Origin of the sequence: Lentilactobacillus fungorum, from assembly GCF_016860605.1 — a bacterium.
Taxonomy (GTDB): Bacteria; Bacillota; Bacilli; order Lactobacillales; family Lactobacillaceae; genus Lentilactobacillus; species Lentilactobacillus fungorum.
Genome location: NZ_BNJR01000010.1, coordinates 57,672 through 115,342, shown reverse-complemented (window position 1 = coordinate 115,342; position 57,671 = coordinate 57,672). Strand labels below are relative to the sequence as shown.

The 57,671-nt window shown below is 42.4% G+C and carries 46 protein-coding genes (1 of these 46 only partly in view); 12 read left to right on the top strand and 34 right to left on the bottom strand.

The window, feature by feature from the left end:
• Positions 1-459 precede the first annotated feature (459 nt).
• Entirely contained in the window at positions 460-1,482 is a 1,023-nt protein-coding gene (gene gap, locus YK48G_RS04840; protein ID WP_203629699.1) for a type I glyceraldehyde-3-phosphate dehydrogenase, read from the top strand.
• Between the two features lie 98 nt (positions 1,483-1,580).
• Here gap and YK48G_RS04835 read toward each other — a convergent pair whose 3' ends face one another.
• The 3 genes from YK48G_RS04835 to YK48G_RS04825 form a co-directional block, all read right to left on the bottom strand.
• A complete protein-coding gene (locus YK48G_RS04835) occupies positions 1,581-1,982 on the bottom strand; it encodes a hypothetical protein (RefSeq protein ID WP_203629596.1) in 402 nt (133 codons plus the stop codon).
• Between the two features lie 253 nt (positions 1,983-2,235).
• Positions 2,236-3,864: an ABC-F family ATP-binding cassette domain-containing protein gene (locus YK48G_RS04830; RefSeq protein ID WP_203629595.1), complete on the bottom strand. Its 1,629-nt coding sequence runs from the start codon at positions 3,862-3,864 to the stop codon at positions 2,236-2,238.
• Positions 3,865-4,066: 202 nt separating this feature from the next.
• Entirely contained in the window at positions 4,067-4,726 is a 660-nt protein-coding gene (locus YK48G_RS04825; RefSeq protein ID WP_203629594.1) for a histidine phosphatase family protein, read from the bottom strand.
• 201 nt (positions 4,727-4,927) lie between these two features.
• On the opposite strand from YK48G_RS04825, the gene YK48G_RS04820 reads away from it, so the two are divergent.
• Positions 4,928-5,749 carry a ZIP family metal transporter gene (locus YK48G_RS04820; RefSeq protein WP_203629593.1) on the top strand — a complete coding sequence of 274 codons (822 nt, stop codon included), beginning with the start codon at positions 4,928-4,930 and terminating at the stop codon, positions 5,747-5,749.
• A gap of 115 nt (positions 5,750-5,864) precedes the next feature.
• Here YK48G_RS04820 and YK48G_RS04815 read toward each other — a convergent pair whose 3' ends face one another.
• The 10 genes from YK48G_RS04815 to YK48G_RS04770 all read right to left on the bottom strand — a co-directional run bounded on the left by YK48G_RS04815 (position 5,865) and on the right by YK48G_RS04770 (position 15,318).
• Positions 5,865-6,230 carry a hypothetical protein gene (locus YK48G_RS04815; RefSeq protein WP_203629592.1) on the bottom strand — a complete coding sequence of 122 codons (366 nt, stop codon included), beginning with the start codon at positions 6,228-6,230 and terminating at the stop codon, positions 5,865-5,867.
• A gap of 267 nt (positions 6,231-6,497) precedes the next feature.
• A complete protein-coding gene (locus YK48G_RS04810; RefSeq protein WP_203629591.1) occupies positions 6,498-7,127 on the bottom strand; it encodes a sugar O-acetyltransferase in 630 nt (209 codons plus the stop codon).
• A 13-nt stretch (positions 7,128-7,140) separates the two neighbouring features.
• Complete coding sequence (locus YK48G_RS04805) at positions 7,141-7,998, bottom strand: aldo/keto reductase (RefSeq protein WP_203629590.1); 858 nt, start codon at positions 7,996-7,998, stop codon at positions 7,141-7,143.
• Between the two features lie 15 nt (positions 7,999-8,013).
• The gene (locus YK48G_RS04800; RefSeq protein WP_203629589.1) at positions 8,014-8,571 is read right to left on the bottom strand and encodes a sugar O-acetyltransferase; all 558 of its coding nucleotides are present in this window, start codon (positions 8,569-8,571) and stop codon (positions 8,014-8,016) included.
• A 367-nt stretch (positions 8,572-8,938) separates the two neighbouring features.
• Entirely contained in the window at positions 8,939-10,363 is a 1,425-nt protein-coding gene (araA, locus tag YK48G_RS04795; protein ID WP_203629588.1) for an L-arabinose isomerase, read from the bottom strand.
• Between the two features lie 241 nt (positions 10,364-10,604).
• Positions 10,605-11,999 (bottom strand): sugar porter family MFS transporter, encoded by a 1,395-nt coding sequence (locus tag YK48G_RS04790; RefSeq protein WP_203629587.1) that lies wholly within the window; start codon positions 11,997-11,999, stop codon positions 10,605-10,607.
• Between the two features lie 535 nt (positions 12,000-12,534).
• Entirely contained in the window at positions 12,535-13,287 is a 753-nt protein-coding gene (gene lrgB / locus YK48G_RS04785) for an antiholin-like protein LrgB (RefSeq protein WP_203629586.1), read from the bottom strand.
• Positions 13,288-13,302: 15 nt separating this feature from the next.
• Positions 13,303-13,746 (bottom strand): CidA/LrgA family protein, encoded by a 444-nt coding sequence (locus YK48G_RS04780; RefSeq protein WP_203629585.1) that lies wholly within the window; start codon positions 13,744-13,746, stop codon positions 13,303-13,305.
• A 255-nt stretch (positions 13,747-14,001) separates the two neighbouring features.
• Complete coding sequence (locus YK48G_RS04775; protein WP_203629584.1) at positions 14,002-15,084, bottom strand: GntR family transcriptional regulator; 1,083 nt, start codon at positions 15,082-15,084, stop codon at positions 14,002-14,004.
• A 48-nt stretch (positions 15,085-15,132) separates the two neighbouring features.
• Complete coding sequence (locus tag YK48G_RS04770) at positions 15,133-15,318, bottom strand: hypothetical protein (protein WP_203629583.1); 186 nt, start codon at positions 15,316-15,318, stop codon at positions 15,133-15,135.
• A gap of 188 nt (positions 15,319-15,506) precedes the next feature.
• Here YK48G_RS04770 and YK48G_RS04765 point away from each other — a divergent pair, with 188 nt between their 5' ends.
• A complete protein-coding gene (locus YK48G_RS04765) occupies positions 15,507-16,523 on the top strand; it encodes an aldose epimerase family protein (protein ID WP_203629582.1) in 1,017 nt (338 codons plus the stop codon).
• Positions 16,524-16,863: 340 nt separating this feature from the next.
• Positions 16,864-17,436 carry a C40 family peptidase gene (locus YK48G_RS04760; protein WP_203629581.1) on the top strand — a complete coding sequence of 191 codons (573 nt, stop codon included), beginning with the start codon at positions 16,864-16,866 and terminating at the stop codon, positions 17,434-17,436.
• A gap of 369 nt (positions 17,437-17,805) precedes the next feature.
• Here YK48G_RS04760 and YK48G_RS04755 read toward each other — a convergent pair whose 3' ends face one another.
• From YK48G_RS04755 to YK48G_RS04740, 4 genes are all read right to left on the bottom strand, one after another.
• Entirely contained in the window at positions 17,806-18,102 is a 297-nt protein-coding gene (locus YK48G_RS04755) for a hypothetical protein (RefSeq protein ID WP_203629580.1), read from the bottom strand.
• A 29-nt stretch (positions 18,103-18,131) separates the two neighbouring features.
• Positions 18,132-18,467: an ATP-binding cassette domain-containing protein gene (locus tag YK48G_RS04750; RefSeq protein WP_203629579.1), complete on the bottom strand. Its 336-nt coding sequence runs from the start codon at positions 18,465-18,467 to the stop codon at positions 18,132-18,134.
• Positions 18,468-18,764: 297 nt separating this feature from the next.
• Positions 18,765-19,517 (bottom strand): gamma-glutamyl-gamma-aminobutyrate hydrolase family protein, encoded by a 753-nt coding sequence (locus tag YK48G_RS04745; RefSeq protein WP_203629578.1) that lies wholly within the window; start codon positions 19,515-19,517, stop codon positions 18,765-18,767.
• Between the two features lie 145 nt (positions 19,518-19,662).
• Positions 19,663-19,917 (bottom strand): type II toxin-antitoxin system Phd/YefM family antitoxin, encoded by a 255-nt coding sequence (locus YK48G_RS04740; RefSeq protein WP_203629577.1) that lies wholly within the window; start codon positions 19,915-19,917, stop codon positions 19,663-19,665.
• 229 nt (positions 19,918-20,146) lie between these two features.
• Between YK48G_RS04740 and YK48G_RS04735 the strand changes: the two genes are divergently transcribed.
• A complete protein-coding gene (locus tag YK48G_RS04735; protein ID WP_203629576.1) occupies positions 20,147-20,980 on the top strand; it encodes an undecaprenyl-diphosphate phosphatase in 834 nt (277 codons plus the stop codon).
• A 235-nt stretch (positions 20,981-21,215) separates the two neighbouring features.
• Here the strand turns inward: YK48G_RS04735 and YK48G_RS04730 are convergent, their stop codons facing one another.
• The 6 genes from YK48G_RS04730 to YK48G_RS04705 all read right to left on the bottom strand — a co-directional run bounded on the left by YK48G_RS04730 (position 21,216) and on the right by YK48G_RS04705 (position 28,604).
• Positions 21,216-21,986 carry an ABC transporter permease gene (locus YK48G_RS04730; protein WP_203629575.1) on the bottom strand — a complete coding sequence of 257 codons (771 nt, stop codon included), beginning with the start codon at positions 21,984-21,986 and terminating at the stop codon, positions 21,216-21,218.
• Positions 21,983-22,633 (bottom strand): ABC transporter ATP-binding protein, encoded by a 651-nt coding sequence (locus YK48G_RS04725; RefSeq protein WP_203629574.1) that lies wholly within the window; start codon positions 22,631-22,633, stop codon positions 21,983-21,985. The genes YK48G_RS04730 and YK48G_RS04725 overlap by 4 nt, the downstream gene beginning before the upstream one ends.
• Before the next feature lie 88 nt (positions 22,634-22,721).
• A complete protein-coding gene (locus YK48G_RS04720) occupies positions 22,722-23,894 on the bottom strand; it encodes an acetate/propionate family kinase (protein WP_203629573.1) in 1,173 nt (390 codons plus the stop codon).
• A 326-nt stretch (positions 23,895-24,220) separates the two neighbouring features.
• Positions 24,221-25,771: a glycoside hydrolase family 30 protein gene (locus tag YK48G_RS04715; protein WP_203629572.1), complete on the bottom strand. Its 1,551-nt coding sequence runs from the start codon at positions 25,769-25,771 to the stop codon at positions 24,221-24,223.
• A 122-nt stretch (positions 25,772-25,893) separates the two neighbouring features.
• A complete protein-coding gene (gene gntK, locus YK48G_RS04710) occupies positions 25,894-27,438 on the bottom strand; it encodes a gluconokinase (RefSeq protein WP_203629571.1) in 1,545 nt (514 codons plus the stop codon).
• Between the two features lie 173 nt (positions 27,439-27,611).
• The gene (locus YK48G_RS04705) at positions 27,612-28,604 is read right to left on the bottom strand and encodes a D-isomer specific 2-hydroxyacid dehydrogenase family protein (RefSeq protein ID WP_203629570.1); all 993 of its coding nucleotides are present in this window, start codon (positions 28,602-28,604) and stop codon (positions 27,612-27,614) included.
• A 558-nt stretch (positions 28,605-29,162) separates the two neighbouring features.
• On the opposite strand from YK48G_RS04705, the gene YK48G_RS04700 reads away from it, so the two are divergent.
• Entirely contained in the window at positions 29,163-30,581 is a 1,419-nt protein-coding gene (locus YK48G_RS04700) for an MFS transporter (protein WP_203629569.1), read from the top strand.
• A gap of 413 nt (positions 30,582-30,994) precedes the next feature.
• Here YK48G_RS04700 and YK48G_RS04695 read toward each other — a convergent pair whose 3' ends face one another.
• The 3 genes from YK48G_RS04695 to YK48G_RS04685 all read right to left on the bottom strand — a co-directional run bounded on the left by YK48G_RS04695 (position 30,995) and on the right by YK48G_RS04685 (position 35,802).
• On the bottom strand, positions 30,995-33,289 hold the full coding sequence (locus YK48G_RS04695) for a DUF5776 domain-containing protein (protein WP_203629568.1): 2,295 nt from the start codon (positions 33,287-33,289) through the stop codon (positions 30,995-30,997).
• Positions 33,290-33,494: 205 nt separating this feature from the next.
• A complete protein-coding gene (locus tag YK48G_RS04690) occupies positions 33,495-35,627 on the bottom strand; it encodes a lectin-like domain-containing protein (RefSeq protein ID WP_203629567.1) in 2,133 nt (710 codons plus the stop codon).
• Complete coding sequence (locus YK48G_RS04685; RefSeq protein ID WP_203629566.1) at positions 35,593-35,802, bottom strand: hypothetical protein; 210 nt, start codon at positions 35,800-35,802, stop codon at positions 35,593-35,595. The genes YK48G_RS04690 and YK48G_RS04685 overlap by 35 nt, the downstream gene beginning before the upstream one ends.
• A 572-nt stretch (positions 35,803-36,374) precedes the next feature.
• On the opposite strand from YK48G_RS04685, the gene YK48G_RS04680 reads away from it, so the two are divergent.
• Positions 36,375-37,817 carry an MFS transporter gene (locus YK48G_RS04680; RefSeq protein WP_203629565.1) on the top strand — a complete coding sequence of 481 codons (1,443 nt, stop codon included), beginning with the start codon at positions 36,375-36,377 and terminating at the stop codon, positions 37,815-37,817.
• A 105-nt stretch (positions 37,818-37,922) separates the two neighbouring features.
• On the opposite strand, the gene YK48G_RS04675 is transcribed toward YK48G_RS04680, so the two are convergent.
• The 3 genes from YK48G_RS04675 to YK48G_RS04665 form a co-directional block, all read right to left on the bottom strand.
• Entirely contained in the window at positions 37,923-38,807 is an 885-nt protein-coding gene (locus YK48G_RS04675) for an aldose 1-epimerase family protein (protein ID WP_373300167.1), read from the bottom strand.
• A gap of 508 nt (positions 38,808-39,315) precedes the next feature.
• Positions 39,316-40,740, bottom strand: a complete 1,425-nt coding sequence (gene uxaC, locus YK48G_RS04670) for a glucuronate isomerase (RefSeq protein WP_203629564.1) — start codon at positions 40,738-40,740, stop codon at positions 39,316-39,318.
• A gap of 31 nt (positions 40,741-40,771) precedes the next feature.
• A complete protein-coding gene (locus YK48G_RS04665; RefSeq protein WP_203629563.1) occupies positions 40,772-42,394 on the bottom strand; it encodes a mannitol dehydrogenase family protein in 1,623 nt (540 codons plus the stop codon).
• A gap of 482 nt (positions 42,395-42,876) precedes the next feature.
• Between YK48G_RS04665 and YK48G_RS04660 the strand changes: the two genes are divergently transcribed.
• Together YK48G_RS04660 and YK48G_RS04655 are read left to right on the top strand one after the other, a co-directional pair.
• On the top strand, positions 42,877-43,578 hold the full coding sequence (locus YK48G_RS04660) for a GntR family transcriptional regulator (RefSeq protein ID WP_203629562.1): 702 nt from the start codon (positions 42,877-42,879) through the stop codon (positions 43,576-43,578).
• An 83-nt stretch (positions 43,579-43,661) separates the two neighbouring features.
• The gene (locus YK48G_RS04655) at positions 43,662-45,014 is read left to right on the top strand and encodes an MATE family efflux transporter (protein WP_203629561.1); all 1,353 of its coding nucleotides are present in this window, start codon (positions 43,662-43,664) and stop codon (positions 45,012-45,014) included.
• A gap of 107 nt (positions 45,015-45,121) precedes the next feature.
• Here YK48G_RS04655 and YK48G_RS04650 read toward each other — a convergent pair whose 3' ends face one another.
• Together YK48G_RS04650 and uidA are read right to left on the bottom strand one after the other, a co-directional pair.
• The gene (locus YK48G_RS04650; RefSeq protein ID WP_203629560.1) at positions 45,122-47,617 is read right to left on the bottom strand and encodes a glycoside hydrolase family 31 protein; all 2,496 of its coding nucleotides are present in this window, start codon (positions 47,615-47,617) and stop codon (positions 45,122-45,124) included.
• A 21-nt stretch (positions 47,618-47,638) separates the two neighbouring features.
• Complete coding sequence (uidA, locus tag YK48G_RS04645; RefSeq protein WP_203629559.1) at positions 47,639-49,456, bottom strand: beta-glucuronidase; 1,818 nt, start codon at positions 49,454-49,456, stop codon at positions 47,639-47,641.
• Positions 49,457-49,911: 455 nt separating this feature from the next.
• Here uidA and YK48G_RS04640 point away from each other — a divergent pair, with 455 nt between their 5' ends.
• The gene (locus tag YK48G_RS04640) at positions 49,912-50,655 is read left to right on the top strand and encodes an SDR family NAD(P)-dependent oxidoreductase (RefSeq protein WP_203629558.1); all 744 of its coding nucleotides are present in this window, start codon (positions 49,912-49,914) and stop codon (positions 50,653-50,655) included.
• Positions 50,656-51,174: 519 nt separating this feature from the next.
• Here the strand turns inward: YK48G_RS04640 and gnd are convergent.
• The gene (gene gnd, locus YK48G_RS04635) at positions 51,175-52,077 is read right to left on the bottom strand and encodes a phosphogluconate dehydrogenase (NAD(+)-dependent, decarboxylating) (RefSeq protein WP_203629557.1); all 903 of its coding nucleotides are present in this window, start codon (positions 52,075-52,077) and stop codon (positions 51,175-51,177) included.
• Between the two features lie 237 nt (positions 52,078-52,314).
• A complete protein-coding gene (locus YK48G_RS04630; protein ID WP_232365284.1) occupies positions 52,315-54,882 on the bottom strand; it encodes a YfhO family protein in 2,568 nt (855 codons plus the stop codon).
• Positions 54,883-55,459: 577 nt separating this feature from the next.
• Between YK48G_RS04630 and YK48G_RS04625 the strand changes: the two genes are divergently transcribed.
• Both YK48G_RS04625 and YK48G_RS04620 read left to right on the top strand, forming a co-directional pair.
• On the top strand, positions 55,460-56,365 hold the full coding sequence (locus YK48G_RS04625; RefSeq protein WP_203629555.1) for a DUF5776 domain-containing protein: 906 nt from the start codon (positions 55,460-55,462) through the stop codon (positions 56,363-56,365).
• Positions 56,366-56,389: 24 nt separating this feature from the next.
• Positions 56,390-56,884: a C40 family peptidase gene (locus tag YK48G_RS04620; protein ID WP_203629554.1), complete on the top strand. Its 495-nt coding sequence runs from the start codon at positions 56,390-56,392 to the stop codon at positions 56,882-56,884.
• 74 nt (positions 56,885-56,958) lie between these two features.
• Here the strand turns inward: YK48G_RS04620 and YK48G_RS04615 are convergent, their stop codons facing one another.
• Positions 56,959-57,671 carry the 3' portion of an MFS transporter gene (locus tag YK48G_RS04615; protein WP_203629553.1) on the bottom strand. 613 nt of this gene lie beyond the right edge of the window, so 713 of the gene's 1,326 nt are visible here — the last part of the coding sequence; the start codon falls outside the window, past its right edge — the gene reads right to left on this strand; the stop codon is at positions 56,959-56,961.

Here is a 57,671-nt window from a genome sequence, read left to right as displayed (position 1 = left end):
TGAATTTAGGCCCAAAAGCGGGTAATCTATGTTTGGTTATTTATCAGAAGTAAATAGCTATGTTGTTTTGGTAGGAAAGCTACGTCAGACAAAAACCTGCGTATAAGCACCTTGACCAAAAATTCCAAAATCGGGAATTTCTGGTCAAGCAGACTTATCCTCCGGTTTCTAACCGCCTGACTCCGCTCACTGTTGTAGGACAGCTACGCAAAGCAGAAGTCTGCGTATAAGCACCTCAATCAAAAATTCCAAAACCGGGAATTTCTGATTGAGGAGACTTATCCTCCGACTTCTAACCGCTTTGCTCCGCTCACTGTTGTAGGACGGCTGCGCCAGGCAGAAACCTCCATATAAGCACCGCTAACAAAAATCCCAGGCCCGGGGATTTCCGTTAGCGGAGACTTATATTCCGATTTCTAAGCGCCTGGCTCCGCTCACTGTTGTAAAAGGGGGACTTTAATTATGGTAAAAATTGGAATTAATGGTTTCGGACGAATTGGTCGACTGGTTTTACGCCGAATCTTGGAGATTAACGACCCGGACCTGGAAGTTGTTGCTATCAACGACTTAACCAGCCCGTCAATGCTAGCTTACCTGTTCAAATATGATTCCACTCATGGCACCTTACCGTATGATATTTCATCAACTGACGATTCATTAGTTGTAAATGATAAAAAATACCGTGTTTATGCAGAAAAAGACGCCAGCCAAATCCCTTGGGTTAAAGAAAATGGTGTTGATTTAGTTCTTGAATGTACTGGCTTTTACACTTCTAAAGAAAAATCTCAAGCCCATTTGGACGCCGGTGTTAAGAAGGTCTTGATTTCTGCTCCTGCCGGCCCAATGAAGACCATTGTATTCAACGTTAACGACGACACGTTAACCGCCGATGACCAAATCATTTCAGCTGGTTCATGTACAACAAATGCCCTAGCACCAATGGCTTATTGGTTGAACCAAGAATTTGGCATCGAAGTCGGCACAATGACGGCCATTCACGCCTTCACGAGTTCTCAGATGATTCTTGATGGACCTAAGGGCAAGAAATTCCGTCCTAACCGAACTGCTTCTGCCAACACGATTCCACATTCAACCGGTGCCGCAAAAGCAATCGGCCTCGTTATTCCTGAATTGGAAGGCCATTTGCAAGGCCACGCACAACGAGTTGCCGTAGTTGACGGCTCCGTTTGTGAATTAGTATCTGTTCTCAAGACCAAAGTAACGGCCGATCAAGTTAATGATGCGATCAAGCCACATACGGATAACAATCCCGCATTTGGCTGGAACGATGACGAAATCGTTTCTTCTGATATCATCGGTGACACCCACGGGGCCGTTTACGATCCAACCTTGACGGAAGTTACTTCAAATGGTGATTTCCAAGTGGTAAAGACCGCAACTTGGTTTGATAACGAATACGGCTTTGTTAGCAACATGGTTCGGACTGCCAAGAAGTTCGCTCAAGTTTCAAACTTAAACTAATTAATCCGCCAAAGCAAAAAACCTGCAGACAACTAACTTGCCTTCAGGTTTTTTGTTTTGGTGGATTATCAGTGTTAATAACTAATATTACCGTTTTTCTATGATTTTGCCCTGGTCAAACTGACTGTTAAGACGTTATCTGAAGTGGTATTATAACTTGCTAAAATACCGTTAACCACGTCACTGGCCGGGCCATGAGTTGAAGTGGAACGATGATACGTATTAATCCAAGTTCCAAGAGCGTCTAGCCCAAACTCAAAGCCTTCAAAGACTTGCATGTAAGTGGATGACTGCGGTTCCGGCGTTTGAATAGTGATTTTGGTTACCCGCTGTTTTTGAACAACCATGGTCATCTTGATTTGATCAGTATCGAATAAAACCGGCGTTCCATCTTCGACAGTTGGTGGCAATTTGTACGCTTCTATTCGCATATTTTCATTATATACCCGAGCAACGTATTCATAAGTCCCTAAATCATCGGCACCGAGTTCTTGTGTCATTTGAGATTCCCCCTTAAAAATAACCGTCTCCTGCAATTAGCAACCAACCCATAAATTTTGTTAAAGAGCCTTATGGGCAAAAGCACTAACAGTTGATACTAAGATTATACGGAGTTTTGAAATAATTGTAAGAAATTTTGCTCAGAACTCTAATTGCTCCGCGATAAATAGTCAGATATCTTTATACCGTTTATTGACAATTTTCAAAGCGCCATAAAAAAATCCTACCGACGTTAATTTCGGTAGGAATTTTTTATGATTCATATAAACTAGCCAATTTTTTCTGCACGTCCGGGTGATTTATGAACTCATCGTAAGTCGTGTCGGCTTTATCAATAATACCGTTACCCGACACTTCAATCACGTGGTTAGCAATCGTTTGAATAAATTCATGGTCATGAGACGTAAAAACGAGCGATCCTGGAAATGCCACAAGGCCTTCGTTAAGCGACGTGATCGATTCCAAGTCCAAATGATTAGTTGGGTCATCCAATAGCAACGTATTGCCTTTTTGTAGCATCATCTTGGCAAGCATACACCGCACCTTTTCACCACCAGATAAGACGTTGACTTCTTTATTGACGTCATCGCCAGAAAACAGCATTCGGCCGAGAAAGCCGCGGAGAAAGGCATCGTCATCACTACCCTTAGGCGCATATTGCCGCAGCCAGTCGATGATCCGTAATTGATTATCGTTAAATTCAGTCGAAAAGTCTTTTGGCATCGATGACAATTCAACGGTTTGGCCCCAAGTGATCTCGCCTTCGTCTGGTTTCATGGTACCAGCCAAAATTTGCATCAATGTAGTGGTCGTCAAGTCATTGCGGCTGATCAAAGCGGTCTTATCACCTGGCCGCAAGGTAAACGTCACGTTATCTAAAATTTTGACCCCGTCAATTGCTTTGGACACTTTATCAACTCGCAAAAGGTCATTACCCAATTGGCGTTCCTGTTCAAAATGGATAAACGGATACTTCCGCGAGGATGGCTTGATGTCGTCTAAGGAAATCTTTTCCAATTGCTTCTTTCTTGAAGTAGCTTGTTTAGACTTGGAAGCATTCGCACTAAATCGAGCAACAAATGCTTGAAGTTCCTTGATTTTATCTTCTTTTTTAGCGTTAGCATCCGCCCGCATTTTGGCGGCCAATTGGCTGGATTGCAACCAAAAGTCGTAGTTACCAACGTACATCTTAATTTCGCCAAAATCAACGTCACACATTTCGGTACACGTCTGGTTCAAGAAATGCCGGTCATGAGAGACGATAATCGTGATCTTAGGATAATCAGCTAAAAAGTTTTCCAGCCATTCAATTGTGTAAACATCCAATCCATTTGTCGGCTCATCCAGCAGTAGAATATCTGGTTCGCCAAATAATGCTCTGGCGAGTAACACTTTCACTTTTTGGCCTTCCGTTAATTCACTCATTAACTGTTGGTGAAGGGCTTCTGGAATCTCTAACGACTGCAATAATTGCGACGCATCAGCTTCGGCGTTCCAACCGTCCATCTCCGCAAACTCGGCTTCCAAGTTTGCGGCTCTAATGCCGTCTTCTTCAGAAAAGTCTGCTTTGGCATACAGGGCATCCTTTTCGGCCATCACATCGGCAAGATGCTGGTAGCCCTGAATCACCGTTTGCATCACCGTTTGGTCTTCAAACCCATAGTGATCCTGGCTCAAGCTTGAAATGCGTTCATTCTTATCAACGTGAATTTCACCAGTTGATGGACTCAATTTGCCTTCCAGCAATTTCAGGAAAGTTGATTTTCCAGCGCCATTGGCACCAATCACGCCGTAACAGTTGCCCGGCGTGAACTTCAAATTCACATCATCATATAATTTTTTACCCGAGATCTGTAATCCCATGTTTGAAATTGTAATCATTTAACTACCTCACTGTTCGTTGGGGGAAATGGCTATACAGCTTAGCCGAAACGGGCTTGGATGACCACAGAATGCCTAGCCTACTTGGCAATTGCTAGTCATCCCGGTCTTTTCGCGCCCTCTCAAAAAAGGCCAGGGCTCCTTGGCCCTGGCCAAATGCATCATCAAATAAATATATCATATAAAGCAGGTTCGAACAATACTAGACTTCACCAAGATTATTAAAATACTCAACTTGAATATCGTCATCGCTGATAATCAACTTGGTCACGCTACCGTTCACCGTTGCTTCTCCCAAATCAAGTTCAGGCGCATACCGGTCAACAACGGAACGAATTGTCATCCCGTGGGACACAATCAGAATCTTTTCACCATCATGGGTTACCTGACGAATTTTATCAAATCCCCGACTCAGTCGCTTCCAAAACATATCGTTATTTTCGGCTTGGTTATACAAATCAGCGTGATGAATCAAGTCGCGGGCGCGTTCCAAGCCGAAGTCCTTTAATACTTTGGCCTCAGAAGTTGTCTTAACCTGCTCGCCGACAAACTGCCACATTTGGTTGGCATCATTACCTTCAAAGTAGCCGTGAAATTGTTCGCGTAGTTCAGGATATTGGTAGCTGACAATGTTCATGTTGTGCGGGTTCGCCTTTAAAATAATTCTAGCCGTATCAATTGCCCGGCCAGAATCACTTGAAAATGCAGCCGCAAAATTAATCTTAGAAAGTCTTTTACCGGCATTCTCAGCATCTTGAACGCCTTTTTCGGTTAACGGCGAATCAATCCAGCCTTGAATCTTATTGTACAAATTTAAATACGTTTGTCCGTGTCGCACCATATATGCAGTCACCTTTGCCAAAAGATCATCCCATTTCTTTGAATTTTGCGTTTACAAGTTAAGTATAGCTAATTTGGCAAGATTATTCACTCAAAATAGCTTGAAATTGCTTTTTGCTCATCACTCTAGTTATTAACAGCCCGATCGCCAATTCTGCCAATTATTGGCAGTAATTTGTTATACTTAGGATAACAATCGACGGACATTAAAAGCGAGGTTATGATGAACAATTTACTGAACTTTTCCGCCTGGCAACAAGCACTAGTCGCCACGCTCTTTACTTGGGGCGTCACCGCACTGGGAGCTGCACTGGTCTTTGCCTTTAAAACGATTCGCAACAACGCACTTTCTTTGATGTACGGGTTTGCGGCCGGCGTGATGATTGCCGCTTCTTTTTGGTCGCTGCTGGACCCGGCTATCAACTTAGCCCAAAGCCAAGATCGACTGCCGTGGTTGGTAGTGGCAATCGGCTTTACTGCCGGCGGTTTCTTCTTATACTTAGCCGACAAACTAATCCCCGCCCTTTACCTCAAACACAGTCGCCACGAAGCAGCCTCTCAATCAAGCCTCAAGCGGGTAATTCTCTTAGTCTTTTCGATTACGCTACACAACATCCCAGAAGGCTTGGCGGTCGGCGTTGCGTTTGGGGCCATTAGCGCCACTCAAAATGGCAGTCAAACGGCCGCAATCGTTGCTGCCATCACCGTTGCCCTTGGCATTGGGCTGCAAAACTTCCCGGAAGGCGCTGCCGTTTCAATTCCACTACGCCAAAGTGGTATGAGCAGAACCCGCGCCTTTATGTATGGCCAATCCAGCGGGATCGTTGAACCAATCGCCGGGGTTTTGGGTGCGTTATTAGTTGCCTCAGTCAATACCATTTTGCCGTATGCCTTAGCGTTTGCGGCCGGGGCGATGATTTACGTTGCTGGAAAGGAGCTAATTCCAGAAGCCCACGCTAGAACTAAAGCAGAATCCCACTGGGCCATATTTGGGATTATGGCAGGGTTTACGTTAATGATGGTGTTGGATGTCGCCTTGGGTTGATGTTGACTCTAAGGTTACACAAAATTTGGTCATTTTTTGATATATTAATGATGGCCATAAACTCAAAAAACCATTGGTATCTTCCGCCAATGGTTTTTAACTAATTTATTCTTTTTTACTTTTCTAACGAAAATGCATCATCCAAAAATAACGTCATCCAAGCAATGATCAGCACGACATAACAATTGAGATTGAATGGCACTGTAAATAAAACGATAAACTGGCCGACAATGAGGACTAGCGAAATTAAACTCCCCAACTTAGTTAAATGGCGATTGCTCAGTTTAGCTTGCGGATGCTGAATATAGTATCTTTTTTGAAAGAGAAAATAATAGCCCACCCAGAATCCACCTGCCACGACCAACGATATGATAACCTGCAGCCAAACATTGCTGACGAAAGGAGCCAACATAATCGCAGAAACAACCAACACCAAAGCTGGCATTGTATTCAGAATTCCGAAATGCCATCTAGTTTCCATAAATTGATCTCGCCTTTCTTCGAGGAAATAACTATACATTAATAACATCATAACTAAAAAAGATGAAACTTGTCGATAAATTGTGTGAAGAAATTATGAAATTGAGCGGATTCAGTGCATAAACACCCCTCAAGAAAGCATCAAAGATCGATGCTTTTGGTTAAAGTTACTGCCTATGTATGGATGCCAAAAAATAGCGCAAACCAAATAAAGGACGATCACTAATACTTGCTGTGACCGTCCTTTATTTTATGATTGTGACCCTTTTCAGCATTCAGATAAGCGATCCCAATCGGTTCTACTTTGCTGACAAATCACGCCCATCAAATCCCGTTCGGCTGCCGTAATCTGTCGCAATACGTGACAAGGGTTGCCTGCCGCAATTACGTTGGCTGGAATATCTCGTGTGACGACACTACCGCCGCCAATGATGCTATTTTTGCCAATCGTCACCCCCGGCAAGACAACCACATTGGCCGCAAGCCAAACGTTGTCACCAATCGTAATTGGTTTGGCAATGCAGCCGCCAGTTTGGCGTTCAGTGGGGTCGAATAAGTGGTTGCTGGTATAAAGCCCCACCTTTGGTCCCAGCAGGGCATGCGTGCCAATCGTGATCGGTGCGCCGTCGAGCATGACACAGTCATAATTGGCATAAAAGTGATCACCAATCTGAATATTTCGCCCAAACTCACAGCGAAAATTAGGTTCAATCATCGGGTCAATCCCCACTTTTCCGACTAACTTGGCAAATAAGGTCGCCCGCTTACTGGGATCTACTTCCGCATTCAAGCGCTGCGTCATTGCAGTTGCTTGGGCTCTCAATGTCACCAACTTGGGATCAAGGTCATCGTAAGGCTGACCAGTTGCCATATAGGCAAACTTTTCGTTTAAGTCCATTTCATTCGTCCTTTTAGTGATGCGGGTATTGATGCCCAATCTCATAGACCATCTCAGGCTCTTGGCTGATGCGGGTATTCTTGTTCAAAGCATCCACCCAAGCCATTTCCTCGTCAGTTAAGTCAAAGTCATAGATGTCAGCATTTTGCCTGATCCGATCCGGATGAACCGACTTGGGAATAAATGAATCTCCCCGCTGCAAGTGCCAACGCAAAATGATTTGCGCAGCTGATTTGCCGTGGTGCTTGGCAATTTTTAAAATGGCAGGGTCATCGAAAATCCGGCCACGGCCGAGTGGTGCCCACGCCTGCGTGACAATGTGCTTTTCGCGATCAAAGTTAATCATTGCTTCTTGAGATAAATAGGGGTGGACTTCCAACTGATTCAAAACCGGCATCTCGTTGGCTTTGGTTGCTAAGTATTCCAAGTGAACCATGCCATAATTACTGGTACCGATCGATTTAGTAAGCCCCTGTTCTTTTAATACCTCAAAGGCTTTCCAAGTTTCAAAGAAGTGCTGGTGAATTGGCCAATGAACCAGCAACAGGTCAACGTAATCTAATTGAAGCTTTTTTAGAGATTCTTCAACTGACGCCATGACTTTGTCGTAACCTTGATTTGCTTCGGCAACCTTGGTCGTGACAAAAATGTCATCCCGCGAGACGTTGAGTTCTTTGATTGCCTTGCCAACCGCTGCCTCATTTCCATACATTTGGGCAGTATCAAACAACCGATAACCGGCATCGTAGGCAACCTTTACGGAGTCAATCAACTCCCGTTCTTCGGTCATTTTATAGACGCCAAGCCCCTGATTGGGCATTGTATGGCCATCCGCCAATTTAACGCTTGAATCAATTCTTTGAGTATCCATCAAATTCCTCCAACACTATTTTAATTTCTTAATGATTCTGGCGGGGTTGCCGCCAATCAAGACGTTGTCGCCAAATGATTTGGTGACCACCGCGCCTGCAGCAATTATAACATTATCACCCAAGGTGACGCCGGGAACAATGATCACGCCACCGCCAGTCCACAAGTTATCGCCAATCGTCACCTCGCCGGGATATTCGTAATTGGCAATCCGCTCGTCGACGTCCAGCGGGTGATTGACCGAAAAGATCTGCGTGTTGGGTCCCAGCATGGCATTTTTGCCAATCGTGATTTTACCAACGTCAATAAACGTACAATTATAGTTAGCAAAAAAGTTCTCGCCAACCGATACCGTATACCCATAATCACATTGAAATGGTGATTGAACATCAATCTTCTCACCGGTTTGGTGGAAAATTCTTTTAATCAATTGATGACCACGCTCTGGGTCTTGGCGGGCGATCCGATTAAATTTGTCGATCAATAAGCGATTTTTCTGACGATCAGCTGCTAATTCAGGGTCAGTATTTAAATAACGTTGACCTGTCAGCATTCTTTCTTTTTCAGTAGTCATAATCAAGGCAGCCTCCAGTTGGTTTATGTACGAAACGAGGTTGAGGCAATTGGCTTGCCTCAACCTCGTTTCTATGTCGGATAGATGGTTTATATAAATGGTACGTTTTTGTTTGATGAGTGGTTCTTTTGAGAGGGGGTAGGTTAGCCTCTTCTAGGCTACCTAGCTGAAACGTACTCCGCTAGGCAGAAATCTCCGCATAAGCACCTCACTGGTAATTGAGGTGCTCGTACTAGGCTACCTAGCTGAAACGTGCTCCACAAAGCAGAAGCTTGCACCTAAGTGGTCTTACTCATAAATCCAAACCCGGGATTTCTGAGCAAGACCACTTAGGCTCCAGCTTCTAACCGCTTTGTTCCGCACTCTGCTACTTAATATCCTCAAACTTCAACCCAAACATTTCAGCCAAGTCATGGATTTGAGTTTCACTTGCAGCGAATGTCAATACAGTATGGTGGCCACCACCATTTCTGATCCATTCCGTTGCGCCGTGCTTCAAGCCCATCTTTGGTGTCCACATTTGTTTAGCAACTGGTAGATGTGGCGTTGGCTTTGGTGCCTTGTGGCCGTCTACTGCATAACCGATCATGCGATACTCTGTGCCGAAGTCAGAAATTGTAACGTCCATTGCGTCACCTTCACGGCCAGTAAATACCAGACGAGCAGGATCTGCTTTGCCACCAATATCCAATGGGTGAACTTCAACTCTTGGCTTGTCACTGGCAATCCCAGGGTCAACTTCAAGCATATGTGAACCAAGAATGGCTTCCTTACCCTTTTGTAATTCAAGGGTGTAGTCTTCCATGAAGGCAGTTGACTTGTTGTGAGTCAAGATCTTAATTAAGCGATCCAAAGCAGCCGTCTTCCAGTCACCTTCAGCACCGAAGCCGTATCCTTCGTCCATCAACAATTGAGCTGCTAAGCCTGGCAATTGTTCCAAACCGTAGAGGTCTTCGAAGTTGGTCGTAAATGCAGAGTAGTTACCTTTGTCAAGGAAGTTCTTGATACCAAAGTATTCACGAATTTGGTAACGAACTGAATGTTCATACTTATCCTTGTCATTGTCGCCTTGAACAAATTCATACTTGTCCTGTAATTCTTTGTATTTCTTGTCAATGTCGTCTTCTGAAACGGCGTTAACGGATTCTACCAAGTCACCTAATGCATAGTAATCAACGGTCCAGCCAAATTGGATTTGGGCTTCAACCTTGTCACCTTCAGTAACGGCAACGTTTCTCATGTTGTCACCAAATCGGGCAACTTTGATGTTAAAGCTTTCGTTGTAAGCAACGGCAACGTCTTCCCAATCAGCAATTTCGTCTTGGACTTCAGGATCTCCCCACCAGCCATAAACAATCTTGTTATGTTTTTGAAGACGAGAGTTGATAAAGCCGTATTCACGGTCACCATGGGCACTTTGATTCAAGTTCATGTAATCAAAATCGATGGTGTCATATGGAATGTGGTCTAAGTATTGGGTTGCCAAGTGAAGCAATGGCTTTTGCAATAATTTTGTCCCACGGATCCAGTTCTTTGCAGGTGAGAATGTGTGCATCCAAGTAATCACACCGGCAACTTTATCGTTGTAGTTAACTTCTTTCATTAACTTGGTAATACTGTCAGCAGTTGTTGCCACTAATTTGAAAACAACTGGATAAGGCAATTTGCCTGATGCGTTTAACTTGTCAACAATGTCTTTAGCATCTTTTTCAACGGATTTTAATTGTTCTTCACCGTAAAGATGTTGACTACCAGTAACGAACCAAAATTCATAATCAGGAACTTGTAACATAGTGTGTTCTCTCCTTGTAATGAAGTATTTTTAACGTCTGAATCGATCATCCAGACCGTGATAACAAATGAACAGCAAGCAACGATTGAAAGAATCCTGTTATCGCTTACATGAAGTATTATAAATTATTTGTACGCATAAATCAATCTAATTTTATATTTATTAGTATAAAATTTTCTGGTCCACTTTCTTTCTACACAAAAACGGCCAAACAAATGAGCTGGCCGTTTTTTTGAAATGATTAATTATTATTCGTCGTCGAAGTAGATTCTTTAATCCCAGCGGCTTTATGAAGATCCAATTCAATCTCTTCAAGTGACTTGCCACGGGTTTCGATAAACTTCTTGTGAACAAACCAGATCGCGATCCCACAAATGATGGCGTAGAACAAGAAGGCATTATCAAGTCCCCAAGCACTTAACATCATTGGGAAGGTCAATGAAACGGCCATATCAGCTAACCAGTTGGTTGCAGAACAGAGTGACGTTCCAAGGCCTCTAATGTTTAGTGGGAAGACTTCACCAATCAGAACCCAAGTAATTGGTGCCCAAGTTGAAGCATAAAAGGCAATGTAGACCGTTAAGGCAATCGCACTCACATAAGCAGCAGCTTGTGATCCGTTATCAAATTTCAGGATTGTGTACATCACAATTAATGAAAGACCCATTCCAGATGCACCAAAAATCAACATCTTCTTTCGGTCCACTTTATCCATTAATAGCATTGCCACAACCGTAACAATAACGTTAACGATTCCAATTCCAATGTGAGCCAGCAATGCGGCAATCACACCCCAGCCAACATCGGTAAAGATAGTCGGCGCATAGAAAATCACACTGTTACTACCAATAACTTGTTGGAAGATAGCGGCACCAAGCCCAGTAATCAAAGCAGGCCGAACGGCTTTACCAAACAATTCCTTCCAGCCGCCAACCGGTTGCTCGGCCGTTTCCTGAATTTCGGTCAAGGCAGTATCAACCGCTTTTTGATCGCCCTTGTTGGTATCAAGCAAAACCCCTTTGGCTTCGTCCAATTTACCAATTTTAACCAAGAAACGAGGGCTTTCTGGTAAGAACAATGAGCCAACGTATAGGATTGCGGCAGGCAGTGCAGCGAATCCCAACATCCAACGCCAGCCAGTATACATATGGGCAAAGGTATAATTCAAAATGTAAGCCAACAAAATCCCAATCATAATCATTAACTGGAACATTGTCGCAACGGCCCCATGCATGCTTTTTGGTGCCAACTCATGCAGATACGCCGGGATCAATGCGGACGTAATTCCAACACCAATCCCTAAGATAATTCGTGTGCCAACCAAGATCTCAAAGTTTGGCGCAAATCCTGACGTAATTGCACCAATGAAGAAGATAATCGACGCCCAAATTAATAATTTGCGACGTCCATAAGTATCCAAAAATTTACTGGTTCCTAAAGCACCAAGAACGGCACCAATTAAGACTGAACTTACGACCCAGCCTTGTTCCCAAGGTCCTAGGTTTAATTGCTTTTGGATGAACAAAATTGCCCCAGAAACTGACGCAATATCGTAACCAAACAACAAGCCACCTAGAGCACCAAAGGTATAGATAAAACCATTATTCGTGACTCTCTTCAATTTTAAGCACCCCATTCGACTAATTTACTAAATAAATAAAAATTGCTACCACTAATAAAATTTTTGTGCGCACATTGCAAACGGTTTCTGACATCGCTTACAACCGATAGTATAGAATATTCATACGCATAAATCAATGTTTTTTTATTTATACTGTTAAATCCATTAATCACACATGCCGATACGCTAACTACCGCACAGCTTTTAGAAAACACTAAAAAGACAAATTATTTTATCAACTATACTATATTCAATTGGCTTAACCCTTTAAAAATAGGCTCAGCCATCCAACTGGCTAGCTAATCCGATTGGACAATTTTCTAATTGATACGACGCCATCAACGTTTAGCAGATTTGTCTGGTTGATGAATCTCAATCGCCGCTTACCTAAAAATAACGAGTTCAGCGCTCATCCCAAAAGGATAAAAAATAGGGCTAAACTAAAATTCAAATAAACCTTAGCTTAACCCTATTCAACTTTTATTTCTTTGACACACTTAAGCGTCAAGTAACTGCTCTTTTAACGACATCTCAAATACCTTCATACGGATTACTTAACAATCCCCATGAAATTAGCAAATATTGGCACCACAATATCAACGACAATCGAAATAATAACAACGGCAATCGCTGCCATTGCACCGGCAACTGAACTCAACTGGATTGCTTTGGCTGAACCAACGGTATGACCGGCAGTTCCTAATCCAAGACCTTGGCCAATGGGTTCCGTTAAGTGGAAAATCTTAATCAGCCAGCTAGCCAAGGCATAGATAATAACCGCGTTTAAGATACAAGCCATCGCTGTAACCGCAGGTGTCCCACCAATTGCGCCAGAAATCGGCATTGCAATGGCAGTCGTTGCAGCTTGCGGCAGCATCGAAGCGATCCCGTTCTTGTCCAAACCAATGAATTTTGAAACGTAGTAAATAATGACTAGTGAAATTCCTAAACCAACAATGAGTGAGAGCAAAATTTCTACCCAGAATCGTTTAACAATATCATTTCGCTTATATAGCGGAATGGCAAACGCGATTGTAGCTGGGTTTAAGAACCAGAAGATTAGGTCGCCCCCTGGTTTATATGCATTCGTGTAAAACCACGTTACATTAACTCCAAATGTCTTTGCCAACAGCCAAAGGACAAAGATCCCTAAAACCATCCCAACGAACAGTGGCTGGAATAAGAAGAAGCCCTTTGTTATTTTGAACAACCATTGGCCAAGCAAAAACAAGGCAATTGACAAACAAATCCCAAAAATAGGTGTGCCTAAATAGGTTATAATTGCTGTTTGAGTTCCAGACATCGTCATCACCCCATGTTATTTCTTATCAACTTTTTCATTAACCGTCACGTCACCGTGAAAAATCGTCTTTTTGATCCAAATGAAAGCTGAGGTTGTAAAAGCAGTAACAACCAACAAGACAATCGTTGAAATGATAATTGCAATAATCAAGCGGACCCCTTGAGCCTTCATAATCCCGAGAGATGCAGTTAATTGAATTCCTGAAGGGACAAACAAAAAGGCAATCATACTAATCATAAACGTCGCAAAATTATCAACCCATTCCAATTTAACAATATGAAATGTCAACAGGAGATAAAGAATAATTAAACCAATAACTGGTGTCGGCACAGGAAACGTTGGTGGAAATAACGGCGAAATTAAACTAGAAACGAATAAGACACCAGCAAAAATTCCCATTTGAATTAAAACAGGTGCTCCCTTTGCTTTAGCAGGTGTCGAATTTTGTTTACTTGCCATCGTGAAGACTCCTTCCTTTGTGAACCAGAAGATAATCACATCAACTACTTTACGCCCTTAGTTTAAAGTCGTTTGTTGAAAATAACAATTAAATGCACTTCATATATTGTGAAAGATTTGCCAAAATAAAAGACAACCACCTATCCGGGTTAAACTCGGAATCGTGCTTGTCTTTAACTTGGGAATTATATACATTTTGCGGGTCATTGCCGTCATTTTCATAACTACCAGGTTCCAAATACGACTTATCCCAAACTAAATTGCTTTCGTTGAATCCCGGATAATTAGCTGTGAATCTAATATTTTATGATGACCATCGCTTTTATCCAGCATGGCTAATAATAGGTTAGCTGCCGTTTCCCCCATATGCCGCTTAGGATGGGTCATCGTCGTGATGCTGGGGTCAACGAACTTAGAAATTTCATAATCATCGAATCCAGCTACTGAAATGTCGTCTGGTACCGACACGCCTTCCTTACTGAGCATCCCAATGACTTCGATGGCCAGCTGATCGTTATAACAAACAATTGCCGTTGGGCGGGTTCCCGGCTGTACGCCGACTCGATTCTTAACCTTCTCTAATACGCCTCGAATTTCGTCACTAGAACGATACATCATAATATCGCCAGAAGATGACACATTGGGGTGGGTTTGATACGACTTAATGAAGCCGTTCATCCGATTAACTCCCTGCAAATCATCAACTTGAAAAATCCCCAGCACCCGCTCATGACCACTATCTAATAAATGGTCGACCAGCGTTTTTTCGGCCGCTGTATCGTCAATCTCAACATATGGAAATTCCAGTTGTGGATAATGGGCGTTAATGAACACTGCTGGCTTACCTGAATTAACAATCATTTGATAAACATCTAGATTGGGGTTTTCTAACGTACTTCGGGTCGGTTCAATGATAAAGCCGACAACGTCATTATCGAGCATGTTCAATAAATTATGCCGTTCGTTATCGTACTCATCGTGGGTGTTGCCAATTAAGACCGACAAGCCTTCTTCTGAAATCACCTGGTCAATGCCGCTAATAATGTTGGGGAAGATATAATCGGCAATGTGGGTGGTAATGACGCCAACGCTTTGATTGGTGCGCTCTGAACGCACTTTGTGATTGATCCAATCGTTGACGTACATACCACCACCCTGAACCCGGTAAATATAGCCTTCGTGCTCTAAATCGCCAACCGCCCGCCGAATGGTATACCGGCTGACGGAATACATTGCCATCAACTCAGATTCAGTTGGAATCTTCTCATCGATTTTGTATTTTCCGTTAACGATATTATTTTTGATACTCTTTTTAACCATGACATACTTAATTTCCATGAGTGACTCCCCCACCTATTGAATTTTTCCCGGCCACAACTTGTTTGTTCATTGAAGTGTCCCCGCCAGATACATCAGACCACCGGTTACAATAATTGCTGCCAGTGTCCACCAGCCGAAATGGTGATTTGGCTTCGTCTGGTCCTTTCTAGCAAACTCGTACATCCAAGAAAAGATAAATACAATAATTAATAAATCAGTAATTCCTGATAAAACGTGTAAAAACGTTTGCATAACCCTACTCCCTCTTTTTCTCAACCGACTGCTCTCTCACAAAGGTATCATATTTACCAATGAGTTGATATAAATTATACGGATAAATATGTTTTTCTCTATTGCATCACCATACAAAAAAATATTATAATACAGATAAAAGCGGTTACACAACCGTAATTTATAATTTAAGGAGAAAGCGATCGATTATGCAAACTAAAAAAGAGGTATTTGATCAATATAATGGCCAAGAGATTGAAAAGTTCACGGTTACCAACAGCCATGACGTCTCGATTTCTGCTATTAGTTTAGGCGCTACTTGGAAAGCCTTTAATATTCCTGGAAAAGACGGTAAGCCAGAAAACGTCCTTTTGAGTATGCCAAGTAGTGAAGAATATATGAAGAACCAATATTTCTGCCAAGCAATTGGCCGGACTGCTGGTCGAATCACGAAGGGCACTTTTTCAATTAATGGCCAAGAATACCACGTTGATGCCAATGAAGGAACGACAACGCTGCACGGCGGCCCTCACGGCTTCAATACCCAAGTTTGGGACGGCGCTTTTGATGGCGACAAAATTGTCTTCAAAAAGCACATCAACTCGGCAGACGATTCATTTCCCGGCAACATTGACGTTCAGATTACGTTTGCGTTAAACGATGATAATGAAGTCACCATCACTTACACGGCCAAGAGTGATGCCGATACGTTGTTTAACCCAACTCAACATGCCTACTTCAACTTAAGTGACAGCCAAAACGTTTATGGCCAATCATTACAAATCAATGCTGATCAATATCTTGAATTGAACGCCGATAAGACGCCAACTGGCAAAATGGTCCCAGTTGACGACACGGCTTATGACTTCCGGGATGCCCATAACATTAAGCTAGGCATTGATGACATGAAGGCCGAAGTTGGTCATACCTACGATGAGGTTTACGTCATCAATGACCATCAAGCAGATGAGCCTATCGCAACACTGAGTGATCCCGAATCTGGCCGTAGCGTTGCCATTAAGTCCGACCGTAACGCATTAGTTGTCTTCACCCCTGATGATTTAAACGGTGTCAAATTTGACCGTGGTGCAGGTGTGACTCACATGGGAATCGCGCTGGAAGCTCAAAACTTACCAGACACGCCTAACCATGAAGGCTTCGGCAGCGTTCTTTTGCCAAAGGGAGAAGAAAAGACTTATTCAATTAGTTACAAGGCAACATTCTAAATTCTTTCATTATTTGAAACAACTTGTTACAAAAGATGGGGCGATAAAATCGCCTCATTTTTTATGGTGTGAATTCCGACTTGGTCATTCGATTCACCAATTGGCCAATGAACAAATAAGTGATAATTCATTTGAAATTAATGCCTATTTTGACATATACCAATTTGGGCTATTTCTGCTTGTCAACCATTTTAACCCATTGTTTAGATTTCCTAAAGCAAAATTTTAATACTATTTCAAGCCGCAATTAATTCGTCATTGGATCACAAATTTCCTGTAACTTCGCTGAAAACTTTAGCGGTTATGATAACACCTACAAAATGAAAAATGAGGTGTTCTTTTGAAATTTAATAAAGTGATTTTGAGTTTAGCATTTGCAGGTGCCATTCTCGGCGGTGCCGCCACAACCGCTAATGCAGACACGGTTGCCAGTTATCAGCAACCCCAAGCTGGTCAAACGACGACTGTCAATAACCGTACGTATCAAAGTAACGCCACCAATAATCAGGCCGTTACTACAACTAGCCAAAACAGTCGTTCGACGACCAATTCGAGTGCCGTTGTTAACTTAGCCAAACAACTAGCTTCTCAAAGTATTCCTTATGTTTGGGGTGGTGAATCCTTAAAAGGAATGGATTGCTCTGGCTTAACCGACTATGTATACCAAAAGGCCGCTGGCATTAGTTTGGGCCACTATACCGTTACCCAAGAAAGCCACGTCACAAAGGAAGCCGTTTCTGCTGCTCAACCGGGAGATCTTTTGTTCTGGGGCAGCCAAGGCGCAACGTATCACGTTGCCATTTATATTGGTAACAACCAGTACGTTGCTGCTCCACAACCGGGTCAAAATGTTCAAATTCAAACAATTAACAGCGCCTTTATACCAAGTTTTGCGGGGCATGTGAACGGGTAATTTAAATCCGAAGATACCAAGGAAAAGACAATTGGCGTCCCGTCTTAGTGCATCACCAAGGTGACGAACATGATTGACTTCTCAAGCTTAGAACCAAATTTTCTTGCAAGTCGAAGCAATCCAAACGGTTTATAATCAATAATGGTGATAAGTTGGCCTCAAGCCCCCCTATTAGATCGATACCGACTGTGTTGTTGCCGTTTGATAAGGAGTGAGGCCTTTACGGGATAGACAACCTTCAAAAATTAGACAGAAAAATGCCTGAACCTTCTTGGAAATCTACAAAAACAATTATTAAATGATCTTAATCATTAAGACGTATGAATCATCCTCATCGGTGATTCATACGTCTTTTTAGTTATATTTTATTCACTGATTAATCACAATTCCAATGATGACAATCAAAATCGTGATAACCAAAAATAACCAGCCAACCCAATAAGCAACTAATTGATATCGCTTAACCGTCGCCTTATCCAAGTTTCGATATTCCTTGCCGGTTAACGATGTGGTTGCTAGCAGCGTGTAGTCCCGCTTGATTAACAGTTGGTAAGTCGCCCACGCGAACAGTATCGTCATTGCCAGCAAACCAAGGTTTATTGAAAAGAATAAAATCACCACGCAAAGTATTGTACTGACTAAAAAAGCCACTCGTCGAAAAGCCAATGGCCCACCTCCGCTCTTATTTGATCCTATTATAACAGTGAACTGATTGGGTAAGAATAAGCGCTTCTCACAAGTTGAATTAATTCGTTACCCCGGACGCGTTCCAGGCCAAAGCTATCTTGGAACATGACACCGATTTTATCTTTAATCACCTTTGTTCGAGGCGTTTGCCCAAACAGTTTAATCATGCCATCACTAGGCTCAGTGAGACCGCGCATTAAGTTAATTAACGTACTTTTGCCAGCACCGTTCTTGCCAATCAGCCCAATAATCTCGCCAGGGGCAACTTCAAAATCGATATGTGATAAAACGGTTCTGTTAGCAAAGCATTTGGATACATCAGTTACCTGAATCATTTTAGTCATCGTGCTCATCTCCTATTTCTTAATTGCTACTTTAGTTTATAAGAAACTTGAAGATGGTTTTAGAAGCAGTTGTCAGGAGATGATGTGACAGTTGTCACTCTCTAAAACAGATCATCCTACTTTTTAGTCGACAGCGCGTACAATCCAAAAGGGTTTGCACTTATTGCATCCAAAAAACGCCTTCCTAAGTAAACAAGCTTTAATTATTTGCTTGTCTACTTAGGAAGGCGTATGCCCCATGCCTTTGACGTGACTCTTAGCTTTAATTTTCAATGATGATTCATTCCAAGTGGAAACCTAAGCATCAGCAGTTTTCTCTTTTTGGTTTGCAAACTTTTCCACTCGCGACATAAAATTCGCAAACAATGCATCTTGCAACTTATCTGTCCGAAACATTGCTTCAGGATGCCACTGAACCCCAATGATCAGGTCGTCGTCTTTACTTTCAACGCCTTCAATCACGCCATCTTTTGCCAATGCCGAAATGTTTAGTTGGGCAGAAATTGCCTTGACTGCCTCGTGATGATGGCTATTAACCAAAGTCGAGTCATCGTAGCCGATAATTTTTGCCAAATAAGAATCTGGGGTAGTCGAAACGGTGTGCGTGCCTTGTGGCATCGGCGCTTTTTGATAATGTTGGAAGGTCAGGTGATCCCGTTGACTATATAGATCTTGGTAAAGGGTCCCGCCAAGCGCAACGTTTAACACCTGCACACCGCGGCAGATGCCAAAAATCGGTTTGCGCTTAGCAACTGCTAATTTAACTAAGGCGATTTCACTGGCATCCAAAAAAGCATCGGTATCGCCGAGATTTTGGACGGGTTCTTCACCATAGAACTTCGGCGCAATATCCGGCCCGCCCGGCAGCAGCAAACCATCAACTAAATCAATATACTGCTCCATGATTTCTGGATTGCGAGTTGGAATGAGAACCGGTACTCCGCCGTGTTTGACAACGCCAGCGACCTCATCATCATTGACAACGTTTCTCGCAAGATTATTAATGATACGCGTCTCTGCTGGAAATCCGATTACATACTGTTTATCCAAAATATACCAACTCCTTGAGTTATAAGCCATCAATGACCTCATCATTTAGGCTCAAAATAATTGCCTTCAGCAATTTAACGGTAAATGGGAGCTATTTATTTTTTTCAATTCTTTTTTGAAGCGTTTTGGATGACAACCTTGTAGGTCATAATCGATCCCAGTCAATATCAGTGACACCAGTATTATCTCGTGACCGTTCACGAGCCTTTGAAAGTTCACCCGTATCCTCCAAATAAAGCGTTTCAGCGGTCGATTCCCAATCTTTTTTGGCTATAATAACTGCTGCTTCATTCTCATTCCCGTTAACTGGGGTGATGCTAATTAGTTCCTTTTGCTTATTAACTTCTTCTAATATCTTGTAGAGATTCTTTCTAGCATTAGTTGGGATATAATTTCCCACGTTTATCACCCAGAGTTATTTTAACGTGCCGTCATCACGTACTCAACTACCACGACTCAATACTTAGCTGAATTTCGTAATCAGCATCACAAACAGAAGTTTTCTCTCTTTGCTTCACACTGTAAAGATTTATCCCAAATCCTGTAAAAGTTTTGTAAATCATCTCCCAATCAGTGCACTTTATGCCATCATAGTCCTATAAAATCCCAAAGATTAGGAGCAAACTCACATGTTAGACATTATCAAAGCAATTATTTTAGGAATTGTTGAAGGCATTACCGAATTTTTACCGATTAGTTCAACCGGTCATTTGATTTTAGTTAACGAATTTATCAAAATGAGTGAAACTACTCAATTCACTGACATGTTCAATGTTGTGATTCAACTAGGCGCCATTATGGCCGTGGTGGTACTATACTTCCATAAGCTTAACCCCTTGTCATCAAAGAAAACTTCCGTTGAGCGTTATGACACGTGGATTCTCTGGCTCAAAGTCATCGTCGCCGTCTTGCCGTCAGTGGTGATCGGCCTGTTATTTAACGACTGGATGGATGCTCACTTGATGAATTGGGAAGTGGTTTCGGCCATGTTACTGCTATACGGCATCCTATTTATCGTAATCGAAAACCGTAACGCAAACCGGCAACCTCAGTTTTCTGATTTAAACCGTTTGTCTTATCGAACCGCCTTTATCATTGGCCTGTTTCAGCTGCTCTCCTTGGTTCCAGGAACTTCTCGCTCAGGAGCCACCATTCTGGGTGGTATCTTGATTGGCACCTCCCGATATGTTGCCACTGAGTTCTCATTTTTCTTGGCGATCCCTACCATGTTTGGTGCTTCACTTCTAAAGGTTTATAAGTACTTCGATCATGGTAGCACCTTTACGACGATGCAAACGACGGTCTTGCTAGTTGGTATGCTGGTGTCGTTTATGGTTGCCTACATGGCAATTAGATTTCTCTTAAACTACATTCAACACAACAACTTTAAGGTTTTCGGTTGGTACCGAATTGTTCTCAGTGTTGTGGTGATCGGCTACTTTGGACTGCGAACGCTTATTTAGTGCGCGGCTACTCAAGTCCATGATATAACGCAGGCGCTCATGAGCATCGATTTTTAAGTCGAAGATCATGAGCGCCTGCTTTTTTATGGGTCCCAAACCTGATCCTTAGGGAACTAATATAGCTTAACCTGATTATTTTATTCATCCAATAATTCTGACGTTAACCTTTCAGGAGTCAATATCATTACCCTAATTCCAAATAAATTAAGGTAATCTAAAGTTGACCAAAACAGGTTCATGGCTTCATCGTCCGCAATTGCAAGTTTGCGTTGAAAAACTGCGGGTACGCCAAGTAACAAGCGATCGTACTGCCAATACTGGTGGCCGCCATCAGCATAAACGTTACCATGATTTGGTACATAATCGCCTTGGTGGGATCCACGCCAGCAAAAATCAGCCCGGACATCATCCCCGGAAGACTGACCAGCCCCACCGTTTTGGCCGAATCAATTGTCGGACTCATCCCCGTTCGAATCGCCTCTCGGACCACATCAATAGCGGTTTGGTAGCGAGTTGCACCTAACGCGAGCTTTTCTAACAATCCTTGACGCTTATCATGAAATTGTCCGTTCAAGCTGCGGTAGGCCAGGCCAATTGCAACCATCGCATTACTGGCAATCATACCAGAAATTGGCACGATCTGGCTGGGAATAAAGGCAATGGCGTTTGCTAAAAGCAGCAGTCCAATGGTAACCCCCGTGGCCACCGTAATTGCAAGTAAACTAATTATAAAGGCATAGGGAATTCCGCGGGCCCGTCCACGGGCATTCCAAGCGGCGTTAAAGACAATAATGGCTACCATCAACAGCGTCAGCCAAACATGATTGACTCGAATAATGTACGTTAAAACGTAACCCACCACGGTCAATTGGATAACTGCCCGAATGACACCAACGATCAGGTCTTTTTCAAGACCAATTTTTTCTTTGAGACTGATAAAAAATGCTACGGCAACTAACGCCAGCGCAAAAATCAGCGCACTTGGGGTAACAATGAGTTGATTCATGCCGTCACCTCCATTCTACCAGCGGTAATGGTAATCAATCGATCAGCCGCTGCTAATTCAGATTCGTCATGAGTGACGGTGATAATCGTGACGCCCTGCTTGGTAAAGTTAGCCATAACTTGGTGGACAGTATCCTTTGTCGCCGCATCTAGCCCCGTGGTGATCTCGTCCAATAATAATACTTTGGGCGTAAAAATCAGATTACGAATAAGCGCGACCCGCTGTCGTTCACCGCCAGAAAGCTCTGTAATGGGCTTTGTCAGCATATCCGCCGGTAGATTCACTTCTGCTAACGCTGCTATCATGCGATCACGATCAACTTTTTCGTGCCGAATCTGGAACGGGAAAGCCAGATTGTCAGCCACGGTATCCCCAAACAGGCTGGGTTGCTGGTAACAATACGACACCAAGCGACGATAGGTGGTCTTTTCGTAATCCTGCTGTGATTTGCCGGCAAATATAATCTGGCCCGCCGTTGGTGTGAGTAAAGTAGCTAACAGCAGCAGTAACGTGCTCTTACCTGAACCAGAAGGACCCGTGATGGTCACAAACTCTCCAGGGGCCACTTTAAAAGAAATATGAGCCAACAACGTGCGCTGTGGAACGGTTAAACCAACGTCTTGTAAGTCAAAAATTGCTTCTGCCATTTGAATACCCCCCTCTTAGTTTATAAAACGATTGTAGAGGATACCGCTTACAAAGTCACTGATAATGATTATTAATTTGTAATTATTATTAACCTAATGCCCCCGAAACATCTCGCACCATCGCTAACTCCTCATTAGCTGGAATTAGTAAAATTCTTGTCGAAGAGTCCTTAGTGCCAAGATCCCCAGGCTGTTGTTGATCATTTAATTCAGCGTCCAATTTGATGCCAAAAATGCCAAGTTGCTTGCAAACTTCTTCTCTGACCCACTTATCGTGTTCACCGATACCGCCAGAAAAGACAATGGCGTCAACACCGCCAAGCTCTGTAATGTAACTGGCAGCATACTTTACGGTTCGGTTAACAAAGATATCTAATGCCAATTGGGCTCGCGGTTCCTTGGAACTTTCCAAATCCCGCATATCAGAGGAAACCCCTGAAACCCCCAGCAAGCCGGAGCGGTGATTAAACATCTCAATAACTTCATCAGCCTCGGCACCCATTTTCTTCATGAAAAATGGCACCAACGCCGGATCCACATTGCCAGCTCGGGTTCCCATCACCAAACCGTTCATTGGTGTAAACCCCATCGACGTGTCGTAACACTTCCCGGCGATTTCAGCAGCAACCGAAGCCCCGGAACCCAAATGAAGGGTCACTAATTTTGCAGCCGGTTTTTTAAGCATTTGAGCCGCTTCACCACTGATGTAACCATGGTTAATCCCATGCTCACCATACCGCCGAATCGTAAATTTCTCAGTCAATTCATATGGAATGCCATAAATAGCGTTGACCTCTGGCACGTCTTTGAAAAACGCACTGTCAAAGACCGCGTATTGGTCAACTTCCGGTAAAATTCGTTGGATAATCTTAATATATTCGGCTTCAACCGGATTGTGAATTGGGGCGATTTCGCCTAAGTCAACGATTTTTTGCAGGACCTCGTCGTCAACTTTAGCAACCTTATCAAAAATATTGCTGCCAGCAACGACCCGATTCCCCACCGCATCGATATCGCGGAGATGATCAATAACGCCCAGATCCTTTAAGCCATTAAGCATAATCGCTGCTGACCGTTCATAATCAACTTTATCTTCAGTTGCTTTATATGTTTGACCCTGACCATACTTGATCTTCACAATGGATCCCGGCATATTTAACCGTTCAATCTCGCCGTCAGCGAGAACCGTCTCCTTGGGCATATCAAATAGTTTAAATTTAAGCGATGAACTTCCTGCATTGACGATTAAAACTTTGGACATTCTAGACCCTCCAATAATTGAATCCGATTTTGATATTATAAATGAAAGCGCAACCACAGTAAAAGTATACTATACAAACAACGTCACATGCGATATTAAACTCAATAATTTTGCTTATAGGTTCATCATACTATATATTTTTGCTACTTGAGGAGAGGCGCATGTGGTAGATCCTTTTTAAAGCAAGTTTTATTGATACAAATTAATTAACTGGTACGATATTCAAGCTAATAAAAAAGTTCTGGCAAATTAAAAGACATTTTTCTGCCAGAAACTTTTTATAATTGCTAACTTAATTAAATCCTTATAAATAAGGGTTATCCATCTTATTCTTTCCCCGGTGCCACATCATCCGTATTATAAGGCGACGGATTCAATTCAAAATCATCATCCGCAGGCACTTTTGACTCATTAACTGCGTGATTGGCCTTATGCAAGGTTACAGTCCCCCATGCCGGTACCGTGACGTTCTGCCAACCAGTTCCGTGGCCGTTAATAGTTACTGCGGCCGTTAATGGCTCACCCGTTGGATTGTATAAATGAGCTGAAATTGAGCCATCTGGCGCTTCAAACGCAACCGATCCCAGACCGCCACTAAAACCATCCGGTGTATAATTTGACGATCCAATGACTTTTGAGCCGACTGGGACATCTTGACCGAAGTTTCGCAGCATAAAGTATTCTAGATTGCGTTGGACCTTTCCGGTTCGGTGATCAATGGTAACCACGCCTTCTCGCCCAGTTGAATCAGCCGCGTTTGGCAATCCCCGTTCATCTAACGCCAAATTCCACAAGGTGATCATATTCAAGCCATTTCGAACCAACCAATTGCCAATGATCCCAGGCATAATATGAGAGGCGTTCTCAACGCTCTCTTCCATCATGCAGCGGCGTTCAGTCATCACCATCTGCCAATTAGGAAAGGCTCGATTAGCATTGAACAGATTATCGTAAGGCCCACTGTAAGTGTGGACAGCCAAACCATCAAATGCCGCCGCTTCTGCTGGGGTCACATTATCGGTAATTGGCTCATTCAAAGCACTAAAGCTATCGTCCAAGAAATAAATCTTTGTTGCCGGGAAGGTTCGATTCAAAGCTGGCCGTAGATACTGATAACCAAATTGCGCAATTTCCTTAGGGGTCCAAATCATCGCTGGCCAATGGGCGGCATTGGACGGTTCATTTTGAATCGTTACCCCATAAATTGGAATTCCCAGTTTTTGATAAGCTTCGATATATTTTACGAAATAGCGTGCATATACAGCATCAAAGGTAAAGCCTTTCCCATAGCCGTTACCGGTGTATTGGCCAAAGCGCAATCGACCACCATAAGTCAAATGACCGGTATCTTTCATCCAAGCTGGCGCTGACCATGGAGAAGCGATAATTTTAACGGCTGGATTAATCTTCAAAATGGCTTGTAACACCGGCACAATGTATTTCAAATCTTTTGTCGCATCGGCTGCCCCAGGGGTACCTTCTCCAATCGAGAACTTTTCCAACTTAAAATCATGTTCGCCAAATGGTACGTCGTCATAGGTATAGTATTTTTGACTCGAAAAATCACACGAACCAAGTGGTACCCGGACACTTGAAAAGCCACCTTGCTTAGGGTCAAACAATTCATGAAGCAATGAATTTCGTTGATCCTCATCCATTACCCCCCAAATTAATGATGCCGCTGAATCGGTAATCGCAGCTCCTTGACCCAGCCAGTCTTGATGATGCTCTGAAGGATCAATGACGATCTTGGCCGCATCCGTTTGGGCTTCACCATATTCGGGTGTTTGAATGTGATCACGCCGTTGTTTCAAGTCGCCCGACGTTGCTGTCCAAAATTCCGTTGAAAACCGGTCTTCAGTTTCATTACTTACCATTTGTTTTAGTCTCCTTTTACTTTTAAAACGGTTTCAATTCATTTGTAACAAAATCCCAAACCAAAATAGTCGACAACTAGCTTGTTCATTCGACATCTGTTCAGCTTAGGATTTTGAATTCATTAATTTGACTGGTCATCATCAGTAAATTCACGCTGATAATCAGCAATGCTTTGGTACTCTTTAGACAAATCACGACTTAGCCTGAGGTAAATCGGGATCAATCGGCGATAGCGGGCAAAGACTTTTTCATTTGGTTGGTAAGTCGTTTCCTTACCCATGTATTTCTTAATATCTTCTAAATTATCTTCCATCCCTAACGCCATTTTCGCCAAAAACATCGCAGCCAAGCTACCACTTTCATAAGACTCCGGAATCACGATATCATTTTCAAAAATATCAGCCATCATCTGGGTCCAAAGCGTCGAGCGGGCAAACCCACCAGCCGCTAAAATAGCCTTAGGTTCACCAGTAACTTCTTTTAACGCCAAAGTCACCGAATAAAGATTGTACATAATGCCTTCCAAAACGGCTCGAATCATATGAGCTCGGGTATGCTTACGATTGAGGCCAAAGAATGACCCCCGTGCGTTGGCGTCCCATAATGGCGCCCGCTCACCGCCGAGATAGGGGTGGAAAATCAACCCGTCAGAGCCGGCCGGAACCGTCGCCGCAATCTGGCTGAGCATGTCATAAGAATCCATATGAAGCAATTTGGCAGCTTCTTGCTCACCGCCAAATAATGAATCATGCGCCCAGTTAAAGACGATCCCACCATTATTAATTGGTCCGCCGATCAGGTATTTTCCTTTCATAATTGGGTAGCAGTATAGTCGTGCTTTTGGATCAACCCTTGGCTTGTCAACAAACGTGCGCACCGCCGCCGAAGTACCAATGTTAATAGCAAGAACCCCTGTTTGAATAGCACCGACACCAATTGTCGACAAAGCACCGTCAGTGGCCCCCATAACAAAGTAGACGTCCTTATCTAGGCCAATGACTTTAGCATATTCTGATTTGATGCCTTGGAACTTATCGGTTGTGTCAACTAATTCGGGTAACTGTTCGCGTTTGACCCCAACTTCACTTAAAGCATCGTCATCCCACTTAGCAGTTTTCATATTCAGCAAGCCAGTCGCGGCAGCCATTGAAACCTCTTCCTTGAGCACACCGGTATACTTCCAAATAATATATTCCTTGATACCAACCCAGTAAGCAGTCTGCTTAAAAATGGCTGGCTGCTCATTCTTAAAGTAAAGCAGCTTATAAAACGGCCCCATGGGATGAATGGGCAAACCCGTTCGTTGATACATCTCAAAGCCACGGCCATTTTCTTTATATTCTGCGGCATACTTGCCGGATCGGTTATCCGCCCATGTCAACGACCGCGTCAACGGCTTAAAGTTCTTGTCTAGCGCAATTAAGCTATGCTGCTGAGCAGACCAAGAAATGGCAATCACCTTGCCGTCCTTAGCTTTAGCCGTTACTTCTTGCAAGGCTGAAACGGTTGCATTGAAAATTTCATCCGGATCTTCTTCGGCCATATCCGGCGTCTCTTGATACAGCGGATAACCTTTGTTTGCTTTTGCGTAAATGTGACCATCGGTATCATACAGCAACGCCTTGGTGCTGGTAGTACCTACGTCAATTCCAATAATATAATCCATTTTTATATCTCCATTTTAATGTGACAGCGATATTAGAATACCGGTCAGATATATCAGTTTATCGGCGTGCTTTACCGACTCGACCATTTGGTGTAATTGCGATCCCTTCAAGCCCGATGAGGATTTGGCTTTTTAATGAATGATAACATGCATCATTGATTCAATCGATTTTACTAGTCAGCCAAAGAATGGGTTAACTCACGACCTGGTCGCTTACCAGCCACAATGGCTCTAACGTCACTTACACATTTTTCACCCATACCGTGCAAACATTCATACGTGTAGGCAGAAGTATGTGGGGTAACCAAAATACGGTCGTTCTTCAAAAATGGGTGATCAGCCTTAACGGGTTCAACTTCCATGGCGTCAGCTGCGTACCCAGATAACTGACCTGACTTAATGGCATCACTAATCGCATCTTCTTCGACTAACGCGCCTCGGGCATTATTACAAATGTAAGCGCCCTTCTTCAAGTTCTTGATTGTCTTGGCATTAATCATGTGCAAGCTTGTATCGTTTAATGAAGCGTTCAATGAAATATAATCACACCGCTTCAATAAGGTCTCCAAATCAACGCGCTCAACGTTGTTATTGGTAAACCATTCGGAATCAACTGCTGGATCAGGATCATTAACCAATACAGGCCCACCAAAAACACTGAACAATTCAGCGACTCGACTGCCGATGTTGCCACAGCCAATAACCCCAAAGGTCTTGCCGCTAAATTCATTCCCCATAAATTGGGCCCGATCTTCGTAGCGACCAGCGCGTTCACGTTCAGATGATGGCACCACTTGGCGAACCAATGCCATTAAATTAGCCAATTCATTTTCGGCAACGGAATTTCGTTCAACCTTTTGTGGAACGATCGCCACTTGGGTGCCATGAGCTTTGGCAGCTTCCAGGTCAACGTTGTTAAAGCCAATGCCATGGCGAGAAATTAACAATAACTCATCCTTGTTATCAAAGAATTCCTTGTTAAAGAACGGCGTAACGCTGGCAATAATCACGTTAAAGCCCTGAAGCTTCTCTGCTAGTGATTTGCCATCAATATCCGTTGGCAGCATAAAGCGCTTAACCTTGCCGATCTTTTCTAATTCCTGCCAATGTTCGGTAAAGACCTGACCAAAACTATTTGAGTTAACTACCGCGATGTTGTATTCCATCTCAAAATCTCCTTTAAAAGATTAATAAATTATATTTATGCTTACACTGATATACTAGTTCTTTCATGAAGACTTGTCAAAGCCTTTTTTACGAGATTGGTAACGGATTCATCTGTTTTTTTAATAATCAGCTTGACCAAACTAACGGTCCCTGGTGATATACCAGATTCGTAAGCTATTTATTAAATACTTGTATATCTGTTATTAAAAAGTTAAAGGTTACACTTACAAAGTCACTACGAAACATCAGTCATCGTTCATTTAGCAAAATATTGGTATATTCCTATTTAAGCGACTATTCACTTCAAATTTATCCATCTAATCAAACTGACGTTATTAAGCGCTTCTGATATATCAAATAACCAAGTAGTATGATCATTTATTTATTTTTGGGTTGTAAGCGTTATCTGAAAATGTTATCATGCTAATTGTCTGATGTATCAGTTTTGAAAGGAGTGGATCAAAACTGGCCGTTTTTTTGCTTAAGCCATCATTGATCATTGGGACAATTATGCACTTGATATTATTCAAATATAATTAATTTAGGATGTGACTAGCTTGGATAAAACACAAAAAACAATTCTGGTAGCTGCTAACCCATTTGGTATTAAAGATAAAATTGGGTATATGTTTGGCGATATCGGAAATAACTTTTCATTTAACGTTGTTAATTCGTTCTTGATGATTTTCTACACGAACGTTTTAGGCCTTACTGGCGCTCAAGTTGGCGTGCTGTTTATTATTGCTCGTTTCGTTGACGCGTTTGCAGATATCACCGTTGGCCGCCTAGTTGATAATAGTAAGCTTCATAAGATTGGTCGGTTTAAGCCGTGGATTAATCGCATGAAGTACCCCTTACTCATTGCGCTGGTTCTATTATTTGTTCCAATTGTAAAAGATTGGGCCCTTGGTGCTCGATTGGCGTATGTCTTTATCACTTACCTAGCCTGGGGAATCTTTTATTCATCCGTTAACATCCCTTATGGCTCAATGGCCTCCGCTATCAGCAGCAGCCCTAACGACAAGACCTCATTGTCAACTTTTCGGGCAATGGGCTCTGCGCTAGGAAGTGCGATCACCAGTTACATTATCCCGATGTTTATGTATGTCGGCGCTTCCCAAAAGATTTCTGGTAACCGATTCTTCTGGGTTGTCGTTGCTTGTGCCATTCTCGGTTACATTTGCTACGAATTGACAACTCACCTGACAACTGAACGAGTTCGAACCGAAAAAAGTGAAAAAGTGCCAATGGGTCGGCTTGTCAAAGGGATGTTGGAAAATAAAGCTTTGATTATCTTAGTCCTCGTTGACTTAATCTTGGTAGTGAACCAAAACCTCTCTGGAACCCTAATTTCTTACCTATTCAATGACTACTTCCAAAACAAAACCGCTATGTCACTGGCACTGATTGTGAACTTTGCAACCGTTCTATTACTGGCACCTTTCAGTAATTGGATGACCCAGCGATTTGGTCGAAAGGAAAGTACCGTAACCGCATTGATTTTTGGCGCAATCATGTACGCCATTCTCATGGTTGTTCACACTCATAGTGCAAGTTTCTATCTAATCATGCTATTCCTAGGCTCCCTTGGTGCTGGCGTGTTTAACTTAATGGTATGGGCCTTCATTACTGACGTGATTGATAACCACGAAGTTTTAACTGGCGTCCGGGAAGATGGAATCGTCTATGGTGTAAATTCCTTTGCCCGAAAAGTTGCCCAGGCCATTGCTGGCGGCTTTGGTGGCTTCATGTTAACCTTCATTGGCTATGTCTCATCAACTAGTGGTGGCGTTCGCCAAACGACCCAAGTCATCGATCGAATTTATATGTTAGCAACCGGTGTTCCAACCGCTTGTCTAGCACTGGCTGCCCTAGTCCTAATTTTCCTTTACCCATTGAATAAAAAACGAGTAATGGCTAACGCAGCTAAACTTGAAAAGATTCATACGGAGAATACTGAAGCAGAAGAAAAATAGGTTTACGTCAAATCAGACGGCTGTAATCGAAATATTAGCTATCCGCCTTCTCAAGGAGCCAAGCCCAATTAACGCTTGGTTACTTGAGAAGGCGTTTTTAGTTTGACCAGAATCTATATAGCTGCGATGAAGCTTACGTGGATATCCTGATTCAATCTGGATGCTTTGAATAAAGGCGCTGATCGATTTGTTTTAATCGCAATCAGAATTCCTTAATGGCACTACTTAATGAGTTATCACCCCACTCAATGTTATTCGTTAAACCATGATCCTATAATGTATCTTATGTCGTTACACTTTCATCGTTTATGAAATGGGGGATGACCCTTGACATAATTCAAAACATACTGAAACCAAAAGATGGCAAAAAAAAGTGCCCGGCGGCTGACCGAACACTTTTGTTACTTTAGCTTTTAGTAGTTGCCTTGGATAACCAGTTTCTTATTACCAGTGACATACTGGCCGTTATTCAAAACATAACGAGTCGTTAAATGATACTTAACAATCTTCTTCACCGTTATGCGAGCACCCTTCCTGAAGTGCTTGGCCTTCTTAGTCAGATTGACGTTTTGGTAGGCATTGACGCCTTTCTTGGCAATCACTGTCAATTTCTTATTCTTTGGCATGGTTGAGTAATATACGCGAACCACGAACTTCTGGTTTGCGGTAATGTACCCAATTTTGCCAACGGTCTTATCGCCATGGTTGACATCGCAAACTTTATAGCGCAAAGCGCCGTTAGTGGAACGTTTGTAATCTAACACCACGAACATTGGTCGGTTAATCCGTTTTGCTTTTGGATATTTAGCCATGCGTTGGTTCTTCTTGAAGTTGGCGTTTTTGTACATGTAAACGCTCTTGATTGCGTATACTGCAGCGCCCTTTTTGGCAGCGTAGCTTGGTGCAGTTATGGTTGGTGTGGCTGGCTTTTCGGTAATTGGGGAAGTAGCGGTATTGTTAGTGGCTGAAGGAGTGGTTGACGCATTCGAAGTTATTGGTGTAACAACCAGTGTCCCACCACCATTATTTGAAGGTGTCGAGTTAGCAGTATAATGAACCGTAACTGACTTGTCAGCAGGTGAAGTTGTCTGACCAGTAACTTTATCAAATGTTACTGCATTATGATCAGCAGTATATCCCGTGACATTTGGTGTTGGAATTGTCACTGGTAAATTAGTAGTTGACCAATTTGAAGTATCACCAGTTACCTTGTCCTTCGTTGCCGACCAGTTAACATCAATTGAATGTGCAGCCGGTGTCAAACTACCAGCACCTTCGTAATTAATGATTGCGTGAGTAGTTGCCTTTGTAGATTCTGTTTGGTGCTTCAAGTTAATTGTCAGCGTCTTACCTGATGCAATCGTATAATCAATGGTGCTTGACTGACCACCAGCTAATTCATAATTTGCTGGAATTTTCTTTGCCGCATTAACATCGTATGTCCCAGTGGCACCGTCATTCCCTGAAACCGTGTCGGTTGCAACGACCTTGTTACTATCATCATTATCGACATAATTTACGGTCATCGAATTGGTTGTATTTGCCTTAGTGAATGTAATATAAACTAAACTGTAGTCACCATTTTCGTATGTTATTTTAAACGGAACAGTGGTTCCAGATTGTAACTTGTCAAATCCGCTAACTGCATAATCACTTCCATTATTATCGCTTGCAACACTAAGACCATATTTACCATCAACAGTAATTGGTAAACTTATCTCACTAGCGTTATAAGCAGCTATCCCATATTTAAAACTTGCATCGTTAGTGGGTAATGTTACCTGAATAGGCTTGTCTACCGTCCCGTTCTTAACGTCATCATTATCTGACGGCCCAAATCCTTTGGGAAACCAGTTAGGTCCTGGATTTAAATTAATCAAATTATCATAATAACCGCCCGATGAATATGAATAATTAAAGGTAGTATTAAACGGTACTTCCTTTCCAGGAGTCGGTGCCTTTAGGGCAAAATACAACGTTTGCGATCCAGTAAACATTGAACCTTGACCGGCAGTTCCCTTAGGCGTAATTGTGACTTTCGCTAAATCATTTGAATCCGTCATCTGATCAAAGCCCAGAATAGTCGGCGTTTGGCTTGTGCCATTATACGCTACTCTCAAACCGGTTTTATCAACTGGTGTCCCATCGCGTTTAACTTCTTGGACTTTAAAATCAAAATAGTTGCACTCAATCGCTAGTTTATCAAAGTCATAATGATTAGGATCAACTGCTTTCATGCTCTGCGGATGAGCACCCAGCTTAAAGCCCGTCACTTTAAATGATCTAGTATCCCCGTTCCCATCTTGGATCGTGTCACCAACTCTGGCATCCGAAGGTACATAATTTCCATCTTTATCTGTTTGGAGACTAACGGTATGAGGATCACTAGTTCCGACGATGTAAGGATTAGCCAATGTTGCTTTATCTGCACTAAATGGACTGTTTTGTGCACTAGGATTCCAGTCTTGAGGACTTACTGTAAAACCTTGAAGATACGAATAGTTTGGCAAAGACGTTGACGTTTTGCCTTCACCCGCGGGCAATAATCCCCAGGTCATATCAGCCAGGTTATTGTCCGCTGTATCGGCCCGACCTGTTGCTGAGCCTTGGTACAATCCTGCAAAGCCTACCAAAATGGCGACGGTCATCATTGCTAACCACACGACTAATTTTTTAATATTGTGCTTATCACCTTTACTTATTCTCACAATTAATCCCTCCAAAATATGATTTTTCCTATACGTTGATTACCCCTCTGAATTAACCAGCAGCAAATCTCATGATAATTACAGTTCATAACAGAATTAATATGCCGCAATTGTATTCGCTACCATTCCGGTATAATGACTGATTGTAGTAATTTCATAATATTGTCATAGTAGCCAGGCGAGTACATCCTTGCCATTCTCGAAACTATTTGATTACTGTTACGTATCGTGAATTTGCCGTCACATATTCTCCAGCAATCTGATACCGTTTAGCGCCAAAATTAGTTGTCGAATACGGGTGCGAATAAGCCCACTTTTTGACAGTTAAAATGGTCCCCTTTTTAATCAACTTGGTTCGCTTACCAAGGTTGACATTGTTATACCGATACAATGACTTCTTAGTCTTGATTTGCTTAGGTTGTTTATATTTACCTGAAATAACTAACTTACGATTACCAGTGACATAATGACCATTACTCAAAACATAACGAGTCGTTAAATGATGGTTAACAAAGCCCTTCACTTTTAGCCGGGTACCTTGTTTATAATTTCTGACTTTGCCAGTCAAGTCCTTATTTTTATATTCATTGACCCCACGTGGACTAATTACCGTCAAGGTTTTGTAAGTACTCCGGTAGTATACTGGTCGGACATAGTTCCAGTTAGCGGTAATCATCCCCCGTTTGCCATAAGTCTTACTGTGATGATTGATATCCCTGACGACGTAACGCAAACGGCCCTGCTGTGAACGGGCATAGTCGGTCACAACAAACATTGGCCGATTAATTCGTGGCTTTTTGGCATAAGTAGCAATCCGATCTGTCTTCTTAAAAGTATTGTTTTTATACATATAAATTTTCTTCAAGGCATAAACGACTTCACCTTTCTTGGCAACCACCCCATCACTAGTTGTTGGTGTAGCTGGTGATTGGCTAGTGGTTGGTGCCAACTGATTATTAGTTGGTTGAACTGGGCTAGCGGTTGTCGTACCTGATAAGCCCCCACCCGTTGCTGAAGAATTCTTGTGATAATACAAGAAGATCGTCTTTTGAGTTGAACCATCTTCGTTGAGGGTTCCAAGCTTAAATGAAGTTGGATTAGCGCTATCGGGCGTATAACCTGAAATTGATTGACTAGGAATTGCTTTTGTTTCGCCAAACTGACCATTTATCGTGTCAGAGTGCCCAATTACCTGATGGCTATCAGCATCTTCATGGATCACATTAACATTAATCTGTTTTGCAGCATCTTTCTTAAAGTAGTACTTAATCGTCTGCAAGACATCAGTATATGGAATTGTTGACGTACTGTCTGTCCCACCAAACGGCAACGTTGCGTGATTATAATCATATCCAGCGGGTGCTTCCACTCTGTCCAGGCGATAACCTTGGTCTTTCAAAGTTTGAATTTCAGTGGGATCAATAACTGCAGTATCTTTTAAGGAACCACTTAAAGTCTGCGTATCAGCAATCTTATTATTAGTATCTTCATCAAGATACTCGACATTTACAACCCCTTGAGCTGAAAAGGTTAACGAATCAATTTTTACGTTGACATTAGCTTGCGACGACTGTGCCCCAGATGAAATTGCTAAGCTCATATTCGGATTCTTATCAGAAATTTGACCAGAAAAATCGCGGGTGGCCGTATAGCTTTGAGAACCATCAGCCTTATCCGTTGTAAACGTATAAGTCATGACTTTGTTCTTGATGCTGATGTTAAAATGAACCCATTTATCCTTGCCGAAGTTGTCATAGCTTAACCCTTGTGGATTGTTATTATCCGAAAGTAAATGTTTAACCCAATCAGAATTCGGTAAGATGTCCGTAGCATTATGGGCAGTAAGATCTGGGCGCTCAATATTTTGGAAAAAGGAAACATAGGGATTAGCAGGCGTACCTGGATCCTTTTCGCTTCTTCCAGCCTCGTCGGTTGCATAATCTGCAGTATCTAAAGTAACTCCAAATGCGTTAGGAATGCCGCCGACACCCATTCCTGCCCCAGGGTTCCCAATTTGGGTTGGGTCTCCAGGACGAAACGCAAACAGTACCCCGTCACTATATGTAGTACCATCAAACCCTGGTGTAATCTCAATATCCCCTTGCATCGAAAAGTTTTTAGACATATCAATTACACCATTCAATAATGACATCCCCGCTTGAGCAGTCCAATTTGGCGAATCGTCTTGAACCATATTAATAATGCCTGTATTTGGATCATATTTGGCCGTGTTATTATTTCCTGAAGGTTCAGTAAAATAGTCATCAAAATTATCTTTCGTAACATTTATTAACGTACCATCATCAGCGGCAGCAAAAGCAACTGATTGATCCCCCAACTGATTGATCCCCCACAAATGAAGGATTTCCCGTTACCGTACTCAATACTGCTGGTGCAATTAGTAACACAGCACTAATGCCTAACGAAACCGTAATTTTCTTGACAATTGCGCCACTGCTCATCTGATCCCTATAACGTTGAGAATTCAGCAACCTAGAATGATGATTCAACATTTATAATCCCCTCCAATAACTATGTTTACCCTATCAATTTGTAACTAAAATACCCTCACATAAATCAAGGCTACGTTAATCCTCTAATGTAACCGGTTTAAGTATTCCAATATAATTATAACATTAGGCGCTCATTTGGAATCAACAATTATTTTAAACCCGCCAATCTTCTAATTCAAAACCAATTAACATATTGAATCCCACCTCTTTTTTCCATACATGAACGGTAAGGGTTGTATTAGTCATTTTCTGATTGAGTTTTTTCTTATCTTGCAATAATAAGAAGACTATTTTATGACGTTCCTTTTATTGTTTTAAGGAATCAACAATGCCTAAAGGCCAATGAACTAGCGAGAATTCCCACGGTCAGAAAAATTTTTTAAAATTAATCCATACAAATAGTTGAAAGCGCTAACAGATCATGGTATTCTCTTTTTGACTGATGTATCAGTTAGGAGGAGATAACTCATGAGCTAATTCAATTTATCCGACCGCGCACTTATTTATTTTGATTGATTGTTGCAGAAATTATTTTAATTATTCATTTATTTTATTCTGAGGAAGTGACAATTTTGGATAAGACTCAAAAAACTGTCTTCGTTGCCAGTCATCCATTTAACATTAAAGACAAGCTGGGGTACATGTTTGGAGATATCGGGAATAATTTTTCATTTAACGTGGTTAATTCATTCTTGATGATTTTCTACACCAACGTGCTTGGTTTAACCGGCGCCCAGGTTGGAACATTATTTATCATCGCCCGGTTCGTAGATGCGTTTGCTGATATAACAGTTGGCCGTCTGGTCGATAATAGTAAGCTTCACAAGAGCGGCCGGTTCAAGCCATGGATGGTTCGAATGAAGTACCCACTGTTAATTTCATTAGTTCTTCTTTTTGTTCCAATCGTTAAGGATTGGGAATTGCCAATGCGACTCACCTATGTCTTCATTACCTACTTGGCCTGGGGGATTTTCTACTCATCCGTTAACATCCCCTATGGTTCGATGGCTTCGGCAATTAGTAGTGATCCTAACGATAAGACGTCGCTGTCAACATTCCGGGCAATGGGGTCTGCTTTGGGAAGCGCGATCACCAGTTATATCATCCCTATGTTTATGTACATTGGCGCTTCTCAAAAGATTTCAGGCAACCGATTTTTCTGGGTCGTCGTTGCTTGTGCCATTTTAGGCTATATTTGCTATGAATTGACAACACACCTCACGACTGAACGGGTGCGAACCGAAAAAAGTGAGAAAGTCCCAATGGGCCGTTTGGTAAAAGGGATGCTGGAAAACCGCGCGCTATTAATTTTGGTTCTAGCCGACTTGATTTTAGTTATCTTCCAGAACTTATCCGGAACGCTTATTTCATATCTATTTAACGATTACTTCCAAAACAAAGCGGCCATGTCGCTTGCCCTAATCGTTAATTTTGCAACCGTTCTTTTACTGGCACCATTTAGTAATTGGATGACCCGACGATTTGGACGGAAGGAAGCTTCCGTAACGGCACTGGTATTTGGTGCTCTTATGTATGGCATTTTATTAGTTACCCATACCCATAGCGTTGAATTTTATCTAATCATGTTAGTCTTAGGGTCTCTGGGGGCTGGCGTTTTCAACTTGATGATTTGGGCTTTCATCACGGACGTTATTGATAATCATGAAGTAATTACTGGCGTTCGTGAAGATGGCATTGTTTACGGGGTAAACTCCTTTGCTCGTAAGGTTGCTCAAGCCATTGCCGGCGGCTTCGGTGGGTTTATGCTCACCTTTATCGGTTACGTCTCCTCTACTAGCGGTGGGGTTCAGCAAACGACCGCCGTTGTTAACCGGATCTATGAATTAGCAACTGGCGTACCAACGGTTTGTTTGACATTGGACGCAATCATCTTGTTCTTCTTCTATCCACTAAGTAAGAAGAAAGTGCTTGAAAATGCTGCTACACTTCGACGAATCCACATGGAAAACACTGAAGAAGAAAAAACAGATAATTCAGATTCTTCAAGCAAGTAACCTGACCACTTCAATTTATTGTCCAAATAAAAACCAACTTTCAAAAATCGAAAGTTGGTTTTTTTGACTGCGATGTTGATAACAAAAATCGTTAAATTCAATCTATTACTGTAATGCGATATTAATTTGGTAGCTCTTACTGTCTTTGGCATCGAGATGTTGATTATCTTCCTTGGACTTTAATTCCACTAAATCACCATAAACATCAGGAAGGCCATTAAACGGTTCAATGCAAAGGAATGGTGCGTTGGCGCCCTCTTTAGTCCAAAGCGTCACGTGGTCAAAGTCAGCCACGTCAACCGTTACGGCGTGCTTAGTTGCCCTTGAGTATAATTTAACCGTTTTAATCCCGGTATTTTTGATAATTAAAAGCCCCTTGGCAAACATCTCATGATCTAATTCAACAATCCCGTTACTGTAATTCGGCAGCTTCTCAAGCTTACCGGAACGATAAGGATTGGGTTTCTTAACAATCTCGTAGGTGTCCAAAGACGCTTGAGCCGGTTCTAGGTCGACTTGATAGTCGTCAAAAGCGCCTTCGTTGGCAATTGGTACATTAAAGGCAGGGTGATAGCCGAGTGAATATGATAAGTCGCCATCACTGTCATTTTTAACAGTAAATGATACGTTTAAGCCTTTATCGGTCAGTGTAAACGTCACTGTAAGCTCAAAATCAAATGGATAATTATTTTTTGTTGCCTCGCTTGAATGTAATGACAACGTCACTGCGTCGGCCTGCTTAGCCGTTACTTCAAAATCATAATCAGCTGCAAACCCATGTTGGGGCATCTCGTACTTCTTGCCATCGATCAGATACGCATCGTCATTTGATCGGCCAATCGCTGGAAATAAAATTGGCGCATGTTTTGGCCACAAATCATTATTCCAAATATAGTCAAAATTACCAGCCTTGTTAATCAAATGGGTCAATTGACTACCGTGCTCATCGATTGCCGCTTGAAACTGACTATTTTCAATTATTTGCATCATTAGCACCTCTATAATTTAAGTGAGCGGAGCAAAGCGCTTAGAAAGCGGAGCCTAAGTTAACTTGGCCGGAAATCCCGGGCTTGGATTTTTGGACAAGTTGACTTAGGTGCAGCTTTCTGCTTTGCGCAGCTGTCCTAATAACAGTGAGCGGAGTCAGGCGGTTAGAAATCTCCGTATAAGGCTCCTCGGCCAGGAATTCCCGGGCTTGGAATTTCTGTCCGAGGTGCTTATACGGAGATTTCTGCCTGACGCAGCTGTCTAGAAAACAGTGAGCGGAGCAAAGCGCTTAGAAACTGGAGCATAAGGCATCTTGGCCAGAAATCCCGGGCTTGGATTTTTGAGCAAGTTGCCTTAGGTGCAGCTCCCTGCTTCGCGCAGCTGTCCTAATAACAGTGAGCGGAGCCAGGCGCTTAGAAAGCGGAGCGTAAGTCTCCTCTAACAGAAATTCCCGGGCTTGGAATTTTTGTTAGAGGTGCTTACGTGTAGCTTTCTGCCTGGCGCAGCTGTTCTAGTCCTTATCAAAGAATTTAAATTGGTTGTAAGCATTGTTGTAAGAAATGTCCTCAACAATTTGGCCAAGATAATCTTCATCTTCCGGTGCCTGACCGCGTTCAACCCATTCACCAATCACATTGCAAAGTACCCGACGGAAGTATTCATGACGTGGATATGATAGGAAGCTCCGTGAATCCGTTAGCATCCCCACAAAGTTCGGCAGCAAACTTTGTTCGGCCATGATCGTCAACTGTCGTTTCATCCCATCAAAAGTATCATTAAACCACCATGCAGCGCCTAATTGTAGCTTTTGAACGCCGTCTTGTTGGAAGTCACCCATCCCAGTCGCTAATTCCATCCAATCGTTTGGATTCAGTGAATAAAGAATGGTTCGTGGAATTTCGTTTTCCGTTTGCATATCAATCAACAGTTTCATGAATTCTTGGGCAATATCAGGCTGAGTCCCCATTGAATCAAAGCCGCCATCTGCACCAAACTTTTCAAACATTGGTTTATTGGCATTTCGGGTTACATTCATATGGAACTGCATTGTCCAATTAAATTCCTTGTTCAATCTCATCAGGTTCTCAATCAGCATCGTTTGATATTTATCGATATCTGAAGTGGATAATGGCTTATTATTGCGAGCCCGATCAATAATGTCATCAAGTTCGTCATCACTGGCTTTTTCAAATCTAAAGAAGTTCAAACCATGATCGGAAAGTTTACCACCAATGCTGGCAAAGAATTCAAACCGTTGCCTCAAAGCAGCCATTAGATGCTTAAAGGAGTCAATCTTAACGCCAGAAACGCCAGCTAATTGATCCAAGTAATCTCCAAAAGTTGTATCAGTTAAATGAAGCGCCTTATCTGGTCGCATCGCCGGTAATACTTTAAAGCCGTTATCAGCTTCTTCTTTCTTCAATAATTGATGATATTTCAAGTCAGAAGCTGGGTCATCGGTCGTGCAAACTGCTTTAACATTCATCCGCTTAATCAAATTTCTTGGCTTAAAGTCATCGGTTGCCAACATTTCGTTAGCTTGTTTCCAAATGGCTGGTGCAGATTGCTTATTGAAGACATCGTTAATGCCAAAGAAACGTTTCAATTCCAGATGGGTCCATTCATACAAAGGGTTACCTAATGATTTTTCAATCGTGCCAGCCCAAGCGATAAACTTGTCGTAATCATCACCGTCGCCGGTAATCAGGTCTTCGGGAACCCCGTTAGCCCGCATCAAACGCCACTTGTAATGGTCGCCGACATTGCCATCATTGACCCAAATTCGGGTAATATTGTCATAATTGCGATTATCATAAATTTCCTTTGGATCCAAGTGACAGTGATAGTCAATAATTGGCATCTTTTGCGCATGATCATGAAACAACTTCTTGGCCATTGGCGTTGTTAATAAGAAATCATCGTTTAATAAAGTCATAATTTGTTATCTCCTCTTCGATGTAATCAGTTTAGACGGTTTGAGCATATTTGGACAAAGTATCTTCCAAAGTCTTGCGAACTGCACCTGTCCCACTAATTTGTTGAGCAAAGTAATTTTCAACGGTTTCGCCTAAGCCAATCGCATATAAATCATGACCAAAGATTGACTTGTTTGACAAGATATCTTTTAAGTGGGCATGAACGTCAGTTGGTTTGCCCAATTGAATGTCACTTACCTTTGGCTGCAATTCTGATAACAGTGGATCTGGACTAGGATCAAATGATTTGCCTTGATCATCGACAGCCATCAAATAACGGCACCAAGTTGCCAATACAAGCGGAATGAAGTGAAGATCTTTTGGATCACGCTTTGGATCATCAAGATAGTGTTGAATCGTCACGCCATATCGAACTGATAACTTTTGAGATGTATCAGTAGCAATTCGTTGCGGCATATCTGGAATGTATGGGTTTGGCAGTCGTTTATTCACAAGTTGATCAATAAACGTCTTCGGGTTGATAACCTTTGGATCCTTAACAACTGGCAAGCCTTCTACGTAGCCGATCTGCTTGATTAAGTTGAGCATATCATTGTCGCTGACTTCTTTGGCAATTGAATTAAAACCAAGTAAACTACCATTAACCGCTAAGGCTGTATGCAGTGGGTTCAAGCAGGTTGTAACTTTCATTTCGTCAGCATCATTCACCGTATCACGATCCGTTAAGATCACGCCAGCTTTATCCAAGGCTGGTCGGCCGTTTGGAAAGTCATCTTCCACAACCAAATAATGAACCTCTTCAGTATTCGTAAAGGCCGCAATGTTTGTGTGTCCTGGGGTATGATAAATTGTGTAATCGTCAAAGCCATCTTCTTTGAGCTTTTCAGAAACAGCTTCAGAAGGGTTAGGAGTAATCCGATCAATCATCGAAAGCGGGAAACTAACGGCCTTGTCATCCTTTAGATAGTCAATGAATTCAGATGGGACTAACCCATTTTCTGCCCAGCCTTCAGCAATTGTCAGGACACTTTTTTCAAGTTTCTCACCATTTTGTGAGAAATTATCTGTGCTTAACAAAGCCATCGGATATTTGCCCGCTTTAAACCGAGCAAACATCAAAGCAGTCAATGACGCCATATTATTCTTTGGTGCTTTAGGACCATTCTTAATGTCATCTTGGATTATTGGCAGCAAGTTGCCTTGACTATCCCACAAGTTATAGCCCTTTTCAGTAATGGAAAAAGTTGCCAATTGCAAAGCGGGATTTTCAAAAATTTTGAACAGTTTTTGCCAGCCATCAGGATTGCTTTGATCAAAATATAGCGCGTCGGCAACTGAAGCAAATAATTCCTTTTCAAAATTACCGTCTTCATGAGTAATCACGCGCAGGATTCGGTTATTAAACTTCCGATAGACGTCTTCAACGACCCCCTTATCATGGGTTTCAGCAACGACAATTCCTGAATCAAGATCACCTGATTCGAGCAATTGATTGGCAATGGCTGCATGGAAAGCCCGAAATAAATTACCACCACCAAAGTGAACCCAACGAGTGGCGCCGGTCTTAGTTTTAATATCATAGTCAGGAACCTTAATGCCTGCATCTGTAAATTCTTGTTGATTGGTTAAATAATCATCCGTAATCTTTACCATTAATTGATCCTCCTAATGTATAAGTGAGCGAAGCAAAGCGGTTAGAAACTGGCGCATAAGTCTCCTTGGTCAAGAATTCCCGGGCTTGGAATTTTTGACCAAGGTGCTTATGCGGAAGTTTCTGTTTTGCGTAGCTGTCCTAAAACAAGTGAGCGAAGCAAAGCGGTTAGAAAGCGGAGTGTAAGGCTCCTCTGGGGGAAATTCCCGGGCTTGGAATTTTTCCCAGAGGTGCTTACACGGAGCTTTCTGCTTTGCGCAGCTGTCCTAAAACAAGTGAGCGGAGCCAGGTTTCTGCCTGGCGCAGCTGTCCTAATAAAGTGAACAAAGCGGCTAAAAAACGGAACTAATACACCAGTGTTCTGAATCCGCTTCCACGTTCATTATATTCTGATATATCAGATTGTCAATAGCGGCATTTTTCAACCATTTTTGGGGTGTTGATATGCTATAATATGTCTTGTGTTATAAAGGAGATTAGTACGATGGACAATATGCGAAGCGATGCTTACAACGAAATCAAATACAAGATTATTCATTTCGATTACGTACCTGGACAAAAAATATCTGAAAAGACCATTTCTAAAGAACTCGGCCTTGGCAGAACCCCCGTTAGAGAAGCGATTATCCGAATTGAACGTGAAGGTCTAATTGAGGTTATTCCGCAAAGTGGCACCTATATTACTAGAATTGATATGGCAGATGCCAAGGACGCTCGATTTGTTCGAGAATGCATTGAACCTAAGATTATGGTCAATGCCGCCGCCAATATTTCTAACGACTCACTGGCAATTCTCGAAAAAAACCTTGAACAACAAGACAAAACTGCCAGTGAAATTAACCCAGACAGCTTTTTTGACCTTGATCAGGATTTTCACCACGAATTTTATAAAGTTGTTAATAAGGATACCGTCTGGGAATGGCTGCAGATTAACAACACCCAATTGAACCGTTTCCGACGGCTTCGGCTCAAAGAAATGGACTTGAATTGGAGTACCATTTACACCCAACACCAAAATATCTTTGACGCTGTGGTTGAAAAAAGGATTGACGACCTTGAATACTTAGTAAATGAACATCTGCATTTAATGTTGTTGGAAAAGGGACAAGTTCTAGAAGCCTACCCAGATTATTTTCGCAACTACGATGAACTAAATGATGCAGTATCAGATTCCGAAGCTAAATAATTAACTGCGGCGTTATTTAATGGGCTGAAAGCAACTTAAACCACTTTCAGCCTATTTTTCGACCCTATTAGAAAGGCTACCCCATGAATAAACAGGACCTCACAATTGGTAATCCGTTGACTAAGCTAATTCTATTCTCGCTTCCCTTAGTTGGCGGCTCACTATTTCAACAACTTTACAATTTTATCGATACCCTCATTGTGGGGCGCTTAATTGGTGTTGACGCGGTCGCTGCAGTCGGCGCTTACTACCCGCTAAGTTTCTTAATCATCGGGTTTATTCAGGGCAGCTCGATTGGCTTTAGTATCCCCCTCTCCCAAAGTGTTGGGGCCCACGATGATTTGGCAACCAAACAATTCTTCACTAACGGTGTTTGGCTAAGTGTCATTTACGCTATTGTTTTAACGCCGCTGATGATTGGGATGACCTTACCTTTATTAAGGGTACTTAACACGCCCGCAAATATCATGTCAATGGCCCTAACCTTTACGACCATTTCTTTTATTGGGATTCCCGCCAATCTTCTTTACAATTATTCCGCCGCGGCATTGCGTGCATTCGGCGATGCAATTCATCCGCTGCACTTTTTAATTGCCTCCTTAATGCTTAACATTGTCCTCGACCTCATTTTCATCCTGCAATTTCAGATGGGCATCGCCGGGGCTGCCTGGGCAACCGTGATTAGTGAATTCATCGGTGGTCTATTAAATATTGGCCTGTTCTTCATTGGCCGCTCAAAATTATCGCTCCAAAAAATAAACTGGCGCTTTTCTCTGCCCCATATTCGCAAGATGAGTTTGATTGGGATTCCGATGGGCTTTGAGTATTGTATCTCGGCAATCGGGGCCATCATCATGCAAGATGCGATTAACCGCTTAGGATCAAGCACTGTCGCCGCCCAATCGGCTGCCGATAAAATTCGCCAATTGTTCACGTTGCCAATGGAAAGCGTTGGTGCGGCCATGGCAACTTACCAGGCCCAAAACTTCGGCGCCAAGAATCGCCAACGAATCAAGCAGGGAATTACCAATGGTGTTCTCATCCAAGTCATTTACTCACTGGTTTCATTTATAATCGTGAATTTAGCTAAAACGCCACTCGTCACCATGGTCATCGGCACTGGTTCGCCTGCGACAACCAAAAGCGCGGTTGAATACCTCACGATTATTTCCTTTTTCTTTCCAATCCATGGATTATTGATGATTTTTCGCAATACCCTGCAAGGCTGGGGTCATAGCGGCTATGCCATCATCTCCGGTTTCGGCGAATTATTAGGCCGCTCCATTGGCAGTTTCATCGCCATAGGTTCAGCTGGATTCATCGCGATTTGCTATTCAAATCCGCTTGCTTGGGGAATTTCACTGATTTATTGTGTCTTTACGGTATGGCAATTATTTTGGCATGATGGATTGATTGGGAACCAAAATAACCATTAATTCCAATTCAAAATTAATATAAAAAAATCCACCAATACTAAAAAGGCAACTAACCGCTTCAAAAAAGCGTCCAGTTGCCATTTTCTTAATACTTGGTTTAATTATACCTAAAGTGAAATTAAATCCTTCACTGAGAAATTCAAGTTAACTTGATAATCAGCAGTCGTTGGTCGTTCAAATTTCACCATCACCCGACGGTTCTCACCATTAAAGAACCAACCTTGGCTTGCATGAACAAACTTGTCGTAATTTAAAAACTGTTCAATTTCTTGATCACCAATTGAAACTTGGGCTGGTGCGGTTTTTGGACACAATACTTCCAAGTTGAATCGTTTCACTTTAGATGGATACTGGCCAGCACCATGCACTGCGATGACAACCCCGTCATCAGAACTTGATACTTGATACCTGGTGGTTAGATACTGGCCATTTTGGTACTCATTGGTCTTGCCATCATCCTCATAAAGCGTAAACGTACTGGTGGTTGATGGCTCTACCAGTAGATTAAGGCTTTCAATGGTTTCGTTATGAATATTGGTTAATCCGGGCGCCGTTGGAATAATGCCACCACTGCGCAAAAACATTGGAATACTGTGAAGGTCAACGGGCACGTTTAAGGTTTGGCCGCCTTCATAATAATGGCCATCCTTTAAATCGACCCATTTAGCCCCTTTTGGTAGATAAACCGGCTTAATGGTTTGGCCTTTATCCAACACGTTAGCGACCAAAAGTGAGGGCCCCAGCATAAATTCAAAGCTTTCCTCAAGCACATTGGGATCATCTTGGAATTCATAGACCAGTGGCCGCATAATTGGCGAGCCCTTCGTGGATGCTTCAAATAGCAATGAGTAAAAATATGGGACCAATCGATAACGTAATCGGATGGCGTCGCGAATGTATGACGTGTACTTTGGATACATCCAAGGCTCGGTGACCGTATTATCGTCATTGGAAGAATGAATCGTAAACCTTGGTTGGAAGATCCCATTTTGAACCCAGCGAACAAATAATTCCGGCTCGGGTGCTGGTCCATCAAAGCCCCCAATATCACAGCCTTGGTTGGCAACGCCGGACAAGCCCATTCCTAACACGGTCGGCACGTTGTACTTCACGTTGGTCCAACTCGTCCGGTTATCGCCGGCCCACGTCTGAGCATACCGTTGAATCCCGGCAAACCCAGCCCGATTAGTAATATAAGGTCGTACATTGGGGTTATAATCATGAATAGCCTTTCGAGCGGACTTGGCCATCATCGTCGACATAATTGGCTTTAAGCCTTCGATTGGTTTGTGCAAGCCGTCAGCATCCGCTTGGGCCTTACCATTATTGATCTCATATTCATTATTATCGTTCCAAATTGACGTAATGCCCTTTGATAATAGTGACTTGGTCATAAATTTATTCCAAGTATTGCGGCCATCTTCGCTGGTAAAATCGATAAAGTGCGCGTCACCGCCCCAATACTGGTCAACCTCATTTCCCGTTTTATCTGGCGTCTTCACAAAGGCGTTACCGGCTTCAAAGTCTTTCATCAATGGATGGGTTAATAACATCCCCGGCTTAATATTGGGGGCTAACAAGACACCTCGTTGTTTGAGTGCCTGAATAAACCTTTCTGGATCGGGAAACCGTTTCTTATTCCAATTGAAAACATAGCGTTTTTGATCGCTACCAGACGTGTAGCCGGACGATAAAAAGAAGCCATCACAAGGAATTCCATTTTTCTTACAAGTGTCCACAAAGTCGATAATTGCTTGATCAGCATTACTATCAAGTTCCGTGTAATACATCGTCGATCCCATATAACCAAGCGACGCTAAGGGTGCCATGGCAGTTTTGCCGGTCAAATCGGTGTAATGTTCAACGACATCCTTAACCGTTGGCCCACCAATAAAGAATAAATCAATATCACCGCCATCACACTCAAAATAACTGAACCGTTTCCAGTAATTACTGTGCTCACTATCCAAATCAAAAACGGAATCATACGAATTATTATAAAACATTCCAAACGCCGTCTTTTGACTTGCATCCAAGTTAATATAGAATGGAATCATTTTGTACAACGGGTCTGATTTAGCAGCGTTCCACCCCAGTGAATCCGTATTGTGCATTCGCATCCGCCGTTTAAATTTGTTTAACTCACCAGACTTTTCACCAAAGCCGTAGAAGAAGTTGTGATCGCCCATCTTCGCGTAATGATAGGAACGTCCTAAATCATCCTGCATGAATGATCGCTTTGGCAAATCTTCGTGAAGCACGGCACCATTTTTATCAGTCACCTTAAATTCAAATGGTTCTTTGATAATGTGCAGGTCGTATCTTGGCCCGGGGACCAGATACTCATCGTCAGTCATTTCAACTGTCGGCTTGATTGGCGACACGCGTACCCGTTCATCCTTAAACAGGCCATCCAACTGATCAGCCCAAGCTGTTTTGACCAGTGCGTAAGATTCCTCCGCTGCAAATTCATCGGCGAAAGTGCCCCGAATCCGGATAATATTTTCATCTAACAAGTAAACCTGAAACTGCGCGCCATCGGTTTTCACCAACAAATAATCGTGCTCAGGCTTAATATCTAATACTTTTTGACTGACTTTCATTAAAGACCGTTCCTCCATTAATTAGGATTTTTTATAATCAAAATTGGGAATTGAATTCCAACGCTTGCTGAGATACCGCACCACTGATTTAGGCTCCCGTGAGCGGGTAAAGACCCCCTTTTTGTTTCCCTGAACTCGTTGAATACCATACTTAGTCTGAAAATCCGCAAAGTTCCACAACTGTTCGCCGACAAAATTGGGGATTTCATCAAAAACTTTGCTGTTCATTCGGTAATAATCTTCCTGAAATTCCTCAGACCACGGCTCATCGTAGGCACTGTGCAGCCCAGGAATCGTATCAGCACCGTATTCCGTATACATAATTGGTTTATCTGGATATTTGGCCTGCCAGGCTTTTAGCTCATCTCGCGTTTTTCTTTCAGAAACTTCCAAATCTCCAGTGTCAAGATACCAGCCGTAGTACCGATTCAAACAAATGACGTCCAGTAAATCACTGCTCTTATCCGACTGTGGATTGGACCAAACCAAATCAATGTAAGTCAATGGCCGTTTTTGCGGATCAAGTTGACGGGCCAATTTGAATAATGGCTCAAAGTATTCATGAGCGCCCTTTGAATAATTGGCCGCTTCGTTAGCAATTGACCACATGACAATGCAAGCGTGATTTTTATCTCGATCCATTATTTCATGAATTGCCTGCCGATGAGCTGCCGCTGTGTTCAAATCCTTCCAAGTGTCATCTTGATAGCCAGGCTTTGAAATCTCGGAGTTATCAAACGTAAACGAGACCATCAACCCCACTGCCGGTGTTTCTTCAATCACGACAATTCCTTCACGATCGCATAACCGAATCATCTCATCTGAATACGGATAATGGGACGTCCGAAATGAATTGGCCCCCATTTTCTTCATCAAATTCAAGTCAAGGACATTATAGGCTTCATTGAGCCCCTTACCATTGACATAAGTGTCTTCATGCTTGCCAAAGCCTTTGAAATAAAAGGGGCGCCCATTAATTAAAAATTTTCCGTTGGTGACTTGAACCGTTCGCACGCCAAAGGGTTCTTCATAGACGTCAACGACTTTTCCGGCAATCATACCCGTAACTTTCGCTGTGTATAGATAGGCCTTCAGCGGCTGCCACAAGTGAACGTTATTGAGAATCAGATGTTCGTCCAACCCACTTCCGGTTGCGACCGGATTGCCGGCTTGGTCTAAAATCGTGACGTTAACTTCATCAAACACCTCGCCACCATTTTTAACTGTCAAATGAACGTCAGCTCGCTGTTGATCCAAGTCAACTGCTGGCGCAACCACAATATCTTCAATATAAGCCTTCGGAGTTGAATACAACTTGATCGGCCGATTGAGACCGGCATAGTTAAAGAAATCAAAGTTTTCATCGACTTTACGAGTCAAATGGCCACTTTCATCTTGACTCTCAGAGTAATTCCCAACCGGAATTGTCGAGTAATCAAGAATATTGCTCAGTTTAACGGTTAATAAATTGTCTTCGTCAACCAAATCATCACTAATCTCAATTTCAAATGGTGTAAAGCCGCCCTTATGATGGCCAACTTCTTGACCATTCAAATAAACCCAAGCTTCGTGGGTTGCCGAACCAAATCGAAGGACCAATCGCTGATCTTTTAAAACATCAGCTACCGCAAATCGCCGTTGATACCAAAAATAACCGGTATGGCTGCGAATCTTGGCATCGGCCGTTTGATCGTTAAACGATGCCGGCACCGCCATCACATCGTCGCTTGGCAGCGGCTGACCAGGATCGATTGGCGTTACTTCTTGATCCACCATAAACTTCCAGATACCATTCAAATCACTAACCGTTCGACTCATCGTACTAATTGGATATAACATAAGCAGCAGCTCCTTACATCTGTTCCACGGATTACCAAAAATACTTAGCAAAACTAATACATCAGTATTAACATACTCCAAAATATAGCACATTTAGGTAGCGCTTTCAATTATATAAAGATGATTTCTCGGAATAACTACCACTATAACCACAAAGAAAGTGACTCGAACGCAAATTAATTTCCCGTTTATAAAAGTGGCTTAGAGCATTATTAATATTTGGCCAAACCTACAACCAAAAACTGATCTCAGTTGCTGCTTTTACGTCAAAACAGCAGCTAAGTCATTCACCAGCGTAGCTAACGGGGCCACGTGGCAAAAGCATCTTTTAGGGCCATCCGCGTATATTGATTTTGCAATTAAATTCACGAACAGGATGCTTGTTAATAGCTGTGTAAGCGATTACAATTATAGCGTAATCGTAATTACTGCTAGTTAGAAAGGGAGTGCAACAATTGTCACGATTTGATAACAAAGTTGCCATCGTTACCGGTGGCGCATCAGGCATTGGCCTAGAGACCGTTAAATTGTTCCTAAACGAAGGGGCAAAAGTCGCAATTGGTGACTATTCAGATAAGGGCGATGAAGTAGCCGCAAGTTTAAACGCTGGTGATAACATCCTGTTTGTCAAGACAAACGTTACCAACGAAGACGACATCAAAAATCTTATTAGTAAAACTGTCGAAAAATTCGGTCACTTGGACATTATGTTTGCCAACGCCGGGATTGCCAATGATGCTAACATCACGGAATTACCATTGGATAAATGGCAACACACGATTGACATCAACCTAACAGGCGTTTTCTTAGCCGATAAATATGCGTTGGAACAAATGATCAAGCAAGGAAATGGCGGGGCAATCGTCAACGCCGGTTCAATTCACAGCCTAGTTGGGTTGCCAAACGTCACTGCTTATGGCGCCGCAAAGGGTGGCGTTAAAATTCTTACCCAAACGCTGGCGGCAACCTACGCAAAGCAAGGAATTCGTGTGAATGCCATTGCTCCTGGATATATTGACACTCCCTTATTGGATAAGGTGAACCCCGGTGCCAAAGAACGGCTGGCAAAGCTTCATCCCCTTGGCCGCTTAGGCAGGCCAGATGAGATTGCTAAGGCAGTTGCTTTTCTTGCCAGCGACGACGCTTCATTCGTCATCGGCGCTACCCTGGTTGCTGATGGTGGCTATACGTCGATTTAAAGTGATTGCTTGCATCTTTAGCCAAAAAAGTCAGCTAAAAAAATTGCTTTTAGTCGCGCGTTTCGACAATGTAGCATTCAGGTAAGTGAACTTTTAATGTAAAAATTTGTTTGTAAGTTATTTCGCTGTTTTAAACGTGCGAAAATAAGCAGAAAGCTGCACTTAAAGCCCCCTTAACCTAAAATCCAGAACCGGGATTTTAGGTCTTAGGCTGCTTAGCTGAAACGTGCGAAAATAAGCAGAAAGCTGCACTTAAAGCCCCCTAACCTAAAATCCAAAACCGGGATTTTAGCTTCTTAGGCTGCTTAGCTGAAACGTGCGAAAATAAGCAGAAAGCTGCACTTAAAGCCCCCTAACCTAAAATCCAGAACCGGGATTTTAGGTTCTTAGGCTCTTTAGCTGAAACGTGCGAAAATAAGCAGAAAGCTGCACTTAAAGCCCCCTAACCTAAAATCCAGAACCGGGATTTTAGGTTAGGGGGCTTTAAGCTCCGCTTTCTAAGCGCTTATTTTCGCACTCTTACTTCTTCATATCCATCGCATGCCCACCAAATCCGTGGCGCAATGCTGAGACGACCTTTCCTGTGAAAGTATCTTCCTCTTCCGAACGTTGTCTAGCATATAATGAGTCAGTAATAACTGGTACCGGAATACCTTGCTTCAATGCTTCTTGAACCGTCCATTTGCCTTCGCCTGATGAGAACATCTTACCGGTAATTTTGTCTAGGTTAGCGTCATTAGCAAACGCTTCTTGAGCTAATTCCATGAGCCAGCCACGGATAACCGAGCCGTTGACCCAGACTTTAGCGACCGCTTCGTTATCATAATCATACGGACTGTGATCCAATACGTCGTAACCTTCACCAATTGCTTCCATCATGCCGTATTCAATACCGTTATGCACCATCTTCAAGTAGTGTCCTGAACCAGGCTTGCCCGTATACAAGTAGCCATCCTGTTGTGAAATGTCTTCAAATAATGGCTTGATATGGTCAAACTTTTCGGCACTAGGGCCGCCAATCATAAAGTTACCACCATTTAAGGCACCATTCTTGCCGCCAGAGGTACCACAATCAAAGAAATTAATACCCGCTTTTTCAGCAATTTGGCTATGGCGAATTGAGTCTTCATAATATGAATTGCCACCATCAATCAAGTAATCACCGTTTGAAAGTAGCTTAACTAGATCGTTAACAGTTGAATCCGTTGGTTTGCCTGCTGGTACCATAATCCAAACCGTGCGAGGAGCGCTTAATTTGTTAACGAGGTCTTCGTTACTTGTTGCCGGAGTTGCCCCAGCTTCCTGGGCTAATTTAACATTATCCGAGTTCAAATCAAATGCAACAACTTCATTACCATTACGAATCATGTTCTTAACTAGGTTAAGCCCCATCTTTCCAAGACCAATCATACCAATTTGCATAAGACATTCTACCTCTTTCATCTAATATACTAGTTGACTGCTATTTCTTACACCCACATTATATGATTTGAAAAGAATTTTCGCAAGTGCTTTGTACAATGTTTTTCGGTTTTTTTGATGCACAAGAAGTAAAACTGATTATATTTTCTTTAATTTGCCTTTGTACCAATGATTAGCCGAAATAATCACTTAACAGAATCCTTTGAAATTTTCACAATTGTTGAAAAAGTTTTACATTTATAACCGACTCTTTTTAAAAATTATCGTGCCAACTACCATCAAGGCACCTAATACTGATAGACTAATTCCGGCTGTCAGTCCGCGAATTCGATAATTAAATGCGACCTGATGCTTTCCCGTCGATAATGTCGCGCCAACAAAACCAGAAGCCACTTTTTTTACCGGTTGGCTTTGGCCGTCTACCTTAAGCTGCCAACCCTTATCATACGGAATACTCAGCAACAACGTCCGCTGTTTTGCCCCAACGTGAACCGTTCCCTTGAAATGACCACCATGCCAATTTAATTGCCGCAGATTCTCTACTCGCAATTGGTGGCGATTGAGCTTTTTAACAACTCGGTCAAATTGGCCTTGATCCAACCCGCTGATATGCAAGGCCGGATCCGGTAGTTCTTTTTTAGCATTGATGGTCAGTGTCCCGACTTGATTTGATTGCATGCGCCCTAATGGAATCATTTCAGTCCCCAAGCCGCTATACAGCCCCGACAGCCTTTTGCCATTAATGTAGAAGGTAACCCCATGAAGCCGGACATTCGGCAAGTACAAATAGTGAGGGCCCCCAATTTTTGCTTTAAACTGTACCTTATATTGGTAGAAATCGCGGAAAGTCTGTTCACTAGAACTCATAACTGCTGGTCGCTTGAAATATTGACGCGAATTGCCAGCCTCTGCTTGAATTAGCCGATTCTGGTTATCAAATGGTTGATTCTCAACAAATTGCAACCCCTGGATTCGTTGACTGGTCATAAATCCTAATCCAGCAACGTTTTTTTGAACTTGCAATTGATTTGTGTGATTACCAATATAATAGTTATATTTCAATCCTAATAAGTGCTGGGTTACCGGCGTGCTGCCAAACATGTCGATTCGCCGAATATTTCGGCTAGAAAATCCGAGATTCGCCAATACATGGTGGGTATGAGAATTCAACGTCGAACTGTAGGAACTTAATCCATGATTTTCAAAAATCAGTGAGTCGTTATACCCACTGTATGGTACTCGAAATAACTTCCTAAACGGTTGATCAACAACTAATAGCCGGTAAAATTGCCGGTGATGATCGCGCTTTTCAACGCGATTAATTAAGCGTCGTGATTGAGCGTATGTTTTTTCAAAGGCTCTCTGGTTGCCAAAAGGTGCGCCGGACGTTGCAATAAAAAAGTTAACCATTAATTCAAACGCTAAAATGGCCGTCAAAAAATACTTTCCACTTGGTCGGCCAGCCGCCACCAATAAAATTGCCAAGATTGTGGCGATGAGAAATCCAACCACCAAAACATACACAAAGTTTCTAACCATCAACTGAGGAATTTCAAATTTGAATGGATCCATTGGCCGTTGGAAGAAGTTGGCGACGATGTATCCGCCCCCAATGACCGCACCAATCCCCGCTGCTGATAGGACTATGACCTTTCTTTCTTGAAAAATTCCTTGTAAATAACCTTCATAAGCCACCATGATCAAACTAAAACTAAACAAGAAGACCATTCTAAACGGAAAGCCTGCTGGTGGCTGCATCATGTGCCAAAAGGTGTTCAGCGGCAATAGCCACATACCCAAAAGAATACTGCCCAATAAGATCCCCGATGACTGTTTACTACGGGGCGTTATTTTTTTAGAAAAGAAATAGGCAACGCCAATGATGATAAACAGTGAACCGGTGAAAAGGCTGGGATTATGCACCAGTCGGCCGGAAAAATCGTTGCCACCCAGCCCGAGATTCACCGCAAAGCTGGGGCCAAACGTGCCTTTAAATAAAAAGTTTGAAAGCGAGATGTCTTTCTTACCTGTTGACAACATCGCAAAAAATGTCGGGACTAGGACAATCGCTGACAACAGCCCGGAGATAAGCGAATACCATAAAAATTGGCTGACTTTACGCCAATGGAACTTAATATGTTCAAAAAATGGCAAATTTTTCGGCTGGCTTTGCTTCATTAAATAGGTAAAGTAAATAACGGCAAAGATACAAATAATGTAACCCATATAATAGTTGGTCAAAATAATAGCGACCAGCCCAAAAACGTATAGCCAACCATGACTATCGTTAAACAACTTTTCTAGTCCATAGACCATCACTGGCAGCCAAATCAATGCATCCAACCACATCAGATCATAGAAATACATCGCAACAAATCCGCACAATCCATATGCTAGCCCGCCACAGATCCCCATGAAATCATATGATCGATATTTATTTCCTAAGAAGACGCTCATTGACGCACTTGCTAAAACAATCTTAAGCCAAATAATCAAATCAATTGCAATTGGCAACTGAGCAGGAGAAAAAAACACAATCAGCAAATTAAATGGGCTAAGTAAATAGTACGAATAGATTGGCACCAGACTATCACCAATCGAAATTAAAAATGAATAGCTAGAAAATGACAGATGCAATAATTGTCGCCGCAGTTCGGCAAAAAATTGGAGATATTGGGTCGACAAATCGCTAATCAATAAATTATGACCGCCAAACGGCGTGATCTGGAGTATCAAAAACAATCCACTCACGAGAATCACGGGAACAACGATTGTGTAAATTAAATATAAGTACTTATGGTGCAACAAATTCCCTCGTAACATTTGAATTCAACTTTCTTTTATGTATTTGGGACAGCTAACCGCTGAATTCATCCCTCTTTATTCACAGTCAAGTATACAGTCCTTAAGCAGTTGTTCACGGGTTAATGGTGATTTTAACTAACAATTATATTTTTTAACGAAATGTTACACTTAACCGCCTTAACCTGTAACAATAAGCGTTATTTTTGACATTTTTTCTTTTTTTTGCTTAGAAAAACGTTAAATGTTAGTAAAACTTCAATTTATTTACGATTTTTGATTACCACTCATTCCCATAACAACGGTCATTAGGGCTGCTTCATGTCTTGACGCAATCTTTTTTAACCTTTATGAAACATGATTGAGATTGTTTGGTAGCATTTTTTTCCTATAATGTTTCTTGTAGCTTTAAAGGAAAGCTCCGCAAAGCAGAAAGCCGCGTGTAAGCACCTCAGGTAAATCCCAAGCCCGGGAGTTTCTACCTGAAGAGACTTACACGCCAACGAACGTGAAACACCTAGTCGATTTGGCATTTCCCAAGTGCTTTGCGCCGCTCACTTTATCTCAGGAGGACTATTAAATGAATTTAAGCTTTAAGAAAATAGCCGGCCTATTCATGGGTGCGATGGCTGCACTGACGATCAGCACGACCGTCTCTGCCAGTAAAACAAAAATCGCTGATGTCTCCCAATACCAAGGCAACATTAATTGGTATAAGGCATCTAAACAATTAAAATTCGCAATTATCCGCGTTCAACATGGTGATACCGGCGATGCTGACTTTAGAATCGACAGTCACAAAGATATTAATGCTAACGGCGCATATAAATACAAAGTGCCTTTTGGCCAATATGGTTACGCTGAATTTTCAAGTGTGGCCGACGCTAAAAAAGAAGCCAAAGACTTCTATAAACGTTCCAGCTCCAAAGCAAGGTTCTACGTTTTGGATAATGAACATCGTAAGGGCAAAGGGTCTGAGCAATCTTACGTTAACGCTTGGCTTAGCACCATGAGAAAATTAACCAACAAACCACTGGTTTACTACTCATATCAAAATTACGTTAACGTTCATAAGATTAACTATTCAAAATTTGATGGTTCGTGGATTGCAAATTACTCACAAAAGCCAAACGTTGCCACTGATCTATGGCAGTATACGTCAAAGGGTCGCTTGAGTGGCATTAGCGGCAATGTTGATTTGAGTAAAGTGATCGATAGTAAAACTGTTAACTCCTGGCTCAAACAATCATCTGCCGATGTTGCCAAGCCAACCTACTTTACTTCCGTTCCAGCAAGCAGGACCATCACGACTTCTAAAAACATCTACCAGTATCAAGACGTTAATTTTAAGTCGCGATTATCTAAAATCGCTGCCGGAAAGAAGTTGACCGTTAAGCAAGTTCGTCGATCGGATCACGGTGCTTACCGGTTCCAATTAACCAACGGTCATTACATTACTGCAAATAAAGAATTCGTTTCTAACTAACATTAAAAGGGGAATATTATAATCGTGACTCACAAAGTTATTAAATCAGCCTTCAAACCAGTTTTGCTCTTCGTCGCTCTCTTCGCCTTTGCCGTTGCTGCTTATTCCGCAGCAACCAGCGCTAGCGCTGACAGCTCTGATCCTGCTTATTCTAAAGTCTATAATGAAGCTAAAAAGCACTTAGGTTCTCGTTACGTGTATGGTGCGGTTGGTCCTACCAATTTTGACTGCTCAGGCTTTACAAAGTATGTTTACAAAAAATCAATCCAAAAGTCAATTCCTAGAACCGCTCAGGCGCAATATAACGGAACTAAAAAGGTCTCAAAGAGCAACGTTCAAAAAGGTGATTTAGTATACTTTGGTGGGAGTAAACACAGTATTTCCCACGTTGGCATGTACATCGGCAATGGCCGGATGATCGATTCGCAAAATCGCGGTGTGATCACCGAAAACGTTTATTCACCATGGTGGCACGTAGTCGGCTTCTCTCGCCCAACCACCTTAAGTTATGATGACTAATTAAATTTACTAAATATAAAGGATTAATTTGAGATTGATACATTTCTCAAATTAATCCTTTTTTGCAACCCTAATTAATTGCGACCTTGAATAGCTTTAAGAATTCGGTCCTCATCATACAATTTGAGGATTAGATACATGAACCCGTAAATCACCAGTGGCAGCCAAACATAATTTAAATTAATCATTGATAACGTCTCGGCATTTTGCGGGTGATTAGCCACATAGCCAGACAAATGAAATAGCCCAGCCGTAATTAAACCACCAAGTCCTAATCCTAAGTTAACGCCAAAGTCATCAGTTGAAGCCAAAATCCCTTCCGCTTGGATGCCCAGGCTGACACCATACCGAATCGTATCAGCAATCATAATGGAAACCAATCCAATCATAATCCCATTACCAATTGAATTGACAAAGACCCCGCCAAACAGAATCGGCATGGTTTTGGTATAAACACCGATTGCAATCACGAGTTGTCCAACCAACGCAACTAAGATGCCTTGCAACATCGTCGTCTTTTTGCTTCTGATATCCGTTAGTCGAAGAATCAATAATACTCCCAGCAGTGACGCTAAGGTAAAACCATTAGCCAAAGGAACTAAGTTAATGTTGCCCACCGTATATTTAAAATAATAGATAGTGGTCTGATTTTTAATAGCGATCGCCAACCAGTACAAGAAGATGACAATTGAAATCACAATCCAAGGCTGATTATGCCGTAACATTGACAATACCGCTTTAACTGGTTGATGGGCAATTTCAGGATTAGCAAACCGTTCCCGAACAT

Excerpts from the sequence above, each read along its gene's own strand:
- YK48G_RS04660 (WP_203629562.1), top strand. The coding sequence starts at position 42,877 with ATGGACAATATGCGAAGCGATGCTTACAACGAAATCAAATACAAGATT.
- uidA (WP_203629559.1), bottom strand. The coding sequence starts at position 49,456 with ATGTTATATCCAATTAGTACGATGAGTCGAACGGTTAGTGATTTGAAT.
- YK48G_RS04765 (WP_203629582.1), top strand. The coding sequence starts at position 15,507 with ATGCAAACTAAAAAAGAGGTATTTGATCAATATAATGGCCAAGAGATT.
- YK48G_RS04815 (WP_203629592.1), bottom strand. The coding sequence starts at position 6,230 with ATGGAAACTAGATGGCATTTCGGAATTCTGAATACAATGCCAGCTTTG.
- YK48G_RS04650 (WP_203629560.1), bottom strand. The coding sequence starts at position 47,617 with ATGAAAGTCAGTCAAAAAGTATTAGATATTAAGCCTGAGCACGATTAT.
- YK48G_RS04685 (WP_203629566.1), bottom strand. The coding sequence starts at position 35,802 with ATGTTGAATCATCATTCTAGGTTGCTGAATTCTCAACGTTATAGGGAT.
- YK48G_RS04725 (WP_203629574.1), bottom strand. The coding sequence starts at position 22,633 with ATGGCAGAAGCAATTTTTGACTTACAAGACGTTGGTTTAACCGTTCCA.
- YK48G_RS04720 (WP_203629573.1), bottom strand. The coding sequence starts at position 23,894 with ATGTCCAAAGTTTTAATCGTCAATGCAGGAAGTTCATCGCTTAAATTT.
- YK48G_RS04750 (WP_203629579.1), bottom strand. The coding sequence starts at position 18,467 with ATGACTAAAATGATTCAGGTAACTGATGTATCCAAATGCTTTGCTAAC.
- YK48G_RS04655 (WP_203629561.1), top strand. The coding sequence starts at position 43,662 with ATGAATAAACAGGACCTCACAATTGGTAATCCGTTGACTAAGCTAATT.
- YK48G_RS04790 (WP_203629587.1), bottom strand. The coding sequence starts at position 11,999 with ATGGGGTGCTTAAAATTGAAGAGAGTCACGAATAATGGTTTTATCTAT.
- YK48G_RS04800 (WP_203629589.1), bottom strand. The coding sequence starts at position 8,571 with ATGACTACTGAAAAAGAAAGAATGCTGACAGGTCAACGTTATTTAAAT.
- gntK (WP_203629571.1), bottom strand. The coding sequence starts at position 27,438 with ATGGATTATATTATTGGAATTGACGTAGGTACTACCAGCACCAAGGCG.
- YK48G_RS04835 (WP_203629596.1), bottom strand. The coding sequence starts at position 1,982 with ATGACACAAGAACTCGGTGCCGATGATTTAGGGACTTATGAATACGTT.
- YK48G_RS04665 (WP_203629563.1), bottom strand. The coding sequence starts at position 42,394 with ATGGTAAAGATTACGGATGATTATTTAACCAATCAACAAGAATTTACA.
- araA (WP_203629588.1), bottom strand. The coding sequence starts at position 10,363 with ATGTTACAAGTTCCTGATTATGAATTTTGGTTCGTTACTGGTAGTCAA.
- uxaC (WP_203629564.1), bottom strand. The coding sequence starts at position 40,740 with ATGACTTTATTAAACGATGATTTCTTATTAACAACGCCAATGGCCAAG.
- gnd (WP_203629557.1), bottom strand. The coding sequence starts at position 52,077 with ATGCAAATTGGTATGATTGGTCTTGGAAAGATGGGGCTTAACCTAGTT.
- YK48G_RS04830 (WP_203629595.1), bottom strand. The coding sequence starts at position 3,864 with ATGATTACAATTTCAAACATGGGATTACAGATCTCGGGTAAAAAATTA.
- YK48G_RS04735 (WP_203629576.1), top strand. The coding sequence starts at position 20,147 with ATGTTAGACATTATCAAAGCAATTATTTTAGGAATTGTTGAAGGCATT.
- YK48G_RS04820 (WP_203629593.1), top strand. The coding sequence starts at position 4,928 with ATGAACAATTTACTGAACTTTTCCGCCTGGCAACAAGCACTAGTCGCC.
- YK48G_RS04625 (WP_203629555.1), top strand. The coding sequence starts at position 55,460 with ATGAATTTAAGCTTTAAGAAAATAGCCGGCCTATTCATGGGTGCGATG.
- YK48G_RS04675 (WP_373300167.1), bottom strand. The coding sequence starts at position 38,807 with ATGATGCAAATAATTGAAAATAGTCAGTTTCAAGCGGCAATCGATGAG.
- YK48G_RS04770 (WP_203629583.1), bottom strand. The coding sequence starts at position 15,318 with ATGCAAACGTTTTTACACGTTTTATCAGGAATTACTGATTTATTAATT.
- YK48G_RS04810 (WP_203629591.1), bottom strand. The coding sequence starts at position 7,127 with ATGGACTTAAACGAAAAGTTTGCCTATATGGCAACTGGTCAGCCTTAC.
- YK48G_RS04730 (WP_203629575.1), bottom strand. The coding sequence starts at position 21,986 with ATGAATCAACTCATTGTTACCCCAAGTGCGCTGATTTTTGCGCTGGCG.
- YK48G_RS04805 (WP_203629590.1), bottom strand. The coding sequence starts at position 7,998 with ATGGATACTCAAAGAATTGATTCAAGCGTTAAATTGGCGGATGGCCAT.
- YK48G_RS04715 (WP_203629572.1), bottom strand. The coding sequence starts at position 25,771 with ATGGTAAGTAATGAAACTGAAGACCGGTTTTCAACGGAATTTTGGACA.
- YK48G_RS04780 (WP_203629585.1), bottom strand. The coding sequence starts at position 13,746 with ATGGCAAGTAAACAAAATTCGACACCTGCTAAAGCAAAGGGAGCACCT.
- YK48G_RS04705 (WP_203629570.1), bottom strand. The coding sequence starts at position 28,604 with ATGGAATACAACATCGCGGTAGTTAACTCAAATAGTTTTGGTCAGGTC.
- lrgB (WP_203629586.1), bottom strand. The coding sequence starts at position 13,287 with ATGTCTGGAACTCAAACAGCAATTATAACCTATTTAGGCACACCTATT.
- YK48G_RS04775 (WP_203629584.1), bottom strand. The coding sequence starts at position 15,084 with ATGGAAATTAAGTATGTCATGGTTAAAAAGAGTATCAAAAATAATATC.